Origin of the sequence: Sulfitobacter sp. W074 (genome assembly GCF_025142275.1) — a bacterium.
GTDB classification, from domain to species: domain Bacteria; phylum Pseudomonadota; class Alphaproteobacteria; order Rhodobacterales; family Rhodobacteraceae; genus Sulfitobacter; species Sulfitobacter profundi.
Genome location: NZ_CP081130.1, coordinates 2,019,300 through 2,074,572, shown reverse-complemented (window position 1 = coordinate 2,074,572; position 55,273 = coordinate 2,019,300). Strand labels below are relative to the sequence as shown.

Below are 55,273 nucleotides of genomic sequence, written 5' to 3'. Positions count from 1 at the left end.
GCCCCACCAACAGGGCAAGGTCCTTGGTCATGAAGCCCGATTCCACCGTGTCCACGACAACCTTCTCAAGTGTCTCGGCGAAATTGATCAGCGCCGTGTTATCGTCCAGCTTGCCGCGGTGCTTCAATCCGCCCGTCCAAGCATAGATCGAGGCGATGGAGTTGGTCGAAGTCTCTTCGCCCTTTTGGTGCTGACGGTAGTGGCGCGTCACGGTGCCATGCGCGGCTTCGGCCTCCACGATTTTGCCATCCGGGGTCATCAACTGAGAGGTCATCAGCCCGAGCGAGCCAAAGCCCTGCGCCACGGTGTCGGATTGCACGTCGCCGTCGTAGTTCTTGCAGGCCCAGACATAGCCGCCCGACCATTTCATCGCCGAGGCGACCATGTCGTCGATCAGGCGGTGTTCGTACCAGATGTTCTTTTTCTTGAAGTCCTCGGCGAACTCTTCGTCGAAAATCTCTTGGAACAGGTCCTTGAAGCGTCCGTCATAGGCTTTGAGGATTGTGTTTTTGGTCGACAGATACACCGGCCAGCCGCGGATCAGACCGTAGTTGAAAGAAGCGCGCGCAAAGTCACGAATCGAATCGTCGAGGTTGTACATCGCCATGGTGACACCGGCGGACGGCGCGTCGAAGACTTCCTTCTCGATCGTCTCCCCATCGTCACCGACGAACTTGATCGTCAGCTTGCCCTTGCCGGGAAAACGGAAATCGGTGGCGCGGTACTGGTCGCCAAAGGCATGACGGCCCACGACGATCGGCTGGGTCCAACCCGGCACAAGGCGCGGCACGTTGCGGCAGATGATCGGCTCGCGAAAGATGACGCCGCCCAGAATGTTGCGGATGGTGCCGTTGGGGCTGCGATACATGCGCTTGAGGCCAAACTCTTCGACACGAGCCTCATCGGGGGTGATGGTGGCGCATTTCACGCCGACGCCATGCTCGCGGATCGCATGGGCCGCGTCGACGGTGATCTGGTCGTCGGTCTCGTCCCGCACTTCCATGCCAAGGTCGTAATACTTCAGGTCAACGTCAAGATAGGGGGTAATCAGCTTTTTCTTAATGAAATCCCAGATGATCCGGGTCATCTCATCGCCGTCGAGTTCGACGATGGGGTTTTTTACCTTAATCTTCGACATGACGAATTCCTTTGGTTGAGGATGTATTTATCCGTGCTTTAGCCTATCGGGGGCCAAAGAGAAAGATCGTATACCATGGTATGCCGAAGCTCGCGGTCAGGCGCCGACCCCGGCGAAAAAGCTGCTGATACGGGCCCGGGCGTAGGACCAAAGCGCAGGGGCGCCGATGGCGATCTTGCGGCCAACCTTCTCTTCGATCTGCGCTTCCGAGACGTTGTAATCGGTCCAGCTGCCCCCGCCCGAGGCGAGGTTTTGCATCGGGGGCTGGAACCGGTCGAGCGATTTGGCAAAGCGGGCCGAAGGGCTCTCGGCGGCTTCGAACTCTTCCCAGATGCTGCGCAATGCGACCCGCAGATCGGCGGGCAGCAGGCCAAAGATGCGGTCGGCGGCGATTTGTTCCTGCGCTTCCATTTCAGCGGCGTCATAGTCGCCGAAGATCGGATTGTCGCCCGCGTCGATCTCAACAAGATCGTGCAGGATCAGCATCTTGATGACGCGGTTGATGTTCACCTCTGGACCGGCCTGATCGGCCAGAACCAGCGCGTAGAGCGTCAAATGCCATGAATGTTCGGCCGAGTTTTCCGCCCGGCTTGCATCGCACAGCGTGGTGCCGCGCAGGATTGTCTTGAGCTTGTCGGCCTCATTGAGAAAGGCGATCTGCTGGTCGAGCCGCTCGGTCATGCGCCGGCCTTGCCGCGATGATCGCGCAGTTTGCGGGCAAGAAAACCGCGGGCCTTGTCATTGGCCATCCGCGTTCGGATCGCCGTCAAAAAGGCCTCTTCGAGCGTTTGTGACGAGGCGCCAAGCACCTCGCCAACTTCGATAAACAGCCGCTCCTCACCGGTCTCGGCCTGCACGGCGAGACATTCCTCGGCAAGCTTGTTGGCCAGTTGGAGGACGACCGCGTCCGCCATTAGCGGGTGGATTCCGTCAGGCGGCGTTTCACATAGTCGCTGGTCGAGGTGATCAGCGTGTCCATATGCGGCTCTTCAAAGAAGTGCCCGGCGCCTTCGATCTCCTGATGGGTGATCGTGATGCCTTTTTGCTCATGCAGCTTGTTGACCAGATTGGTCGTGTCAGCAGGCGGTGCCACGCGGTCGGCGGTGCCGTTGATGACCAGACCAGAGGCCGGGCAGGGCGCGAGAAACGAAAAGTCATACATATTCGCGGGCGGCGAGACCGAGATAAAGCCGGTGATCTCTGGCCGGCGCATCAGCAGTTGCATGCCGATCCACGCACCAAACGAGAAACCCGCAACCCAGCAATGTTTGGAGTTGTTGTTCATCGATTGCAGGTAATCAAGCGCCGAGGCCGCGTCGGACAATTCGCCGATGCCTTGGTCGTATTCACCCTGACTGCGGCCCACGCCGCGGAAGTTAAAGCGCAACACGGTGAAACCCATGTTGTAGAACGCATAGTGCAGGTTATAGACGACCTTGTGATTCATCGTGCCGCCGAACTGTGGATGCGGATGCAGCACGATGGCAATCGGGGCGTCACGTTCTTTTTGGGGGTGGTAGCGGCCTTCAAGGCGGCCTTCGGGTCCGGGAAAAATAACCTCGGGCATGGGTGTCCCTGTCTGGGGGTTCAAAGATCGCCGCGAATAGTTGACGAATTCGCTAGGCCACCTTAGAACGGTTCTAATCTGGTTCCGCGCAGTGTCGCGTGGATCAGTCTTTGGACTTAGGCATTTAAGCCGCCCACGTCAATCAAATGGCACGGCGAGTGAGGGTAAGACGATGAAGCTATCCACCAAAGGGCGCTACGCGATGGTCGCTTTGGCCGATATTGCCCTGCAGCCTGCGGGGACGCTGGTGTCACTGGGTGACATTGCCGAGCGACAGTCGGTGTCGTTGCCCTATCTCGAACAGTTGTTCGTCAAACTGCGGCGGGCCGAGCTGGTAACCTCTGTCCGGGGGCCGGGCGGGGGCTACCGTTTGGCGCGTCCGGCTACGGATATTCGCGTGGTCGATGTGCTTGCCGCGGTGGATGAGACGGTGGATGCGATGCACAAGGGGGCAGGTGCCTCGGGCGGGCTTTCGGGCAGCCGAGCGCAATCGCTGACCAACCGGCTTTGGCAGGGCTTGAGCGCGCATGTCTATGTCTTCTTGCACCAGACCCGCCTGTCGGATGTGGTGGATAACGAACTGGCCCCCTGTCCGGCGGTGCCGACACTCTTTGCCGTGGTGGATGAAACGTGAGGGTGGTTTTGGGCAGCAAACGCGCTTTGGCCGCTGTGGCCTGCGCGGGTGGCAATGTGGGATTTTGGGGGCGCTGCCCCCGGACCCCCGCGGTATTTGGAAAAGGATGAAGGATGCGGGTCTACCTGGACCATAACGCGACCACACCGCTGCGGGCGGAGGCGCGCACGGCGATGATCGCGGCGATGGATCTGCCCGGCAACCCGTCCTCGGTCCATGCTGAGGGCCGTGCGGCCAAGGCTGTGGTTGAACGCGCGCGGGTGCAGGTGGCGGGGCTTGTGGGTTGTGATCCGGTCGATGTGATTTTTACCTCCGGTGCAACAGAGGCGGCGGCGCTTGCGGCGGCGATGGGCGCGCGGATGGTGACATCCGCCGTGGAACATGACGCGGTGCTCTCATGGGGGCAGGCGGATCGTTTGGGTGTCGACGCGCATGGTGTTTGGGATGGTGATCTGACCGCTGCGGCGGGCGCTGATCTGGTCGCTCTTCAGGCTGCCAACAGCGAAACCGGCGTGCTGCAACAAACCATGCCCTTGGCCCAGCAATGCTGGGCGATGGAGAGCAGCCCCTATGTGTTGGTCGATGCGGTACAGTCCCTTGGCAAAACGCGGTTCAAAATGGCTACGTCGGGGGCGGATTTCATTCTCGTATCGGCGCATAAGCTGGGCGGGCCCAAGGGTATCGGCGCGCTGATCGTCAAGCGCGGCATTGATCTGGCCGAACACGCGCTTTTGCGCGGCGGCGGGCAAGAGATGGGGCGCCGCTCAGGGACCGAAAATATCCCCGCCATCGCAGGTTTTGGCGCAGCGGCAGAAGCGGCGGCGGCAGATGTCTCTGCGGGGCGGTGGGAAGAGGTGGCCGAACAGCGTGATTTGTTGGAAGCGACCCTTGCGGATGCCACAAGTCTGACTATTTTTGTAGGGAAAGGCGCTGCGCGCCTGCCCAACACTTCATGCATCATTACGCCCGGCTGGAAGGGCGAGACCCAGGTGATGCAGATGGACCTCGCTGGTTTTGCCATTTCGGCGGGATCGGCCTGTTCCAGCGGCAAGGTCCGCGCCAGTGCCGTGTTGCGCGCCATGGGCTTTGATGAAACACAGGCCGCCAGCGCGATCCGGGTGTCGCTGGGCCTGAACACCACCCGGGAAGATATCCTGCGGTTCGCCACAAGCTGGACCGCCAAACTGAAAAAGCACGAAACGCGGGCCGCCTGAGCGCCGCCACGGAAAGGAACTGAAACCTTGGAAAATATGACCCTGAAAGAGAATGATGGCGTCAAGGAAGGCGTCGACAAGGAAACCGTGGATGCCGTGCGCGAAGTCGGCGGCAAATACAAATACGGCTGGTCCACCGACATTGAGATGGAATACGCCCCCAAGGGGCTGACGCCGGACATCGTGCGGCTGATCTCGGAAAAGAACGAAGAGCCGGAGTGGATGCTTGAATGGCGCCTCGCGGCTTATGATCGTTGGTTGACCAAGAAAGAGCCCGACTGGGCGATGGTCGATTACCCCGAGATCGACTTTCAGGACCAGTATTACTACGCCCGTCCGAAAAGCATGGCCGAAAAGCCCAAGTCGCTTGATGACGTGGACCCCAAGCTGCTGGACACCTACAAGAAACTGGGCATCCCGCTGAAAGAGCAGATGATCCTTGCCGGTGTCGAAGGGGCCGAAGACGCCCCTGCCCAGGGCCGCAAAGTGGCTGTCGACGCGGTCTTTGACTCCGTTTCGGTCGGGACGACCTTCCAAGAGGAACTGAAAAAGGCTGGCGTGATCTTCTGTTCGATCTCCGAAGCGATCCGCGAGCATCCCGAACTGGTGAAGAAGTACCTCGGCTCGGTTGTGCCCGTATCGGACAACTTCTACGCGACGCTGAACTCCGCTGTCTTCTCTGATGGTTCCTTTGTCTACGTGCCGCCAGGCGTGCGCTGCCCGATGGAGCTGTCGACCTACTTCCGCATCAACGCCGAAAACACCGGCCAGTTCGAGCGGACGCTGATCATCGCCGACAAGGGCTCTTACGTGTCCTACCTCGAAGGCTGCACCGCGCCACAGCGTGACGAGTCGCAGTTGCACGCCGCCGTCGTTGAGATCATCATCGAAGAAGATGCTGAGGTGAAATATTCCACCGTTCAAAACTGGTACCCCGGTGACGAGGACGGCAAGGGCGGCATCTACAACTTCGTGACCAAACGCGCCGACTGCCGCGGCGACCGCGCCAAGGTGATGTGGACACAGGTCGAGACCGGCTCTGCCGTGACGTGGAAATACCCCTCTTGCATCCTGCGCGGTGATGACAGCCAAGGCGAGTTTTACTCCATCGCCATCGCCAACAACATGCAGCAGGCCGACACCGGCACCAAGATGATCCATCTCGGCAAGCGCACCAAGTCGCGCATCGTGTCCAAGGGCATATCGGCGGGCAAGGCGCAGAACACCTACCGGGGCCTCGTCTCGATGCACCCCAAGGCCAAGGAATCGCGCAACTATACGCAGTGTGACAGCCTGCTGATCGGCTCGGAATGTGGGGCGCATACTGTGCCTTACATCGAGGTCAAGAATAACAGCAGCCGGGTCGAGCATGAGGCGACCACCTCCAAGGTGGACGACGATCAAATGTTCTACTGCCGCTCGCGCGGGATGGACGAGGAAGAGGCCGTGGCGCTGGTTGTGAACGGTTTCTGCAAGGACGTGCTGCAAGCCCTGCCGATGGAGTTCGCCATGGAAGCGCAAGCGCTGGTGGCTATTTCGCTTGAAGGCTCCGTCGGCTGATGAGCCTTGCTGCGGCGCATACCCCCCTCCGCCTGCATTGGTGGAAGGCGCAGCCGAATTTCGGCGATGCGCTGAGCCCGCTGATCCTGAGCCATGTCTCAGGGCGGCGGGTGGCCCATGCGTCGGTGGACGAGGCGGATGTCTTTGGTCTTGGCTCGCTTTTGCAAATCGTGCGGCGCAATTTCGACACGCCGCGCGACGGGGCCAAGCCGGTGATATGGGGCAGCGGTCTGCTGCGTCCCGCAGGGGGCCGTGCGTTCTTGAAAAACATCGAGATCGCATTGCTGCGCGGTCCGGTGACCGCGGCGCTTTTGGGGGTGGAGACTGACGCTTTCGGTGATCCCGGGCTTCTGGTGAACGAGGTTCTGCCAAGCGATGCACCGCGCGGCGACAAGATCGGCATCGTGCCGCATCATACGCTCGCCGATGCCCCCGAACTGCTGGACCTCGTGGCCTCCGACAGCGCCTATGTGCTGATCGATCCGCGAGACCCGGTAGAGCATGTCTGCGCCGCCATCGCATCCTGCGCCCATGTCTTTGCCTCATCCCTCCACGGGCTGATCACGGCGGATGCCTACGGCGTGGCGAACACTTGGGTCGCACCCGACGGGCAGGGACGCCTCAAGTTCCACGACTACGCCGCCTCGGTGGGCCGTGACATGCGCGTGCCGATCGCCTTGGCCGATATTCCGGCGGCCCGCAAACCCGATGCGCCGCTGGCCTATTACGACGGCATTGCTGCCTGCCGCGCGGCGCTGATCGAACACTTTCCCGCCGCGCTCTGTGCCCATGAGGGGGCGGCATGAACTTTAACACGCAGGGGCAAGCCCCTGATATAACACTGAAATATCATGAATTGCGGCGCAAGGCGCGCCAGAAGGAGACCGAAATGCTGAGCATCAAGAACCTGCAGGTGAAACTGGAAGAAGAGGACAAGCAGATCCTCAAAGGCGTCGATCTGGAAGTCGAAGCTGGCAAAGTACACGCCATCATGGGGCCGAACGGCTCGGGCAAGTCGACGTTGAGCTACGTGCTCTCGGGCAAGGATGGCTACGAGGTCACCGAAGGCTCCGCCACGCTCGAAGGCGAAGACCTGCTGGACTTGGAGCCCGAAGAGCGCGCCGCGGCGGGCCTTTTCCTTGCCTTCCAATACCCCGTTGAAATTCCCGGCGTCGGCAACATGACCTTCCTGCGCACCGCGGTGAACGCACAGCGCAAAGCGCGCGGCGAAGAGGAAATGTCGGCGGCAGACTTCCTTAAGGAAATCCGCGCCAAGGCGAAGGATCTGAAGATCGACGCCGACATGCTGAAGCGGCCTGTGAACATGGGCTTCTCGGGTGGTGAGAAAAAACGCAACGAAATCCTGCAGATGGCCATGCTTGAGCCAAAGATGTGCATCCTCGACGAGACTGACTCGGGTCTTGACGTTGACGCCATGAAACTCGTCGCCGAAGGCGTGAACGCCCTGCGCACCGAAGGCCGTGGCTTCCTTGTCATCACGCACTACCAGCGTCTTCTCGACCACATCAAACCCGATGTTGTGCACATCATGCACGACGGTCGCATCATCAAGACCGGTGGCCCCGAGCTCGCCCTTGAGGTCGAGAACAACGGCTACGCAGACATTCTCGCTGAGGTGGCATAATGGCCGAAGCGAAACTGCAAGAAACCCCGACCGAGGCGATGATCGCACGGCTCAGCCTGCCGCAGGGTGGTTGGGCCCAGGCGGCGCGCGAGGACGCGCTGGCGCGGCTCCGTGCCATGGGCCTGCCGCAACGCCGGGATGAATATTGGAAGTTCACCCGCCCCGACACGCTGACGCAACCCGAGGCGCAGCCTGCCGCGATTTTCGATCACGGCGAGGCGCCGCTTTTCGACGACACCGACCGTCTGCGTATCGTCTTTGTCGACGGTGAATTCGACGCCGAAGCCTCCGACGATCTGTCGCTGGAAGGCGTTAGCATCGAACGGCTCGCGGCGGCGGACAGCGACCTGCATTGGGCGCGTGACCTCTATGGTGCGCTGGAAAAGAACGGCCAGACACCGGTTCAACGCCCGCTGGCAGCGCTGAATACAGCCTTCGCGAGTGACGGGGTGCTGATCCATGTCACCGGTCAGGTGAGCAAGCCGATCAATCTGGTTTATAACCATAAATCAGAGACTTCGGATGCGATGTTGCACCACGTTGTGAAGCTCGAAAAAGGCGCCGAAGTGACGCTTTTGGAGAACGGCCCGGCCGCCGCGCGCTTCAACACCGTGATGGAGGTTGAAGTGGCCGACACCGCGCGCTTCCACCATGTCCGTGCACAGGGCCGCGATCATGAGCGTCGGGCCGCGACACATATCTTCACCCGTCTCGGCAGCGAGTCGCTGTTCAAGAGCTTCACCGTTACCGTGAACGGCGCGCTGACGCGCAACGAATGTGTGATCGAGCTCACCGGCGATGATGCCTCGGCCCATGTGGCTGGTGCCTGCGTCGGCGATGGTGACTTCCATCATGACGACACGGTTTTCATCACCCATGACGCGGTGAATTGCGAAAGCCGTCAGGTCTATAAGAAGGTGCTGCGCAACGGTGCGACTGGCGTGTTCCAAGGCAAAATCCTCGTTAAGGAAGGCGCGCAGAAGACCGATGGCTATCAGATCAGCCAGTCGCTTTTGCTGGACGGCGACAGCCAGTTCCTCGCCAAGCCTGAGCTTGAGATCTACGCTGATGACGTGGCCTGTTCGCATGGCTCGACCTCTGGTGCGATCGACGAAGAGGCGCTGTTCTACCTCCGTGCCCGCGGCGTGTCTCATGCCGAGGCGACCGACCTTCTGACATTGGCCTTCCTTGCCGAAGCGGTGGAAGAGATCGAAGCCGAAGGTCTGCGCGAAGAGATCAACGGGCGTCTCAGCTCGTGGTTGGAGCGTCGTAGCAGCTGATGGCTGTCACCAGCGATATCGTTGCGACCTATCGCGGCCCCGGCAAAGTGATGTCGGGGCTGTTGGCGCAGGGCCGTAACGAGGTGCGCGTTCTGATGTTCGCGCTCATGGCGGGGCTGCTGATTTTCGTGGCCCTGTCCCCTTATCAAGCCCGCGCGGCGCATCTTGACCCCGAAGGACCGCTGGCCGTGCGGCAGTATTGGAGCGCGTTTTTCTGGATCTTCGTGATGCCGATGCTGCTCTATGGTCTGGCGGCGATGGTCTGGGCGATCAGCCGCATCGCGGGGCAGCGGCTCACTGGCTACGCGGTGCGCTTGACCTTGGTTTGGTCGCTGCTCGCTTCCGCGCCGATCCTGTTGTTGCTGGGCCTCGCGCTTGGCTTTATCGGGCCGGGCGTGCAGGCGCAGATTGTTGGCGTGCTCTGGTTGGCCGTGTTCTTCTGGTTCTGGATCGCAGGCCTGCTTGCGGCACAGCGGGGCTGAGATGGACAGCGCCGCCCTGATCCAACTCGCGCAAACCACATTGCGCAGCCCCCGCGCCGCAGCGCGGATGATCGCGGCCCTGCCTTTGGGCCGCGAGGTGATATGGACATCGCTCGCCTTGGTCGCGGCGCTGAACGCACTGGTGATCTCGGCGATGTTCGTGATCGCGCCGCCCGCCATGGCGTTGCCGAGTTATTTCCAATCGCCGCTGGTGCTTTTTGCGCTGCTGGCCGGTTTGATGGTCCTTTATGTTCATGCGCTGTCTTGGGTCGGCCGGGCCTTGGGCGGGCAGGGCGCGGCGGCCCCGCTTCTGGCGGCCGTGGTCTGGTTGCAGGCGCTCCGGCTCTGTGCGCAATTGGGGATCCTGCTGCTGACCATGGCTCTGCCGCCGGTGGCGCTGCTGGCTTCATTCGTCGTTACTTTTTGGGGTCTTTGGATCCTGCTGAATTTCGTGGCCGAACTGCTGCATCTGCCGGGGCTCTTCCATGCCGCCGCTGTGCTGGCAGGGGCCGCGCTTGGGGTCTTGCTGGGTCTTGGCCTCCTGCTGTCTTTGATCGGGCTGACCGCCCAAGGAGTTTGAAACATGTTCAACGTTGATGCTGTCCGGGCGCAGTTTCCGATCCTCGGCCGCGAGGTGAACGGCAAGCCGCTGGTCTATCTCGACAATGGTGCATCAGCGCAGAAGCCGCAGGTGGTGATCGATGCGATCACCCAAGCCTACGCGAATGAATACTCTAATGTTCACCGTGGCTTGCACTACCTTTCTAATCTAGCGACCGACAATTATGAAAGCGTGCGCGGGACTGTTGCACGGTTTCTCAATGCCGGATCAGAAGATGAAATCGTGCTGAACACCGGTGCCACCATGGGGATCAACACCGTGGCCTATGGCTGGGCCATGCCGCGGATGCAGGCCGGTGATGAGATCGTCCTGTCGGTGATGGAGCATCACGCCAATATCGTGCCATGGCATTTCCTGCGCGAGCGGCAGGGCGTGGTGCTGAAATGGGTCGACGTAGACGCCACCGGCGCGCTGGACCCGCAGGCGGTGATCGATGCCATCGGGCCAAAGACCAAGCTGGTTGCAATCTCTCATCTTTCCAATGTTTTGGGCACCAAAGTCGATGTGAAATCCATCACCGCAGCGGCGCACGAAAAAGGCGTTCCGGTGCTGGTCGACGGCTCGCAGGGGGCGGTGCATATGCCGGTGGATGTCCAAGACATCGGCTGTGATTTCTATGCCGTTACGGGGCACAAACTCTACGGCCCCTCGGGCTCAGGCGCGATCTATATCAAGTCCGAGCGGATGGCCGAAATGCGCCCCTTCATCGGGGGCGGCGACATGATCCGCGAAGTCAGCAAAGACGCAGTGAGCTACAACGACCCGCCGATGATGTTCGAGGCGGGCACCCCCGGTATCGTGGCCACCATCGGCTTGGGCGTGGCGCTGGATTTCATGATGGACCTGGGGATGGAGAAGATTGCCGCCCATGAAGATGATCTGCGCGACTACGCCGTGTCCCGTCTCAGCGGTCTGAACTGGCTTAACCTTCAGGGCACGACACCGGATAAGGCGGCGATCTTTAGCTTCACCTTGGATGGCGCGGCCCATGCCCATGACATTTCAACCGTGCTCGACAAAAAGGGCGTGGCGGTGCGGGCCGGGCACCATTGCGCGGCACCTTTGATGACGCATCTGGGGGTTTCTGCCACCTGCCGAGCGTCCTTTGGCATGTATAACACCCGCGCCGAGGTCGACACATTGGTTGACGCACTTGAATTGGCGCATGATCTTTTCGCCTAAGCTCAGTTTCGCCGCCCTTTCACCTGGATTTCCCATTGCAGGGGCGGCCCGCTCTGGCTATACCGCCCCTTAGTGGACCCTTAGCTCAGCTGGATAGAGCGCTGCCCTCCGAAGGCAGAGGCCAGAGGTTCGAATCCTCTAGGGTCCGCCATTAAATCAATCACTTAGCAAATCTGACTTTTCCGTGTATCTGTTACGCGTAACAGATACCGCTATCATTTAGCTCTTTCGACAGCTCGCAGCGCCGAATCTTGATAGTCGGGCGCTTGGTGGCCATAGACCTTTTCGATTGTCTCTGCGCTGGTGGCAAAGAACCCGGCAGCATCCCATATCGTCGCGCCATTGTGCAGCGCCCATGTGATAGCCGTATGCTTGAGCGTGTGAGGCGTCACGCCCTCTAAGCCCGCTTCGGCCACGGCTTTGGGGAACGCACGTTTAATGTCACCTATGCGGCCTCCCTGGTACTCTACGGCCCATGTGCAGCCCTCGGCCTTCCAGCGGCGCAGATGCGCGGCAAGCTGGCGGGGTATGCGTGACGGGGTTCGGCGCTTCTTGGTACTGCGCTCGGCATCGCTCTTGCGGTACATCACCCCCCGTTCCAGGTCGAACCAACCGCCAACCGTGTTCGGCTCAAACCCCATGCGCAGGATCGCGTCTTTGCGGGTGCCGGTGTAAAGGCCAATGAGGATGAATCGGGCAAGGTGCTGCGACTTGTGGCCCCGATATGCAGCCCAAAGCAGGCGGGCCGCTTCGTCGCGTGTGAGCCAGCGCAAGGTGCCTTCCGGCTTCGGGGGCAGGGTGACGATAGGCGCAGATGTCACATAGCCTTCCCGGTGCGCGTAATTCATTGCAGCCTGTAGGACGCCCAACTCACGACGGGACGTGGCAGGGGCATTGTCGCGCCATTTCGCATAGCGGCGGCAGGTTTCCCCCTTCACATGGGATAGTTTTAGGTCTGACCAAAATGGCAGCAGGGCTTCAATCGCGTAACCGATACGCACCGGATCGGCTACCGTGGGGGCGTGTTCCTCTGCATAGATAGCTAGCACTTCGCCGCAGGTTACGTTTTCCGGCTCATTGGCAGCACCTTGCCGCCCCCTTGTTGCGATGTACGCGGCGAGGGCTTTTTCAGCCTCGATGCGGCTTGTGCAGCCCGTTGAGCGATCGGGCTGTCCTGTGTCTCGGATGTACCAGTACTGGCGGTGTTTAAACTTGTGGAGCCTTGCTCCTTTGGCTGGTTGCGGCATTTTTTCAGCAACTCCGGTAGACGGTCACGTTCAATCCGAATAGCGCGGCCCATTCGGACAAGGAAGCCATGTTGTTCGGCAGCGGTCCGCAGGCTTGCTTTGGGGACGCCCAACTCCGCTGCGATCTCATCAATTTTGCAAAGTTGGCTCATTCAATCCTCCTCCCAGTGTGGTAGGTCAAAAATTCCAGCATCAACGTCCTCCCAGTAGGTCTGGCAATGGCGGCAATACTTGCTACCCTCATTGGCAGGGGTGGTGCAGGATGCGCAGAAAGTGGCCGCATGGTCTGCGCGCAGGTCTTCGGCTTCCGTAAGCGGGATGCGGGGCATTATTCGTCTCGCTCCTGAATTACTTCTCGCGCGCGAATGGATTCGGGCGATATCGCCTCCATCCAACGCTCGCATTTCTCCCACGCCGCCTCTGCCGCAAAGCTGTCGTGCCTCCGAATGGCTGAGCGCAGCTCGTTAAAGTCGCGACGGATTGTGGCGTACTTGACCTTACCGAAGCGGGTTTCAGTCATTGGCGGCCTCCCTTCGCTTTGACGGGCATGTACGGCCAGTCCCTGTCCTCGGATAGCGCCCGATCACGTAGGGCGCGCGCCTGAGTGCGGGTACCGACCCATGCATAATCGGTACCCCGGGTCCGGCAGGAACCGGACAGATGAAGATATTCACCTGTGTGCGGGTCCCTGAAGCGCACGCGGTTCTTAGGAACGCCTTCGTAGTTCGACTTCAGTTTGGGGCTGCCGATGGTGACCTGCGTCATGCGAAGGCCCTCCACAACAGGCCGGTAAGGGCTGCGGAAGTTAGCGCTCCCGTCAAGGCAGGGGTGGCAAGGTGGAATGCACGATCAATCAGGGACACTACAGACCCTCCTTCATGACGTCCGGAAGCCAACTATCGATCGCGGCAACCTCGTTGCGGCTCAATCCCAAAGCCTCCTGCGTACTGGCGTCGTTGAAGAGCTTCTCCAGCTCCTTGCGTTTTTCGCCCACCTTCAGCTTTGCGAACCGTTCCATCTGCTCTTCGCGCTCTTCGGTCACCACGAGCTCACGCCAAATGCTGTCGAGGGCTTCCGAGCGGCAGGCGTTGAAAAGGCTCTCCGCCGTCGGCGTCCAAATGGTGCGGGGGCTGACATCTAAACGGCGCAGCAGGGCGCGATTGGCGGGGCTCGCGAAAGGTGCGTTCATGGTCCGGGCGAGTAGGGTGGTCAGCACCTGATTACGGTGCTTTTTGCCCTTGGCCATAAAGGCATCGAACTCCTCGTCGAAATTCTCGTGGGATGCTGAGGCTTGTTCGTCGTCTTCGCCTGTCACCCGCTTGTCGATAGTGAGGCTGTTGGCGACTTCGGGCAGGCTCAACTGCTCTTCAGCTCGAATATTAAAAGGGCCAGCGAAACTTGGCATCTCGGTCCAAAGCTGAAAGGCTAGAAGGTCTAGCGCCAGTTCCGCCTGGGTGATCATCCGAGCCTGCAACGCCAGTCGTTCGATACGCCGAAGATCCTCGATGCCACTTTGAGTAATGGGCGGTTTGGGGGCGATCCTTTCGACCTCAACGTCATTTGTGTCCGTGCTTGAGCCATTGCCGCGGCTGGCGGGCAGATACGCTGAGCTGACCTCCAATGCGCCATTGCGATCTACCAATACAAAAACTGTTGCGGCGTCACGCTCGTCCTCTTTGTAGTCGCCCAACATTCGCTGTTCGAGGGCGTCAAACTCTGCTTTCTCTTCTTCAGTGAAGGTCTGGGTCTCGCCAATCTCGCAAAGCTCTGCATGTCGAGTGGCGTCGGCTTCAGGCAGTTCGACCGATTGGCGGAATATCCGGCTCATGCTCTCGGTGTGCTGGTAGCCTACCCATGTATCGAAGATCGGAATGACGCGGCCAAAACCTTCGGTTGCCTGAAGTTCCTCTGCCGCTTTCCGCAGCTTGATTTGGAACAGGTGATCCACGAGCTCGACATTGTGCAGGCGCGACTGATCGCTGAAGAGGTCCTCATCCAGTGTTCCACCTTCAGCCCGGTATAGGTCCAGCCCGATGTATCGCACGCGGCGATCGGAGGAGGGCAGGTTGCCTTCCATCAACTGATGTCGCAACCGATCTGCTGAATAGCGATGCTCTGTTGCTAGCTTCAGTGCTTCAGCCTCACGTTCTTCGCCGCCGGTGACGGTCAGGACCTGGGCAACATCGAGGGTGATCGATCCCGACCGCAAGGCATCGAGTGCCGCCGGAGACAGGCCTGCTAACTTTAGCCGGCGCTGCACGTGCGCTTTAGACTGACCAAAGGCGGCCGCGATCTGATCGGCATCACTGCCGTGGTCTGCCATGGCGGCATAGGCACGTATTTCATCTGCAGGATGCAGAGGGCGCTGCGTTGCGCCTTCGGACCCTGCCCAACTGCGCGCAAGGGCGGGATCGGTGGTCACGTTGACTGGTATCGCGTCGAAGTCGATGTCTGCGCTGTCGGCAAAATCGCTTCCTTGGGAGCGCAGGTGTTCGAGGGCACGCAGTCGCCGGCCGCCGGCGACAATTCCCAGTCTACCGTCCTCCTCCAGCGCGTTGAGGTTCTGCATCAACCCGTTCAGGGACAGTGAGATCGCGAGCGCAGCGATGTCCTCAGGGTCATGGACCTGACGTGGGTTGAAGGCATGAAGCGTGAGCTCATCCAGTGGTGCAGTGCGAGTGGTCGACATGGGGGTCTGGTCGGTCATGTTATTTCTCCAGCTGTGTGGTGGGTGAGGCCCAGAAGCTTTCGTAGGTCGTGCTGCATGGATTTTCTGCCGCACCTGAATCCGGCATAGATCGCCTGCTGCTGCTTTTCGGTGATGTGCTCCAAGAGCTTCACCGCGATGCCCGGGGTGGCAGCAAAGCGCTTGGGGATTTCGGAAACTTGTCCCGCAATCTCGGCGTCGAGAATGCGCCAGTCCGGACCATCATTCTGAATGTGGGAATACCGATCGTCGATGCGCACTGGAACAGACACGACTGGCCTCCTCGGTTAAATGGATTGCGCCCGCAACTCAGTTGCGGCGGGCGGGATGGTGTCGAGGTGCAATCCGAACGGAAGCCGTCCGCGCAGCACCCAAATGTGGAACATGTCGGCCTCATCGATCACATGTTCGCGCGGTGGGTAGACCTCGATCGCGGTCGCATCGAGCCCAGCCAGTTCATCCTTGATCCGCTGCATCTCGGGCCATGTCGGGCGCTTGCCTGATAGACTGCTGACGGCGAGATGCCTCACTCCCGCCTCGGCCTGTCGGTCGAGGACGCTGAAGACCTTGTTGCGGTGGGCTGTGGTGATGAAGGCCGCCCAACCGTCCCCAGCCTGTCCCGGCATAAACTTAAGCGTTTCCCATTCGCCCCAATCGCCGTTTCGTCGGCACTTCCTCTCGCGCGCCAAAATGGAAGCCTGAGCTTTTTTCGTCAGTCCCTGCATCGCTCTATTCATGGTGCCTCCGGGGATTGTTGGGTTGGTTCGCCAAGCGGAGCAAAACGTCCGCATGACAGGGCTGATCAGGGTGGCACCAGCAGGCGAGGTCTTTGCCTGCCAGGTCGTGTAGGCTGCGCCGGATAACTGTCCGTTTCGCTGCCATGCTCTCGCGGGTTTGCCCTTGCGGAACACCCCTATCTTCGCCCCGCATCCATCCCGAGAAAGCGTCGACCGCCGCGCCGCGCCCGTCGCCATATCCGGCATCAGCGGCCGCGCGGAAATCAAACGGGTTGCCCCATTTTGTTGGCCGCGCCACTACTTTCGCCCCCTCGGGCTTACGCCAGCCTTTCGTCCGTTTCAGTTGGATGCGCTTTGGCACGATGCCTCCGGGTTAAGTGGGCTGGGATGAGAGGCTTTCGCCTTCCCATCCATGCGGCATTAGGAACCCCGCCGCGCCGCGGTGACCTCCGCCGCCATAAGTCGCGGCAATCTGCGAAACGTCGAGGCCATCTCCGCGCGAGCGAAGTGAGAATGCCCGGCCGCTTGGACCGTCAACATAGGTGGCCGCAAATGGTTCGCCCTCGGCCATCGTGCCAGCCGTATCCGACGCCAAGGCGTAGGGAGCGGCAGCCACTGGCACATCATGCCACCCGATCACCATGCGCCGCTTCGACACGTCGATTACCTGCCGCACAAGTTTGTCGTGCGCGCGCAGAATGGCCTCGCCTTCGGCGGAGACACGTCCGATGTCGGCATCGGCTTGAAGCCGCGCGGCCAGCTCGTGCCATGTGTTCCACGTCATCTCGTGTGACCCAATAACAGCATTGATCTGACGTGAATGGTCGATAGACCAGCGCCACAGGTCGCGGTCTGCGACGACGTCGATCAGGAATGGCCGCGAGCCTTGGTTGAAGTAATCCCACGCCATCTGCGCGCCGCTGCGATCCATGTCGAACAGGGCGACGGGGTTGCCCGCAGCGCCTCGGTGTAAATCCCAGCCGCCGACCGGCGCCGGGATCCCCTTCAGGTCAGCCTCGGCAGTCTTGTGGTGGTCGAGGATGATGATCGACCGGGCGTTCTGGGCCATGCGCTCCAGCACCGGACGCTTGTAACTGAAATCTACGACAATCACGTCCGCCCCTGTCACGTTCGGCGGTTCGTCGCCATATCCTGCCGGTATGTATTCAACGCCCTCTCCGAGGCCTTCGCGAACGGCCCACGCTGCGGTGAAGCCATCGGCGCAGTTGGCGTGGTAAATGCAAATGGTTCGGGTCATTGTTGTCTCCGGGTGCAATTGAATTTGGATGCGCGGATGCGCTGGAAGTCTCTGTAGAGTTGCGATCCGCGTGGTCCCCACGACAGTTTCCATGGGCCGATGTGCAGCGTGAAAATGTGAGACAGGGTCAATCCTACCGTCCACTCTTCAATTTCAACTCTGCTCCAGATCATGATGTCGCCTTTCTCATCCTGCGAGTTCGGTTTCTTGCGCCAACACGAGACGCGCGAGTTCTTTGATTCGGCCTTCGTTGACTGGAGTGGCCTCGCCCATCCCGCCGAACGGGTTGAGGAGGCCATGACTTTGGGATGCTTTGAGGCCAAGCGTGGACATGATGGCGGGGTCTGACCCGCCATCCGTGTGCAGATAGTGGGCTGTGACGGGGTGCTGCTGGCCGCGCCGGTGTAGGCGACCTGTGAACTGTGTGTGTACTTGGGGTGACCAGTCCAGCTCCGCATAGACGATGTGTGTCGCCCTCTGCTGGAGACCATCCAGTCCAGCCCCAGCTCGCAGAGACATCAACATGATGTTTGTGTCGCCGTTGATGAAGGCAGCCTTCGACTGCTTCTTTGCTGCCGCGCTCTCGCTCCCTGTGAACATGACCGGGTTAAGGTCGGCGAGGCGTTCGTTCAGAATACGGTACACCTCGCGGTGCCAGGCGCCCACTAGAACCGCTTCTCCAGCCTCGGACAGTGTGCGGACGTAGGCGGCAACAGAGCGGGCCTTGGCGATGCCCGTCTCCTGTCGCATAAGCATGTCAAGTTCGCGGGCGGCTTGGCCTCGCTCATGAAAGCTACCCGACAGAACGCGTTGCGCTAGGAGGCGTTGGAGATCGCGGTCGGATATGACTGCTCCATCATCCCAGTCTACCTCGATCACTGTCTTTGATAGACGCGGCAGGGTAGACGCGACTTCGGCGTCCTCATGGGTGCGACGCAGTGCAATACCTTCCTCTTGAAGGTATGCCCCTAGAGCTTCTGGTTCCTTCACTATCCAATGGGCCCCGTGCGTGGCGCACCAGTTTATCTGAAATTCCATCCAAGACCCAAGCGCGCCGGGTGCTATGCACTCAACCACGTTAAAGATTTCGGACCCATAGTTGTAGATCGGCGTCGCGGTGAGCCCCATTCGGTTCTCTACCACTCCGCAGATGGATGCTGCGGCCCGTCCTTTGTCGGTGGCAGTCCCATGGCGCAGCTCTTGGATTTCATCGAAGATCACTGTCTTGATCCCCAAGGGCTCAAACATGTCCACCCACGCACTGATATTGCTGTAGCGGAAAACGTAGAGATCAGCGGGTGGCAAGGCGCGGGCTTTGCGATCCTTTACCTCGATCGCTCGCAGGTGAGTGAACCTCTGGATGTAGTCGATCACCCATTGGGCTGAGAGGTGAGGCTGCACGACCACTGCGGCTGGGAGACCCCATCCGTCAGCAATCGATGCCAACGCTGATACCGTCTTGCCTAGCCCAACATCATCCAAAAGCAGCAACCGGCCTGTGGCGCGTAACATTTCAGCGGCTCGGCGCTGATAAGGCATGGCAGCCTCGCCATCCTTAAAGCCGGGACGCTCTGGTGCGACGTAGGCCACATCGCGGAGCGCATCCATCTGGGCTTGCGCGTGTCTGTAGTTGCGTACCCCGGTAGAAAGGCGGCACTGCGTCTCCTGATCCATAGTCAGCGGAAAGCGTTGCATGAACCAGTCAAGGTCGGCAGCAATATCGGGCCGATCCTTCAGGTGAAATGGCGGCACTGTTCCAGTTGGGATGCCTTTGAAGACATCCTTGAACCGAATAGAAACGTGCGGCTTGAGGTCGGACACGACCCATCCGGTTTCCACTCTGTGCAAGTAACCGTTGGTCATAGCCAGCCTTTCGACAGATCGGCGATGATCAGGGGCTTGCCGCCCACTTCGGAAACGTCGGGAAACGCCGTTCCAGTGGCCAACACCAAGGCTGCAATTTCAGGGAGGGTGGCGTAGCGCTCCAGCTGGCGCCAGATGTCTCGCCGTCGGTGACCCACTTTTATCTCAACGCCGACCTTTCCGCTCAGTATGTCGATCCGCTCAGTTGATGTGATGCGCGCTTCATTTACGTGCTCTATTCCTGCATCGGTCAATGCCGTGCTTATCGCCCGATGGGCTGCGGCCTCGGTGGTCAAGTTGACGCGAGCGTGACTGATCGCATTAGCGATACGCCTGGCGAGGATGGCTGGTTCTGTCACGTGGCCTCCGCTTGGGAATAGGTGGAAAGGGTTTTTTTGGTCAGCACGCGCCGCAGTGAAGCGCGAGGTGAGGCATGATCTGAATTTGCGCGATCGCGGTGCTTGCGGCTGTGGCGATGCTTGCGAGGAAGGCGGCGAGCAGCATGGCGCAAAGGAAAACAACCAGATACGCAGGCCACCGTCTGGATTGTGTCCTTCGCGAAGGCTCATGGAGCCAAGGCCCACTGCCGTCGAGCCCGCGGAGCTTCTCAAGAGAAAATGGGTGCTGGTCCTGCATGGCTTCGTTCTCCAATGTTTCGGTGTTGTCGCGTGGCGGAAACGGGTTCATGCCGCAGACTTCGAAAGGGTGGCGCGCAGTTCTCGCGCGCGCTCTGCATCCTCACTGCTCCCATCGAGCATGAGTATCGTGTCGCAAGCCGCGATAATTGCGGTATCTGAATGGTGGCAACAGTCAGCAATGATGCCCCGGGCATAGGTGAGATCGGCTTCATCCTTGGTCATCATCAGAACAATCCTTTCTGGGGATCTTCACCTGGACGAATGATCGCAACACTTTCGAGGATGAGATGCGGTGCGCCGGTGCTTTCAGCGAGCTGACTGTTTGCCCGAGATGTATCCTCAAAGGTGCTGTAGCGCTGGCGGGGCTCAGTCCTGGCCCCGGGGCCAGCAGGTTTGCGACAGATCATCCAGAACCGAGCGAATTTGGGCAGTTCTGACATCACGCCACCTTTTCAGGGTTTGTGGCGGTCGCGGCAGTGCATAGGGCGGCGGCGGGCTCTTTTGGGCACGTCGGCTGGATCAGGACTGTAACCTCACCCGGGAAATAGTTCTGATGGATTACGCCGTGGCAGAGCTTTCGATCGCATCGCAAAAGGTTGCGCCACTTTGCGATGTGAAAGCTGCCGTGCATAAGGCCGATCGGTTCATTTCGGTGGGGGGCACCAATGCTAAATCCAGCATCTCGGGCCGCATTGATCGCGCTGTCGAGATCGGGGAACGATAAGTTCATGCCGCGTCTCCACCGCTGCTTTGGGCAACATGACGGCGGATACGCTCCCGAATGCGCTCGGCTCGGCTGTCGAAGTCGGCAGCAATCCGGTTTGATGGCTTCGATGAAACCATATGTGCTGGCGATCCAAGGCGGTCGAGTTCAACGCGATTGCCGCGCTCGGCCATGAGAATATCCCATGCGCAGGCGAGGATGGCAGGTTGGCTGTGGAAGCGCTCTGGATTGGTGACAACCGAGTGTGCGGTTTGTGATGTGCAAGTTCGCATCGCGATCTCCATAGACGATTCAGGATGGAGCGATACTTATACGCAATATGCGTAGTGTCAATTAGTATTATACGCAAAAAGAGTAGTTAGCGGAGCTGGCGCACGCTGCATAATAGCAGCCAGCAAAGAAAAACCCGCCACGGGGGCGGGTCTGACTTTCCGGATAGAGGAAAGCTAACTATGCGGCGGCCAACCTGTATACCTCAACGTCATCCTCTTCACCGATAACCTTAGCAACCTCTCGGATCATCTGCGCCTTTGGGTCAAGGTGCTTTGTGTCAGCGAATACGGCATGAAGGGTAACATCGGATCGGCGTCCTAAATCGGAGAACATTAGGAACTTCGCGGACACAGAACCTGAGTGGTTTGCCACCGGCTCGAATATGAGCTTTCGATTGTTCCGGAGATCGACCACGTTATGTACATCCCAGTCAGCTCGCTCACCGTGGATTGAAATCTCGCGATGAACATTGGAATCTGGGAAGGCCATTCGAACGCGGTTGTAGACGATCTCTTGTCGTTTGCTTTCACGTCTTACCGCGTCATTCAGTACAGCGGTGGCAGCGGATTTAGCGGAGGCATTCGCAACGGCAATGAGCCCCGCCGCAAGCGAACCGATTGGCAGCCTCAAGGCAAGCACTGCATGCCCGTCGAACTTTAAGCCATGCCTTCTTGCTTCAGCTTCGGCAATCTTCCGATATCCCGTGTCGGGACATAGCTGTTCAGCCTCCCAAAGTCCCATACCCATGTCCGAAATCACAACCTCACGCTCACCGACGGATATCTCCATAGTCGTAAGTGCGCCACTAGGGTACTGAACTGGGAGGGACACAAGCTGTCGCTCGCCATCAGCCCAAGTGAAGGTGAGGCCCTGCAGAGCTTCATTGGCTATTTGCTCTATTCTGCGGTTCACAGAAGCATTCCTTGTTCCGGCGGTAGCGGTAGATCCGGCGGTCTTTCGATGTTGATCTTATCACAGAAATAATCAAGTGCGGCCTGATATCCTGGAAGGTGTACAGATATTGGTCTCGCGAACTTTGAGGGTTGCCTATCATCGATCCTATCCCAAAATCCATGCTCATGGCTTTTTCCTGGGCGGAACATTCTGCCGCTGTCTGGATCATCACGCTTGAGTGGATTGCTGTGTGGTGCGGTTGGGTTCAAGTCGAGGGCATATATTCGGTCTTTCTGCTTGAAGCCCGGCCTTCCGAGAAGCAGCAGGTAGGATATCTTATCTTGTGATCCTGACGATATTCGAACGCACATAGTCAAAAGGTTAATCTTTGCGTGCAGGGCATCGAAGCCGCAAGTAATAGAGCGAGCACCGTTGTCTTCACCCCACGCACCGATAGCCACTGTTTTTCGGATGGCGAAAAGCTCTTGAGCCAGTCCATCGTCGAAGATCATACGTGCTGCGCCATACCGGCCGGCATGTGTACCCGTGCCCGCGCAGCCCAATTCGGTCCTAACCACCTGCCATGCTCAATCTTGACGCGAAGCAGTTGGTCGGACAGTGTGAACGGAAGGCGAACAGAGGTTATTTTATGACAATGAATTTTGATGTTGGGGAAGACGCTGCGTTGCTCGAGGTTTTGAAAGAGGCGCGCCATAAGTCGGGACTTCCTCTCGACTTCTGGGCTGATTTTACTGAGGGGCTTGATCATAGCTCAGTCGCGATCCTATGCGGTAGGTCGGACCTGATACCAAAGTACGTGAACTCCAAGGGGATCGAATAGACCTTTCGAAGCTTTTTCGCGACAGAGAGCGGCAAGTCTCGGTTTCCGTTTTCGTAGCCGCCCCAAGCTTGCGGCGACATATCGAGCTTAGCTGAAAAATCTTTCTTATTCAGACCGCTAATCTCACGTATCCGCGAAATTCGCGCGGCTACCGCTTCGCGTTTATCCTGCTGATCTTCAAGCACAACATTCCCCATTATGGTTGGGGTAATTCTAGATAAACAGCTTGCGGATCGCATTTAGCCATTTGCGTATTGACCGCGATACGCAATATGCATAGTTTTGCGGCATGAATGAAATTCTTAACATCTGGCCTACGATGGCAGACTTGGCCAAGGATATCGGTAAGCCGTACTCTACTGTTGCTGCCTGGAAGGCTCGAGGAAAGATCCCAGCTGACCATGACTTCGATCTGATCGAGGCCGCCGAAAAGCGGGGTCGGGCGCTCACGCTTGAGCAATTGGCTGAAGCCCGGAGAAGCACGGCCTCCGCGCCATCGGACGCCGCCTGATGCTGCGTCCTTCTCTTCCTCTCTGTCAAAAACCTCTGTCATGCGCTGAGCCTGCGACGGTCACCGCATCAAAGCCATGGGAACACTGATGAAAATTTCCACTGAAGCGCTGTCGGACAAAATTGACGCCGCGTTGCGTCTGCGGGTTGGCCACGGCAAGACATACTCGTTTGAAGCACTGGAGGAGGTTACCGGTATAAGGGCTCGTACCCTGCGCAGCTACGTGGAGGGCGGTACGCCTAGCGCTGCCGGTCTGCTCTCGCTATTCGCCGCACTGGGGCCGGGGTTCACCTCTGACATCCTGAGCATGATTAGCCAGTCTGCGCGCAAAGGCGACGACAGCGAACCTGAGCACATGCCAACGCTGTGCGCTGCTACTGCATTTTCTTCGCTGTTGGCGGATGCGCTAACGGATGGTCACGTAGATCATCGCGAAGCTGCTGGTCTCCGACCGATCGCCGTCGAGCTGATGGAGCTGCTGGCACCCATAGCCGCTGGCGGGAAGCCGTCGGTCGTGCGGACTGGGGGTGCGGTATGAACGCCCGAGCTAACGAGCAATGCGTCGCACAGTTACCTATCGACGATAAAGCGATACCGACGATCATTCGGCACATCGCTGTCGGAGCCCATGCCGCCTATGATGGGCAAACCTGTCTTAGGGTTGATGCTGAGTTCACGGTCGAGGCTGTCAGTCATGAACTGCGCAGCGATTTGCGCAGCTTCATACGGGCTGGCAAAATTTTCACAAGTGGCGCAACCAACGGTCTGGGGAGGAGCATCACCTTCGACACCGCCGTCTATCGAGGCACGGCAGAAACCGCAAAGAATATCATAGCCGGAGGTATCCCCGGTGTTTGAATCGTCTGTCACCGCGATCTCCTCTCGTGCTGCTGGGCGCGCGCGGCAGGAATCCAACCTGCCGTCGAGCACACTCTCAACACATGGGGGCGGCGTTGCCAAGCAAGCGTCTTCGCCGGCGCGGCAGTGTTTCCCCCTGAGGTGTCCTAATCCGCAGGCTCCGGCGCGGCATTTGCCGGCCGTCGAACCGCGGTTCCGGGGCGGTGCGCAGCGTCTGGGGATGCGCGCCGCCTCAACCAATTCGCGTGGCGGGGTTAGTGTATGGCCCTCTGCTGCTGATGGGGCGCGGTGCCGCGTGAAGCCCCAACCCGCCATTCGATCATCGTCTGATCGGCACGGGTACTACCTCCCTGTTGAACTCGGGCGCGTGGCAAAAGAAGGCTGCGCGCCCCTTTTTACGGAGTGCATAGGATGACTGAACGCGGACAAATAGCGGTAGCTCAAGTGATGCAAGAAATGAAGCTCACCGCACCGGCTTCTCAGTTTGGCAGTGTCTGCCCTCCCGAGGAGGTGATCCAGACTGTCTTTTTGTCTCCCGGTCAGCTGATCGTCGATGGGCGCTATCAACGAATGATCTCTGACAATGGTCGGAGCAAAATTCGCAAACTGATCCGTGAGTTTGACTGGGTGAAGTTCGGAGCGCTGATCGTTGCCGAGATGGACGTCGGAAATTACGCGGTGATCGATGGGCAACATCGGGCAATTGCAGCCTCGGCGCTTGGCATCACCTCAGTCCCCTGTATCGCTGTGCGGGCCAATGTTGTCGGGCAGGCGGTTGCCTTCGTGGGCATCAATTCGACGCGGAGCTCCGTTGCTTCGATCGACAAATTTCACGCCCGGGTTACCGCCGGCGACACGGAAGCCGTTGCTGTAGACAGCATTTTAAATGATCTGGGTATCAGCACCAACGTGGCGGCCGGCTCCGCGCTTGCACCGCATCAAACGCGGGCTGTGTCGAAGCTAGAGCGCATCGTTAAAAAACATGGGCGTGGGATCGCCTTTACCGTGCTGGAGATGCTGCGAGACGCTCAGCCGGATCAGAAGAACCTTCTGACGGCGTTTGCGATTGAGGTCACCTCGATCATTGTGGCGCGGGTGGTCGAAAAGGGCGGTGACCTGGATCGACTTCACGAAGTGCTGGCCGAAACTGATTTCGAGACCTTGAAGGATAGCGCTTCCCAGATGGTTAAGCTGACCGGCGGTCAGACCGCCCAACGGGGTGCAGAGTTGATGCTGCGCGACTTCAACAAGGGTTTGAGGAAACCTCTGTGAGCAGAGTGCAACATATCGGGCCCTGCACGCTGTATCTGGGTGATGCGCTGGAAATTCTTCCGTCCTTGCGTGGTCAAGCTGATCTCGTGGTCACTGATCCTCCATACAAACTTACATCTGGCGGCAACACACCGGGTGCGATGGGCGGCAAGATGGCGTCTGAGGTCTATGACAACACAGGCCTGTTGATGGATGTCGTGAAGTGGCAGGAAATCGGGGGTCCGATCTACCGCGCTCTTGGGCCCAATGGTGACGCCTACGTCATGTGCGAGGATAAAAACCTGTTCTCAGCCCACGGCGGCTTTCTAGGGGCGGGCTTCAAGTTTCACAGCCTGTTGACCTGGGACAAGATCAGCCCATCGCGGACGCGTTACTACATGAAAGACAGCGAGTTCACGCTCTACCTATGGAAGGGGGCGGCACGCGACATCACCAATGGAGGTGACAAGCGCATCACGCGCATGGCGCGGCCAAAACACTCCGTTCATCCGACGCAGAAGCCGGTCGAGTTGATGGCGCAGTACATTGCGAACTCCAGCAGCCCGGGCGATCTCGTCCTTGATCCGTTCATGGGATCCGGAACCACGCTTGTCGCGGCTGTAACGCTGGGTCGCTTCGCGATCGGAATCGAGAAAAACCCCGAGCATTTCGAAGCGGCCTGCGAGCGCGTCCAGGCAGCCGTGGCGGAGATTTCGTAATGGATGGGCGGCGGAAATACACCAACCTCAATGTGCGAGGTGAGGCCTATCCGACGCCGCAAGCTGTAGCTGCGGCATTCGGCGTCAGCGCACAGGCAGTCCGTGTTGCCGCTCGCAAAGGCACACTGCACCGCGTCGGTACGGGTAGGCCTGGCGTCGAACCAATGCCAGTGCTGATCCGCGGCCAGCGCTTTGAGAATTCAAGGCTGGCGGCGGCGCACCTCGGCGTCACCCATTCAGCCGTTCATACCGCCATGATGCGCGGTACGCTCGACACATTGGGCCTTCCTCAGCGCTACAATGGCGGTAACTCCAAATCCGTGACGTTGGCGGGGATGCGCTTTGCCTCAATGGTAGAGGCAGACCGGATACTGGGCTTCAAATGCGGCTACGTATCGCTCGCTCTGCGGCGGAAATCTCCTTCTGCCATGCAAGCCATCCTCGGCGCAGTAATGTGCGAGCAGAACCGGCGAGAGCAACAAGCGCGCAAAGCGTTAGAAAATCCGAATTTGAGGGAAGCCTGATGGATTTGAAAGTGGGGCGAGCAGCCTTCGAATTGGTCGATACCTCTGAGATCGATGAATATCCGCTGAGCCGAGAGGACCGACTGAACAGCCATTTTTTTATGGTGTGGGAGCGGCGACGTTGGTTGAACTCCGATATGCGCCTGAAGGCGCGGCCGGAGTGCCGGGCGCTCTATTTCGATCTCATCAATATCGCATATGACCAATCCCCGGTTGGCACGCTTCCAAACGATATGGAAGTCCTCTCGAAGCTGCTGATGGTCACTGAGGCTGATCTCCGGGGTCTCTGCCAATTGGAGTATGGGCCACTGCACAAGTGGCGCGTTTGTCGCTGTGGCGATGAGCTGCGGCTCATGCATCCAGTAGTGCTGGACAGCTTGATCGAGGCCGTATCCCGCAAAGAGGACAACCGGGCCAAGATGGAGGCCGCCAACACCGTTAAGCGTGTCCAGCGACTGCGCACCACTGTTGCTGGTCTGCAGGCTGATCTGGCGAAGAATGACGCTGCCGTGCGCTGGATGGATGAGTGGTTGGTTAAGCAGGATGTTGGATACCGGAATACGTCATGGGTCGAGCAGGCAATGCTCGCTTGGTCGGATCACATGCTGGATATCCGGCAGGGCATGCGGCGCGGGGTGAGATCGTGAGTGTCGTAAAGTGTCCGGTGGACACTCTTGGGACAGTTGCAGGACAGTTCGAGGACACTCTTTCGGGATTATCGTTTTGCACCAGACACTTAGTTAATCTGTCCCGAAGTGTCCTACACGACAGGGACATAGACAGAGACATAACACAGACAAAGACCATTGCGCGCCAAAGCAGCGGGAATGCCTGTGGATAACTTGCGAAGCTGAGAAAAGGGGAATGGGGCACATGGATCAGATCACAACCGTCGACGGCGCGCAGGAAGCTGTTGCGCCACAGGAAACCAATCGGGCCCGGGTGCGCAGGCTCTTCATCGCCCCTTTGGTCAAGGACGGGATGCGGTTCAAACATCACACCTCGGCCGAGGACCAACGCCGCAAGCTGGATCAGATGGCGGATGACCTTGGGTATCTCTCCGACGAATCCCTGCGGGTGCTGGCGGCTTGCATGCGCACCAAGGGCGAGGGCACCAACAAGATATTCTGGCCGAGCCGGATCAGCATTCTTGGGTTTGCCGAGGCGCGTGAGCGTATGCCGCTAGAGGATGTACCGGGGCTGCGATCTTGGTTCGTTTCGGCGGCTGGACGTCAGGCCGCTTCGGTGCCGGGCCGGTTGATCGCCGAGTATGTGTTCTGGAAAGGCCATAAGCGGCCACCGCTTGGGGATCGTGAGTGGGCAGGGGTTCACGAAAAGGCTGCGGATTATGCGCGTCGGGTCGAGCTGGTAGAGGATCGGATCGCGCGGAAAGTCTTGGTGACCAGCGAAGACCGAAACTGGTTGCGTCGGTTCCACGAGACGGAAGGCATGTTGCGCGGCTGGTTGCGGGATGCTGGGGGTGAGGCATGAGCGAGCTGCGCCCCTTGTCGCGTGATGTCCATGGCCGCGTTCGGCAGGACATCACCATTCAGCGCCTTCTTGAGTGGGCCTTTGCTGATGAATGCGCATCGATCGACTTTGAAGACGAAGGTACGTTGGCGCAGGGCTATGGCCAAGTGGGCAATGCCTATCGCATGGCGCAGCGCGGTTTGCTCGGCTGCAAGATCGACGGCGGGGGGCGGTCCTATCCTGATCATGACGCTGACATCGTCGCTTCTGCTGTTGCGGTATTGCCTGAGGGTTGCGGGGGGCGACGCATGGCTGTTCAGCTCGCTGAGTTGGCGCGTGCGCGATCAGTTCCCGAGGCCTATGTTGGCGCGGTGACGCGATGTGAGCCAGTCGGTTGGCGGGAAAATCAGCACGGCCGGCGGGCCGTGACCGAAACACTCGGGCAAGTGGCTGACTGTAGCGGGCGGAAGGTGAAACGGCATGACATTCGGGTATGCCCTGTCGTGTTTCGACCAGCGGCCGATCAGATCGCAGCGGCACGTCGGAACTATTTGCAGTGGTGGTCGGCTCTCTTGGAGCTTCGGGTTTGCCTGCAAATTCATAATGATATGTCACGCTGGAATGTGACGCACGAGTTGCCGCCGCGCTCACCTTGGAAAAAAGTTCTTGCTGAATAATTCTGCCCCCTCTAGACATTGAGCCAACACCACTACCGCGCCCGGCGAGGATCACCCTCTCCGGGCGCTTTGCATTCAAGGGGTGAGCCATGTTTCGTTTGGAGTTCATGGATCAGAACACCGTCCGCTTTCAGGATGGTGTCGCGCGGGTCGGTGATACGAAGAAAGCGCATGATGCTTTCCGCCGGGCAATCAATCACACTGGGTCGAAATCCAAGACCCAAGTTGTTCGAGCTCTCGCCAAGCAGATGGGCGTGAAGCAGGCGCTGGTGCGTAAGGGCCTCGCAGTGCGTCGCGCAAACTTTGATAAGCTCGAATACACGATCACCGCATCAGGGCAGGCAATGTCCTTGAAAGAATTTGGCGCCAAGCAGTTCGGATATGGCGTCCGGGCAAAGCCGTGGGGCCAATCTCGCCGGTTCGAAGGCGCGTTTATCTTTGCTGGTACCCCGGGAAGCGGGCAGCCTGTCGCAGGCGGGCACGTCTTCAAGCGTACGGACGGTAGCAACTCAACGCCCATCGAAAAGCTTTACGGACCCAGCGTTCCAAAAGAGATGATCAAGGATGCTTCCGCCGATGCGTTCACCAGAGTTGCAGATGACCTGCCGGGGCGGATCGAGCATGAGTTCCGGAGACTGACGGACGGGGTGGTCGGCTGACCGATGGGGGTGCTGGCGGAGGCCCCCCGGCCCCCCCCCCCATTCAGGGACCGTTCCAGCAATCTGGCTGTATACGGGGGCGCAGCAGCCCGGGGTTTCAGTCATTATAAACAACGCCCAAAGCCTAAACGATAGGTTGTTTAGGGTCGTATAGGATGGGTTAGGCGTAGCCTTTTGAGACAGGAGAGACGACGGCGCTGTCCGGTGCCAGGAAGGGCGTTATGAGCAGGCAGCTGAACACGACTGAATTGGCCAATGAGTTGAACCTTTCGAAAGGCCGGATCAGCCAGTTGGTAAGAGATGGGCGCTTGGACGGTTGCTTCAAAGGCGACGGGCGTGCGCGCCGCTTTGACCTGGTCTCAGCCGCAGAAAAGCTGGGCCAGCGCCTCGATCCCGCTCAGATGTTGGGCAACGGCGCGAAGACCCGGCGCAGCCTGGATGAGATCGAGGATACATCCGACGACGATGCCGGGAAGCCTCCCCGCGACGGCGAAGGCGCGACATTACTGTCAGCCAAGGACCCAAGCCGTTACGAGCTGGCGCGAACACAGGAGCTCGAGGAACGCGCCCGACGCGCCCGACGTCAGAACGAATCCGAAGAGGGCAACTGGGTGCTTGCCAGTGAGGTGCACTCGGAGACGGCTCGGCAAATACAAATGGAGATCGCCTCGATCGAAAGCTCTGTGCTGCGCGGTGGCGCGCGGCGGATCGCTGATGAGTTGGGCGTCGATTTCAAAGAGGCGCGCGCAATCTTGACGCAGGTTTGGCGGGAGTATCGCGGGCAACGCTCAGAACAGAAAACGGCTGAAGCTGACGCTGCGACGCTCTCCCCATCAGAGGATGAAGTGGACTTCTAATGGGTTTCTTGGCTCCGGCGCAGGCGGTGGTGGCGCGCGCGATCGCCCAAGCCATTGCGCCACCACCGCCGCCGGACATCACGCGCTGGTGCGAAGAGAATATCGTGTTCGATGCACGCTCGCCCATGCCGGGTCCGTTCGACATCTCTCGGTTCGCATTCTTGCGAGAGATCCACGAGGTACTTTCGCCAGAGCATCCCTGTCGGGAAGTCACGCTCAGAGGATCGGCCCAGTGGGGGAAAACGGTCTCGGTAATTCAGCCGACGATCGCGGAATGGCACGAATATACCCCGCTCGACTCGCTGATTGTTCATCCAACGGGGAGTGCGGCAAGCGAGTGGGTCAACAACAAGTGGATGCCGATGCGTCGGCAGGCGCCGGGGCTGATCAGGGTATTCGGGTCGGGTCGCGGGGAGAATCGGGACAATACGTTCAACCAAGAGACACTCGATCGAAACGGTTCAATCAAGGTGGCATCCGCAGGCTCGCCCGCAGACCTGACAGGGACAAGCCGACGCTTGGTCGTCATGGACGATGTCGCCAAATTCGAGCCATCCGAGAAGGGGGACCCTGAGAAACTGGCCGAAAGCCGAGCATCGGGTTACGAGGACGCAAAAATCCTGCGGGTCTCGACCGCAATGATCAAAGGCACGTGCCGGATCACGCTGGCTTATGAACGGTCTGATCAACGGCTCTACCACGTGCCATGTCCTCACTGCGGCTTTGAGCAGCCGCTGACTTGGGAGAACTTTCTAAAGAACCTCAAACCAGAGGCTCTTCACGCGGCTCACTTCACTTGTGAAAAGTGCGGTGATGCGATCCGGCACAAGGATAAAGAACGCATTGTTCGCCTCGGAAAATGGGTGCCGCAGAACGCCGCCGGAAGTCATCCCGGTTTTCATCTCTGGCGGGCCTATGCGCCGCAGCGAGACTGGGCTTCCATCGCCAGCGAATACGCGCAGGTGATGGGCTGGTCGCGTCTCGCGGCCTCCAGCAGTGGATCGGCGACAAAGGATGCGGAGGTCGCGCCTAAGAGTAAAGCGACAGCACCAACGGTTAGTTCTGCAATCGAGCAGGTGTTTTGGAACGACGTGCTGGGGTTGCCGTACGAGCAGGCAACCGATGCTCCGGACTGGGAGCAGCTTCGCGACCGGACTGAGAATGCAGACCCGGACGAGGTTTTAGAGCTCGGCGTGTTGCCGGCAACCGGATTTATCTTTGCGGCTGGCGTGGACTGCCAAGATGATCGGATGGAAGCTCAGCTGGTCGCGTTTGGTCCCAACCGACGCCGTTGGGTGATCGATTACAAAGTGATCCCACATCACATCAGTGATGAAACGGGCAGGGCGCACCTCAATGCCCTGTTGAAACAGAAGTGGCGGACTGAACTGGGATTGCCGGTTCAGCTCGATATCTTAGCGATTGATGGCGGCGCCTATACCGACGACGTCTGGAGCTGGGCTAAGACCCATCCATGGAGCCGCGTAATCATTGTGAAAGGGGCCTCGACGCAGAACGGCCCGCTGATGATGCCGCAGCGTTTTGAGCGCCGGAAGGACGGGAAGGCCAAAAGAGCGCAGAAACGTGCCTTCAACCTCAATGTGTCTTCCATGAAGGCGGGACTTTACGGGCATTTGGATAAGGAGTTGCCGACCGAACGCGGCTTCACGCAGTTCGCCAGAAACCTTGGCGACGAATACTACAGAATGTTGACTGCAGAGACGCGCGTGGTGCGGCGCAATAAAGTGGGCGTGATGACCAGCGCTTGGTTGCTGGTCGAGCCAACACGTCGGAACGAAGCCTTGGACACGATGAACTATGCCGAGGCTGCAGCGCTCCGGAAGGGGTGGGCATCAATGACTGATGATCAATGGGATGCCTTAGCCGCTGAACGCGGTGTCGCGCCTGAAGCCCCCCAGGGTGATCTTTTCGATGCTGAAATACCCGTCGTGAAGGCGACACAAACTGAGGCGACACCGCCGAAAGAGAATGAGCCAATGACACCCCGCGTCAAATCTTCATGGAAAGCCTACCGATGATGAAACTCCTCGATCATCGCGGCGTGCCGATGCCCTCGCGGGAGGTTGCGCCGCAAGCCCGCTATATGGGGCACGATCGCAGTGGCATCCTCTCCATGCGTCGCGCCGTCACGCGCGACGTCAAGGTCGACGTTCGCGAGGCCGCGTCCCGGGCTTTCGCTCTCGCCTTTGACTTCATGCAGAACAGCGGGCGGATCGCTGGTGCGACGGATCAGATTATCGCTGACATGATCGGCCCTGAGCTCAAGCTCAACTGCCAGCCCGACCTTGCGTCGCTGGGATATGACGATCAAGAGAAAGCGGCGTGGTGCCGGATGGTCGAACGGGAATGGCGGCGCTGGTCCTGGAACCCTTGGGAATGTGATCTCGAAGGCAAAGCCAGCGTTCAGGAAATGCTCGACGGTGCGGTCCGCTACTATCTGGCTGGCGGCGAGGCGCTCGCAACAATCGATTTTCTGGGACGCGGGGATCGGCGGCGCTACGGATTGGAGACGGGCACAAAGGTCCGGCTTGTTTCGCCTCACCGCCTGACACGCTATTCGAGCCCGATGGAAGGGTGGGATCAGGGGATCTATCACGATGAATTAGGTCGACCGATGTCGTATCGGTTCCGGCGGTCCGAAGGCGGATTGGAGCGTGACATCGACGTGTTGGCCCGCGCGGGGTCGGTGGCGCAGGTCATCCACGTGATGGATCGGGGCGCGACGCCGAACAGCCCGCGCGGCATCACGCCCATGGCACCCGCGTTCAAGGTCATCGCTCAGTCAGATCAATTCGCCGACGCCACGCTGACGACGGCGCTGTTGCAGACCGCTTTTGCAGCGACGATTAAAAGCCCCGAGCCTTCGGAAACGGCGTTCGAAGCTTTGCAGCAGCTGAATGATATGGACGGGTTCCAAGGCAATAAAGACTTGGCGACGGACCTCATGTCCGTCTGGGAGCATCGACTTGATGCATTGAAGACGAAAAGCCTGTCGATCGGTGGCGACACCAGTCAGGTGAACCACCTTGGGCCCGGCGAAGAATTGGAGTTGCACAGTAGCGCGACACCAGGGCCCCAATACCAACCGTTCCAGATGGGCCTGATGCAAGAAGTTGCCCGGTGTTTGGGTGTCACGCTCGAAAGCCTGACCATGGACCATTCGCGCGCAAACTATTCAAGTGTGCGCATGGCTGTGGCCACTATCTGGCCAACAATCGCCCGGCGTCGCGAGCGGATTCCGTCAGTTATGGCGCAGGGCATCTATGAAGCTTGGCTTGATGAGGCCATCGGCACCGGCCGCATTCCGCTGAAAGGTGGCTACCAGGCCTTCGCTGCAAACCGCGAGAAAGTGGTCGATGCGGAATGGCGCGGCCCGGCAAAACCGAGTGCAGACCCGTATAAGGACGCGATCGCCCGCAAGGTGCAGCTCGAAACCGGGCAGACCACGCTGAAGCAGATTGCGTCTGAAGAAGGACGCGATTGGGAAGAAGACCTCGATCAGATCACGCGTGAGGTTGAGCGTTTCCGCGAAGCTGGGGTGACGCCGCCACATGGGCGCATGTCCGGAGGCGAGGGAGCTGGACCCCTTGGCGGCGCAGCAGATGGAATGAGGGAACCTGCCGATGGCTGAAGACCCCTGCGTAGAAGCCGCTCAGCTTAAAGCGATCCGTCGTGATTTGATCACCGGAGAGAAGGCCGCAACCGTCAGGTTCGGCGAGGATGAGGTTCGTCTCACAAAGGCGGACTTGCCGCGCCTCGACGGGCTGATTGCGGAGGCGGAGAAGCTTTGCGCGATTGCGGAAGGCAAGACCCCGAAACGCAAACGCTACGCCATGGGCGTTCGTTTTCGGCCCCACTGAGGAAGCAAACATGAATGCATTTGACGCCGCCCTCGGGACACCGTGGGCGATCCAGCCTGATGCGCTGGAACAAATCCTGACAATTGCGGCCCGGGATCACGAAGTTACGCCGGAAGCCTTGGAGGCCTACCGCGCCGAAGCTGTCGGCCGCTCTGCCACACTTGAGCAACGCGGGCCGGTGGCGATCCTCAACGTACAGGGGCCGCTCTTTCGCCGGGCGAACATGTTTACAGAGTTCAGCGGGGCCACGTCCTACGACATTCTGCGCCGCGACTTGCAAGTGGCGCTCGACAATCGCGATATTCGGTCGATCCTGCTGAACATCGACAGTCCCGGCGGGGCTGTCAACGGGTGCGGCGAGCTCGCCAAGGCGATCTACGCCGCTGAAAAACCGGTGGTGGCTTACGTGGGCGGCATGGGCGCATCAGCCGCCTATTGGTTGGCCACGGCTGCCCGGCAAGTTGTGATCGATGATAGCGCTGAGGTCGGATCAATTGGGGTCATTCTTGGGATGACGGATACCAGCGAGCAGGATCGTGCCCGTGGTGTCCGCGACATTGAGTTTGTCTCTTCGCAGTCACCGATGAAGAACCCTGATCCGGATGCACCGGCCGGGGCCGCTTCCTACCAGAAGCGTGCGGATGATCTCGCAGCGGTGTTCCTGGACGCGGTTGCAAAGCATCGTGGCGTTACTGCTGAGGATGTCGCGGCCGAGTTTGGGCAGGGCGGCGTCCTCGTCGGCGCAGAGGCTGTGGCGATCGGCATGGCCGACCGGGTCGACACCTTCGAAGGAACGCTGGCGCGCCTTGCCACTGAGACAGATTTCCCGCGGGCCCCCGCGGTGAAGGATCGCCGCCGCACTGCGGCGCATGATGAGCTGGCGGCACCATCCGCCGCCCAAAAAGGTCAGCATAAGGAGAATCCTATGACCAATGCATCGACGGCGGATGACAAGTCCGCACTCACCCAAGCCGACATCGATAAAGCCGCCTCCCAGGCGGCTAAAGATGCGGTTGCTGCGGATCGCAAGCGGCGCGCCGACATCATGGGTCTGCCGGAGGCAAAGGGCCGCGAGAGCTTGGCGCAGCACTTCGCCGAAAACACCGACGATGATCTGGAGAAGGTAAAGGCCGCGCTCGCCGCCGCGCCACAGGCCGTCGAACAGCAGCCCGCTGGCGATGACAAACCAGACACCGATCCGGAAGCCTATGAGCGTCAGCGAAACCTCGCTGGCCAAGGCTTGGGCGGCCAGCCGAAGCCGAGCGGTAAAACCGATCCGTCGGTTCTCAAGTCTGCCACTAAACGCAACCTGTCGCGCCGCGGGCGCAACTGATCGAGAGGTAAGGGACAATGCCCACACTTAATGAAGACATCCATAATCGCCCGGGACAGTACCTCGTATCCGAAGCCTCGGGCATGCGTGCGCGCGAGCAGGGCGTTATCGCGTCGGGTTCCGGCGTGCTAAAGGCGGGGGCTGTGCTGGGCATGGTCACCGCTTCGAGCAAGCTGGTGCCCTACGACCCCGCCGGCGTTGATGGCAGCGAAACAGCTGTCGGCATTCTGTTCGAGGGCTGTGATGCCACGAGCGCAGATGTGCGACGGACCTACACGGTCCGCGATGCTGAGGTTCATGCCGAAATGCTGACCTTCGCAAACGGCACGACCGACAACGAGAAATCCACCGCCATGACCGCACTCGCGGCTCGCGGCATCATTGGCCGATAAGGAGGGCGTGACCCATGGCACTTGTACTAGATGTCTTTGACCAGAATGGTTGGGGCGTAGTCGAATACGACGAAAACATCGTGGACAATACCGAGTTCAAGCCGCAGTTGCTCGGCTCACTCAATCTGTTCGATCCAATTTACTCGCGTTCTTCGGCCATTGCCGTCGCGCAGAAGAATGGGACTTTGGCGCTCATTCCGACGTCAGAGCTCGGCGCGCCTCTTGAAGAGCTCGTCCCTGAAGGTGCAGACGTCCGTCTCTTCAAGGCACCACGTCTGGCCAAAGGGTCGACGATCTACTCCACTGAGCTTGCCGGTATCCTTGCGCTACCATTTGAGGAGCAGACGGTCGAAGTTGCTGATGAACTGGCAGATCGCACAACAGCAATCATGGACGATCTGGAGCTGACCTGGGAGCATCATCGCCTCGGTGCGATCCAGGGCATCGTTTATGATGCGGACGGCGCCACTCCGATCATCAACTGGTACACCGAGTGGGGTATCACGCCGCCGACTGAGGTGAACTTCGCGCTCGGGACTGCCACGACAGACGTCCGGAAAAAATGCCGGGATGTCGGTCGCGCCATGCAAAAGGCGTCGAAGGGTGCCTGGACGCCGTCGACCCGGATTGGCGCGCTCTGCGGTGATGCATTCTTCGACGCACTGGTCAATCACGACCAGATCAAGGAGACCAAACTGCACACTGACAGCGCTGTGTCGCTGGAAGGCATCGAGGGATACTCGGCGATCGAGATCGAGAACATCACCTTCATCAACTATCGTGGCACTGATGACGACACGAAGCTCGCAATCAATACGGACAAGGTGAAGTTCTTCCCGATCGGTGCGCGCGGCGTATTCCGAGTGGGCTTCGGCCCATGCCAGGAATCCAAACGCTACCTGAACCGACGGGCCCAAGAGTATTACTCGATGCTGCTGGCTGATCCTTCCGGCCGTGAAGCGTGGGATCGCGCGGAGATCTACAGCTATCCGCTGCATATCTGCACGAAGCCCGGCATGCTCATCCCCGGTCGTCGAGCCTGATCATGGGGACCGTAGTGAAACCGGGTTTCTATGACGGAGCTTTCAGGAAAGCGGGGCAGTACGCCTCCGACGACGCCATTGCAGCATCAATGGAGGCGAAAGGTCCGGGCCGTAGTGGGCTAATCCGCGAAGCCATCCAATCGCTTGGTCCCGATGGCTTCACCGCTGACGGAAAGCCTAAGACCGATGCAATCGAAGCCGAGATGCCCGAGGGCAGTGACCGCGTCACCGCCGCTGAGCGTGATGCGATCTGGGCGGCGGTGCAAGAAGAGGGCGCGACTTAAGCCTCGCTCCGCAATCCGCCCGTGCCTCCCGCGGGCGGTTTCTGAGGTCGGGGGCGTGTCCTCCCGCGTTCCCGACCATTATTGAGGATTAGCCATGGCCAATTTCCACAAGTATCGCGACCTTGCCGTGCGTGCAGTCGATGATCTGATGGGGGAAACTCTCCATGTCCTTCCGATAAACGCAGGCAAGATTGACCCCGCGCGGACGGCGCGCGACGTGATCTCGCCTCTGCGCGTGGGCGTCGAGGAAAACGATGGCGTAAGTGGGAAGAGCAAATCCTGGGGGGCGCGCATCGCGTCAGGGAAAGCGCGGGCGCACATATCCCGCGAGAAATATCCTGACCTCGTGCTGCGGCAGGGAGACCGTCTCCGAGCCGTCGAGCGGGCAGGGCGCCCATGGTTCGAAGTGGATTCCGTGGGTGATCGTGATCATTCGCGTTTGATCGTGGAGCTAGATGAAATATGAGCCTGTGTCGCTTTGCCCTTCGCCATGCTGCCGTTGAGGCGCTGCGTGGCCAGACCCTCGTTGGCGATAACGTGAAGAACAGCGACTTTCGGGCACTCGATATCGCCGCTGATGGCGCATTGCGGGATAATTCTGACAAGCCGTTCATCCTTATCTACACCGACGACGCGACGGTTGACGGCATGGGCCATCCAACGCTGTGGGAAAACGGCATCGTGGAGCTTGTCATAGAGAGCGGCATAGCGGCTGCGATGGGCTCCTTTAACGAAGAGACTGGCGAGACAACTTTCACTGGCTATGGCGTCCCGGCCACGGATACCGGCATGGAAGCTGCACTCGATATCATCGATCGACAGGTCGCGATGACCTTACACGGCGATGGAGAATGGGCATTGCTCTTTGCCCATTTGCACGATGGCATTACGAAAATTGAACGCAAGCGGGCGACGTTGTCGGATAGCGGCACGCGCTTGGCAGCACGGCAAATCCGGATGTGGGTAGACGCGAAAGCCGACCCGGTCTGGGGCGCGGAGTTGGCGCCTGCACATTACGCGAAGCGGTTTGAAACCGCAGTGGCTGGAACCGATGTTGAGGAAAATGTCGCAACCTTGCTTGGTCCGGCCGACGCGCCGATGAGCTATGAGCAAGTGCGCGCCCGCTACGGCCTTTCGGAAGATGCTGCGAGCGTCCTCGTACCGGCCGCGCTCTATCCAGGGGGCGCGCCGGTTTCCGAAATCAGGTGGCTGGTCGAATGACCTTCCCAAGCCGTCTGGGCGAACAAGTCGCCTATCTCGGTCGCGAGATCGCTGAACTGAAGCGCCGCGAACGGGGCCGAAGCAGAGAGGGCACTGTGACGGCCGCTGACCCCGCAGCAGGGCGCTACCGGGTTCAGTTTGCCGAAGGCTTTACAGGCCCGTGGATGCCAGTTGAGGCGCTCTCAAGCGGTGATCTGAAGATCCAAGGTGAGCCGGTCATCGGTCAGCGGGTGAAGGTGACGAGTGAGAGCGGAGACCTGACCGATGGCGTGATCGCGTTGTCGAGCTTCACTGCCGACAAAGAACGACCGAAAGCCGCGAACGGAGAGCTGATCATCACCAAGGGTGATCACCGGCTCGAATTGACTTCGGAAGGGTTCGCCTTAAACGGCCCTGTCCACATCTCTGGCCCCGTTACGATCGAGGGCAGCACGCTGCTACACAACGGCACCAACGTTGGGGCAGATCACAGACATAAAGACACGCAACCTGGCGCGGGCAAGACCGGTGCGCCGGAATGATGGAGAGGCACATGAAGACCAACACTTACACCGTTTCAAAGGCGTCGTTCATTCTAGGAGTGCACAAACCCGAGGGCGCGACCGTAGAGCTATCCCCGGCGCAGGCCGCCCCGTTCATTCGCGGTGAACAGGTTGCTGCGGTGAAGTCTGCCCAGAAGAAGGCGAAGGACTGATCCGATGACAGGGGTCAGCCGCGAAACCGGTCAACCTCTCGATGGATGGGACCACGTGCGCCAATCGATCGCCGTCATATTGACGACGCCCATCGGCTCACGCGTCATGAGGCGCGAGTTCGGGTCGCATCTGTACAAACTCATCGGCCGTCCGATGACCAAGGCAAATATCCTTACCGTCTACGCCGCGACTGCCTTGGCGATCTCCCGCTGGGAGCCGCGCTTCACTCTCACCGGATGCGAATTGATCCAAGGCAAGTCCAACGGTGTGCTCAGCATCGCGATCTACGGCATCTACAACGGAACGGCCGTCAGCGACACGCTGCCGCTGGCTGCCTGACAAACGACCTCAACCAATAAGTGAAACAAAGAAACGCGGACAGCCCGCGAAAGGAGAACGCATGGCCGAGCCATTTTCCGGCGTCCGGGTGATCCAGGACGCAAACGAACCCGTTATCCCACAACCAACCGGCACGTCGACCATCGGCATGATTCAGGCAGTCACGCCAGCGGACCTGCCAAGCGGTATCGCAGTGAACACGCCTATTGCGGTGCGCAACCCGTCTGACGCGGCTGATCTGCCGGACGCCGTGAAACAAGAGCTGGATACTGTTTGGGACAACAGCGGCGGAACGGTCGTGCTGACGTTCGTGGATAGCGGCATTGACGCAGCCGAACTGACAGCAAATGCGATCGGAGACGCGACGACAAAGACCGGTGTTCATGCCTTCCGCAAGGCGACGTCTTTGGGTCTCCCAAAACCCAAGATTTTTCCCACGGCGGGCATTGCCTATGCCGGTGTCGGGGCAGCTGACGGAGTGATCGCCGAGCTTTTGACGGTGGTCGACGACTTGCGGGGATACGTATTCGCGGACGGCCCCGGCACGACCAACGCTGATGCAATCACTGCCGCCGCCCTTTTGAGCAATCGCCGCGCGACAGTCACCGACGACAAGATCCTCAAGAGTATTGGCGGGGTGCCAACCGCGAAATCTGCATCGACCTTGTTCGCCGCGATCCAATCAAACCTCGATCGCACGCAGAACGTTGCGTGGCCTGCTACGAATGTTCAGGCTCTGGGGTTGATCGGCGTTAACCGTCCCGTCGACTTTGCGACCGAAGTGACGGAGCTGAATGAAGCCGGCGTCTCAACGGTGATCAATCGTGGCGATGGGTTCAAAGTCTGGGGGCCCAAGACGACTGCGGCAAACGAGGCCGGGTCCATTTGGCAGTTCCTGAACGTGGTTCGCGTTGCTGACTATGTGAATGAGACACTGGAAGACGGCTTCTATGGCTTCATGGGGCGCCCCATGATCCGCGACACGCTCGATCTGATGACAATCGCAGGTCAACGGCTCTTGCGCCGCCTTGAGGGTGAGAACGTACTCTTGCCCGGTTCGCGCTTTGGCCTCGCTGCCAGTCAGACTGCCGAAGATGGCGTGCAGGGCATCGTGCGGTTTGGCCTGCAATATGAGCCGCCGGCACCGATCTACGACCTACGCATTCAGGCGTACCGCAACCCAATCGTGGCCTATGAGGCGCTGTTTGACAGCGTGTCTGGTCAGTTTGTCATCGCCGAAGCGGCATAAGGAGACACGACATGGCTAATTCCCCCGCCTTCGTTTTGAAGAATGTTACCGTCAACATGGCTGGCGTTAACCAGATCGGCCAGATGGCTCAACTTACGTTGCCAGCACCAGAGGCTTCCACCGAAGAGTTTCGTAATGCCGGGATGGTCAAGCCGCGCGTGGTTCGCATGGGCTATGAGACGCAGAGCTTCTCTGTGGAGCTGTCCAGCTTTGATCCCGCCATCCTCGAGCTCATGGGTAATGGCCCTCACGATCTGATCGCGCGCGGCTACGCCGAAAGCGAAGACGGTACGCAACACAGCTACCGTTGCCTGATGGTGGCCGAAGCAACGTCTGTCAGTCCCGGGGATCACGCCCCTGCGTCTAAAGCCTCCCTCACGACCGAGTTCACCGTTCATGAGCAAACACTGATCTGCGAGACCGACGGCCAGGACCGCGAGGTCTGGCATATCACCGACACTGAAGTTCGGATCGGCGGCAAGGTGCAGAACCCAGGCATGGCACGCGCGCTCGGCTTGGTCTGATCACTAGGGGGGCGGCTTCGAGCCGTCCCCCTAGTCAATGTGTTGTCCGATAACGCCAACATGGTTGCTCTGAAGTCCATTGCAGCCGCCAATTCCATGTTAATTGAGGCATCTTTCCATGTCAGACTCTCCTAAGACCGTGACGATCAACCTTTCTGAGCCAATCACGTACAAAGAGCAGACCTACACATCGCTCACCTTCCGCCGGCGCAAGGCAAAAGACCTCGTCGCGATGGACCTCGTGAAGGGCGAAATGCGAAAGCACATGGCTATGCTCGCCTCAATGGCCGGTGTGCCGCTCCCCGTGATCGAGGAGCTCGATGCCGAAGACTATGAAGCGGCATCGAAGGAGACAATCGCCGTCATGGGAAAGTCGGTAGCGAAGGCCGTGAAGGACGCCGAGACGGCGGCGGCCAAAGCGGAGGCGGAGACGGAAGAACTTTCCGACGCATGATGTGTGAGATCGGGCGGTATCTGAACCAGTCTATCAACGATGTGAGTGACTGGACTGACGACGACTTCCTTCTGACCCACGCTGAAATCAACCCAATCCTTGAAGCCGAACAACCTGGAAAGGAGCGCTGACGCATGGCCACACTTACCTCTCAGCTCATCATGCGCTTGGTTGACCAGGTTACCGGTCCGGCCAAAAGTGTGCAGCGCGCCATGAAAAGCGTGGATGGCGCAATCGAGCGGAACAACCGCGCCATCGCCCAAACACGTGGTGCCTTCGCGGCCAGCGCTGCCGCCGCTGCAGCCGCGGCCTACGCCATTGCACAGCCGGTGAAAGCCGCCATGCGCTTTGAAGAGGCGATGGCTGATGTCCGAAAGGTCGTAGATTTTCCAACGCCTGACGGGTTTCAGAACTTTCGCGACGAACTGTTCGCCCTGAGCCGTGAAATCCCGATGACGGTTCAACAACTGGCCGAGATAGCTGCTGCAGGGGGCTCGTCTGGTCTCAAAGGCGATCAGCTGATCAAGTTTACCGAGATGACGGCAAAGATAGGTACGGCATTTGACATCAGCGCGGAATCGGCCGGCGGGTTCGTGAACTCAATGCGCAACGCGCTTGCGCTGTCTCTTGATGAAACCATGGGGCTGTCTGATGCGATCAACCATTTGACGAACAACATGGCCGCGACCGCGCCTGAGATGACGAACTTCATGACGCGTATCGCAGGTGATCTCACTGCTGCGGGCTTTGTCGCAGAAGAAGCCGCTGCGTTTGGCGCCGCAATGCAGGCTTCTGGGCACGGCGCTGAAGTCTCAGCCACGTCCTTCCGGAACATGGCGAAAGCTCTGACGCGAGGCGAAAGTGCTACAGCACGTCAAGTTGCCGCGTTCGATCGGCTCGGCCTAAGTGGTTCGGATGTCGCCAAGCGGATGCAGCAGGATGCAGTTGGCACCACGCTCGAAGTCATCGACGCGATCGGAAAGCTGCCAGCTGAAGTGCGTCAATCGACGATGTCTGACCTGTTCGGCGATGAGGCGCGGGCCTTGACCGGCCTTATCACAAATACCGACTTGCTGCGTGAGGCCCTGGGCTATGTGGCTGATGAATCGCAATATGCAGGCAGCGCTCTTAAAGAATACGCCGCACGCTCCAAGACCTTTTCTTCGGACCTACAGCGTTTCCAGAACATCGTGGCCGAGCTATCGATCACGATAGGCGAGGCGCTTTTACCCGCGCTCTCGGATACGATGGAACAGATCAAGCCGTTCATCCAAGCGCTGATTAAATGGTCGCGTGAAAACCCAGACCTGGTCCAAAACATCGTGAAAATGGCTTCCGCGCTTGCTGGGATGCGGCTTGCATTTCTTGGCCTGAAACTGGCTGGGCTTACAGGCAAAGGCGGCGTTCTTTGGGCTTTGTCGCACGGGCTGACGGCGCTCTACGGGGCTGCGCGTGGTGCATCAGCCATCGGGAAGGCCGCTCGCGAGTCGCGCCGCCTACAAGAGGCCCTTGCTGCGATGAATGGCGTTAAGATTACGCGTTTGGACAAGATCAGGGCATCGGTGGCCGGGATCGCCCGACTGACAGGTCTCACGGCGGTCGCAGCGGGCTTTTCGGCCTTCGTGGGGGCAGTGGGTGTCATCTCCGCGCCGGTTTGGGGCGCCATTGCGCTTGCCGTCGCGGCGATCGGTGCCGCCGGCCTTGGGATCTACAAGAACTGGGATCAAGTTAAGGCAACGGTATCCGGCGTAGCGTCCGCCATCGGGGATCGTTTGCAGCCGGTTCTTGATGCATTCAAACCGGTCCTGAAATGGTTGGAGCCTCTGACCTCCAAGGTGGGTGAAGCTTTCAGCGGTCTGGGCGCAGGTGTGGGGGCTGCAATTGAGGCGGTAAAGTCGTTCTTTACAGGCGGAATTTTTGACCAAAACGTTTTGACCGAAGAGGAGAAGGCGCGTGTAGCAGGGAACGCCCGGGACATGACTAACCGCATCCTGGATGCGATCGGTGCTCTGCCGGGAAAACTATGGGACTTGGGTGGCCAAGCCATCCAATCCCTGCGGGATGGCATGGAGGCAAAGGTTAAATCTCTGATCGAATGGGTGAAGACGATCCCCTCGAGGATCGCAAAGGCCATCGGAAACATCGATCTCAGCAATAGCGTGACCTATACCAAGCCGACGATGCGCAACGCTAACCCGACCCCGGGCGCCAATGATCTCCTGAACAACTCGCACGCAATCGGCAAGAAGGCCCGCGGCGGTCCAGTGGTCGCCGGACTTCCCTATCTGGTCAATGAAGGGGTGCGATCGGAAGTCATGGTGCCTTCCGCTTCTGGGGGCATTCTTAACGTGCCGCAGGCGCAGCTCGCGATGACCAGGGCGCTGCGCGGGTCTTCGCGCAGTGGTGGGTCTCGTGGCCCTGCAAGTGTGACCTTCGGCAATATCATCGTGCAGGGCGGCACGAATGCGAGTTTGGACGATCTGGCACAGGCTTTTGGGCGTCAGGTCCAGAACGCCTTTGGCTCTCACTTCGCGGATGAGTTTTAACATGGCAGTCTTGATGGCGCTCGGTCCCTTCATGTTTGAGGCAAAAGGGTTTTCTCTCGCCGATCGTGGGCGCAATCTCGATACGCCATGGGCGTCGATCGAGGTCGCGGGCGGCGAGGATCGGTTGCAATGGTTGGGCGGCAGTGGCCGATCAGAGACAATCCGAGGTGTTCTGTTTAGCGAGTTCGGGGGACAGGCGACCCTCGATGGCCTTAGTCGAGCCGCTAGCATGGGGGTCATCCTGCCACTGGTTGCGATTGGCCTCGCACCTAATAATGTCTTTGGTCCGCATGTCGTGGAGGGCGTGTCAGAGGATCACGGCTTCATCGACGCAGGCGGGAGGCCTGCCCGCAACGCCTATAGCCTCAAAATCCGATCCTACGCGGGGCAGCCAAATTACACCGGCGCGGCAGCGCAATTCGTGCAGACGTTGTTTGCATGAAGACTGTACGCGCCACCCAAGGCCAGCTGGTCGATGAAATATGCCGAGAACACTACGGCGATGAAAGCTCTTATGTCGAAGCGGTTCTCAACGTGAACCCTGGCCTCGGGGCCTTGGGGCCGGGATTGCCCGCCGGAACGTTGGTCTGTCTGCCGGATGTGACCGCAGCTCAGGATGCGCGCCAAACTGTGACATTGTGGGACTGAATCCATGACGCCAGGGATGAAGATTGTCGTAGATGGCCGCGAGGTCGATTTTAGATCGCGCCTTCAGTCGGTCGAGATTGTGGATAAAGAGGGCGTATCCTCGGATACGATCAACCTTGTCATCGCGAATCCGGATCAGGCGTTCCCCCTGCCGCCGAAGGGCGCAAAGATTGAGGCGTGGATCAACGGCGATTATTTCGGCAGCTATACGGCCGAGACGGTCTCTGCTTCTTGTTTCCCACATGTAATCGAGGTGACGGGCAAGGCTGCCGGTTTCAAAGGAAAAGAGAAAGAAACAAGAGAACGGCACTGGGACAACTCCCAGCTATCCAAGATCGTGGCCGATATCGCAGAAGGCCTCGGTCTCTCAGCTTCTGTCGACAGCGTCGTTGGGGCTCACGTTTATGATTGGGTCGGTCAGGTGAATGAAAGCTCGGTAGCGTTTCTCGAGCGGCTGGCGAAACGTCACGATGCGCTGTTTTCGATCAAGGATGGACGCCTGATATTCGCGGCGCGAGGGGCAGGCCGGTCACCTTCGGGTGTTGATTTAACCAGCAGTACAATCACATCCGCTATGATCGTGCCCAATACCTGCCGGTTCGAGTTCAGCGATCGTAGCCAATATTCCCAGGTGACAGCTCATTACACTGACCGGGCAGCCGGGGTGCGCAAGGAGGTCACGGTCCCGAGCGATAAGGCTGGCACGGCGATCTGGCGGATTGGTGAGCCGTTCGCTGATGAGGCAGAGGCCACGAGCGCCGCCAAAGCAAAGGCTAAGGATATGCGGCGGCGGCAGGCAAAGTTCAGCGTCGAAGTTGTCGGCAACACCGCGTTTCGCGCGGGCGCACCCGTCCAGTTCGTCGGCGTGCTGCGCGAGATCGAGGATCAGCCGTTTATTCTTGAAACCGCGACACACACCGTGAGCAAGGCTGGGTATCGTACCCGCCTTGATGGCCACGCTAAGGTCTGAGGATGCCCCAAATGAACAATCTTTCATCGCTCCCGTCGGGGACGCCCTTAACTGTGTTCGAGTGCGGCGTGCTGGAAGCTAGCAGTGTAATGGAATTGGGCGCGACGGGTAAGCTGCGCGAAGAGGTAATTCAATGAGCCGTTTTTCTTCCTCCACATTGGACCTGTCGCGGTTTCCTTCCCCCTTGGCCATTCGCGGCTTAGATTACGAGGCCATTTTGTCCGCGCGCTTGGAGGCACTGCGGGTTCGTTTCGACGCAGCTGATATCGAGGTGAACGCGCTTGGGCTCGAGTCCGAACCCGCCGTCATCATTGAGCAGTCGGATGCCTACCGCGAACTCCTAGCATTATCGGCAGTCAATGACGTGGTTCGTGGTACCATGATCGCCTTCGCGGCTGGGGCCGATCTCGATCACCTGGCTGCCTTTTATGGTGTTATACGCCGGGTGATCACTGAGGCGTCCGGCTCTGCGCCTGCTGTCATGGAAACCGACGCGGAGTTGCGCCGTCGCACTCTGCTGGCTCCGGAGGCGTTTTCGAGCGCGGGTGCTCCGGGGGGCTATGTGTTCCATGCGCTCGGGGCCGACCCGCGCGTCCTTAATGTCGATGTCTGGTCCCCAATGCCGGGCCATGTAAATGTCGCTGTGCAATCGCGCGAGGGTGATGGTGCCGCGCCGGATGATCTTCTGGACGCGGTGCGCGCGCATCTGTCGCGCGAGGACATCAAGCCGCTGACCGACATTCTCAGCGTTCGCTCGGTCGTCAATGTGCCATACGATGTCGTCGGGACCGGCTACGTCCTGCCGGGGCCGGATGCTCTGGCGGTTCGGGACCAAGCCGTCGAGGCGATCAAAGCGATGGCAGCGCAGCGGCGCACTCCCTCTCGCGATCTGCCGCGCAGCGCGGTGATCGATGCGGCCAGCGTCGGCGCGATGGACAAGGTGATTGTTTCCTCGCCTGCGGCCGATATTGCCCGCGACTATGGCGAGGTCGCGGTTCTAAACTCTATCGATTTCGAGGTGGTCAGCTATGACGGCTGATCTGCTCCCCCAAAATGCCACGCCACTGGAGCTTGCCTTCGATGCCGTCTCGTCGGATCGGTGGGGCGCGTTCGATGTGGACGTGGTTCGGCGCTTCCGCGATCCGTGGGCATGTCCGGCGCACATGCTCAATTTTTTGGCCTACGAGCGGTCGGTCGATATCTGGGACGTGGATTGGTCGGAAGAAAAGAAGCGTTCCGTGATTGCGTCGGCTCCGGCCGATCATCGTAAGAAGGGGACGCTCGGGGGCGTTCGGCGCTATGTCGAGATTGCCGGGGGTGAAATCGTCCAGACGGTTACGCCTCCCGAGGGCGTCTATGCGGCGCCTGATCTGTCGGCCGAGCAATGGCAGACCTACCTTGACCGGCAGCCGCGTCTGCGCATCAAGCTGGCGCGCGGCACAGATACCTGGACGGCGCCGCTGGGGCATTTCGCGGACCATGCCTACTCGGACGAGGATTGTGTCGACATAAACAAGGGCGCACATCTGCGCGCGCGACAAGCGGTGCTGCGCGAGCGCAAGGGCGCAGCTGACCAGCCGATCCAAATCAGGCGGGTCGAAGCCACCAGCGAAACCCGAACCGGGGTTCTGTTCGAGCAAGTGATCCGCCCAGCTGATGATCCGCTCGCGATCTTCGCGGGCGAGGGGTTCTATTCGGAGCTCTTTGCTGAAGCTGACGAAGTAGCGCAGCGTACCTATTCCTTCGCCATCGACCGGGCGTACAAACATCGTGAAGCCGTGGCGTTTCTCGATACGGTTCCGGTCGGGTATGAGCCGCGGGACACGCGCTACTATCGTGAGAGCGAAACAGCCCTGGCTGATGAAGGTCATTTCTCGGATGATGCTCTGGCAGCGGATATGTTTGTCACCAAGGATATCGCTGACGATCTTCTGGCCGATGTGCTCTACCTTCATAATCCGGATGTGAACGCACCGCTGGTCGATGGCGGCAACAGCTATGCGGATCACTGCCGATCTGATTTCCCGCTCTACACCGCGCAAATGATCATCCGTTTGGACGAAAAAGGCGCGCAAGATGACACCTATGCCGGCCGCTCCTTCATCGGTGAAATGAGCGCGACCGAGGAGGTCAATGCCGCGCGGGATCGTGTCTCTCGATCCGTCCGGTCCTCCAAGTCTTTGCGGGATCAAATTCTCTACACTCATCAAACGCTCCGGCCGCGAACGCTCGCGGATGGGTTCAGCCTGAAAGAAGGCCAGCGTCTCGGTGGGTATGTCGCAAACGCTCTGTAACAAAAGGATCGCCCCATGCAGCGCAAAGTTAATATCACGCCGAACCAGAAGGTCACGACCGAGGACTTCAATAACTTCGGTGCGTTCCCTCGCGCCTCTTTTGATACGCTCCATCGGGACGCAATCGATCACACGGTTAAATATGCCGGGTTCGCTACGGTCCAATCCGCTCCTGCCGAGGTTACTGTCGGCGCTGGGCGCATGTATAAAAACGGCGAAGTCTTTTACCGCGATGATGAAGGCGGCGTGTCCCTCGATATGCTGTCGGACCTGCCTGCGGTGGCAAAGCGCATCGCCATCGTCGTGGCCTATGGCAATCAGGTAGATACGGATTTGGAGACCCGGTCGATCCTGACCGACGCGGCCACGCGTCAGATCGAGGGGCAGGAGATCGCGACTGAAAGTCGCCGGGTTGCTTATCTGGACGTGGTTTATGGGCAGGAAAACGCCACGCCTGTGGCGCCTGCGATCTCGTCTGATTTTGTGGCTGTCGCCGAAGTGGTGCTTACGCCGGCCGGGATCGAGAGCATTCGAGCTCTCACCGCCAACCAGCTGCCGTCTGTGCGCAAAAACAAGGAAGCGATTACGGTCATTAACAACCGCCTGACCGCTATCGGGCCGGAGCTCGACACTGCGAAGTCGAACATTGCCGGGCTGGGTGCCGCGATGCGGGGGAAGGCGAACGTGGGGTTTGTCACCGATCTGGCCATCGACGTTGCCAACGTGAAAGAGGAAATCGGTCTGCCGGATGATTACACCGCGTGGGGTACGGATCACTTTCTGACCACGGACGAGATCGATACCGATCATCCCGATTTCAACGCCACAATTCTGGAAGGCGGGCGCTTCCCCTACGCGGCGCAGGCAAACTTGCCTATCGCGCTGAACAACCCGCTTGAACCCAAGGTGACCGTCCATGACAATATGGCCGTCCCGAATTTTGCTGAGCAGAAGTTGCTTTCGGTGACGGGGCGTGATGGGGAGTATTCGCTTGCGGACACCACCATCGAAACCGTCGAAGTGCGGGAGTTGACCCGAACCCGGACGGTGGTCCGCTACCACGAAAGCCAGCAAGTCTGCACAAACTCCGCGTTCTGGCGCAATGGGCAATATGACCCCATCGAGGGCATCTTCCGCCGTGCGGGGGAAACCTACGAAGTTGAAAATGTAGGGAACAACATTGAACGCCAAGGTCTGACGCACTGGGTCCGGGTTCGCCGCTACACGGAGGAGCAATTCGAGGAGCCGTTTTTCGACCGTGTCGTGAACACTGAGAATGTCTCCGGCTCCGTGGTAGGACAGACGATCTTGCAAGGTAGCGATGGTTATCTGACCAGCCTGAACCTGTTTTTCACGCGCAAGGCGGTAGCCGGTGAGGTCCATGTTATCATCTCGGAAACCAAGGCCGGCGCGCTGGACCTGAAACGCACAATCGCCCGAAAAACTCTTGCGGTGGCGGATATCGACGCGGACCCCAACGGGGAAACCGCTACGAATATCAACTTCGGGGCGGTGCCGGTGCAGAAGGGCGCGCGCTATGCCGTTGTGGTCATGTCTGCGGGCGCACACTTCCTCGCCACGGTCGAAGGCAACAAGCTGGCAACTGGCGGCATCTTCTATGTGCAGGACGGCGAAATCGAGCAGGGCGATGCGAATGTGGACCTTGCAATGGAGGCGTTCTTCGCTGAATTCACGGCGCCCATTCTGCAGGTCGAGTTGTCGCCTCTGAGCCTCGGCGGCGGTATCGACATGATCGATATCAACGCTGACACCACGGTGTTCGAAGGGACGCGGCTTGAGTTTCAGGTGCTGATCGCGGGCGAGTGGAAAACGCTTTCCCAAGATGATGCGATCCTCGCGACCCGTCCGGAGTTCGCCCGTTTCCGCGCCATGTTCATTGGGACCAAGGATATCATGCCGGCTCTTGGCGTGACGGCGGCGCGTTCAAATGTTGAAGTGTCGCGGCCGGGTTCGGCGCGGACGATTGTGTCTGCCGAGCGGACCATGCCAGCGGCCGTCACAACCGTGACCGTGCGTGTCCGCTACGAAAATTGGGACGACGCGCACAACGCCAGCACCGTGACCTTGCTGCATGGTGCGGGGTTCAACACGGAAGTTACGGCCGATGCGAGCATCGACACCGTGGCGCCTGATGATGCCGGCGCGATGATCCGCGAGCTGTCCTTCACTGTTCCGTCGATCACCTCGTTCAAAATCAAGGAAGTCGGCGCGACGGATGATAGCCGCTTCGCTGACCACGTAGCGCGTCTCGCCTATGTGGCATTCGCCTAAAGGAGCATGAGCAATGTCGATCAAAATCAAAAACGTAAACGACGAGGAAACCTACCACGTGACGCTTCTGCGTCCGGTTCGGGTCAACCGCACCTTTTTGCGACCCGGCGCGGTCGTGAAAATGAAGGGGCTGGTAATCAAGGAGCACGAGAATGACATCGAACGCGTTCAGGCAGCCGCTATCTAGCGCACTCAACATCGACGGGCAGGAGCGCTTCGACTTGGCTTTCCTGCGCCGGCTGCTGCAAGCTATCGATGTGCGGTTGCAGCCGTTGCAGGAGCAGCAGGCATCTGCCGAGGATTTGCTCGATAACCTGCAAGGGCTCACTCTTGATCGGATCAACAACATTTTGACGCCTGCGATCCAGCAGGTGTTTGAGTTGACCAGCCGTGGGTTCTTGATCGCTAACTCCGCGACTGAGGCGACGATTGCTATCGGGGATGTCCACACGTTCATCGTTGGGGATGAAACGGAGCGGGAGTTATTCACTCCCTCTCCGTTCACCGCTCTGACGCGGCTCGGAACGACCGAGGACTACGGCATCGCTCGTACCATTTCCTATGATCAAGAAACGGGGGAGTACGAGTGTCTAGTGCTTTCCGTTTATGGGTCAGGAGGACCGCACTCGGATTGGGTGATCGGTGCCTTGGCAGGCTCCACCATCGCCCAGTATTCGCTGTTCGCAGACGCGCAGGTGCTGCGTGAAGCGATGAATTCCGAGAGCGCGGAAGCCGTCGAGGCGGCGCGTGATTGGGCAGAAAAGCCTTCAGCCCCTGATGGTGCTGATACCATGAGTGCGCGTACCGCAGCCAAGTTGGCTACGGTCGCTGCATTGGCCGCGGATAAAAACCGGGTGGGGGCTCAGGCTTGGGCGGAAAGTGATGCCGAGCCCCAAGGCGTTGCCGGCGCGAAGAGCGCGAAGGTTTGGTCTGAGCGCTCCCACTCATGGGCCGAAGGCACGGAACCGGGCGGCGTTGGCACGAAGTCATCGAAGGAGCATTCGGTTGACGCCGGTCAAAAGGCCGACGAGGCAGCTGATAGCGCAGCGATGGCGGCGCTGTATGACGGCGTGTGGCTGAGCAACAGCGCGGCAATCGACACCAACGAAACCTTGTCCTATGGCCCCGGCGCTTCTGGCGTGTCTGAGGGTGACACCGTACAGACTCGGGAGGACAGGTTCAGCTTTCGCGTGTTAGCGGAAGACGCTGACCCGTTTCACGCGACGACCAACCCGACAGGCTACCACCGCATTACATCGGGCGGGGTGAAGTTGCGGGTGCTGCCGGGGGCGGATGGTAGCAAGAGTGTGCTTGCATTTGGTGCCACAGGAGCCGGGATCGTTACGGAAACAACCGCTCTACAGACGGCACTTAATGTTGGCGGCAAGGTGCTATTCCCGGCTGGCTATCTGTTCCAATCCGCGCCACTGACAGTCTCGAGCGACACGACGGTCATCATTGACGGCACCTTACGCATGGCCCCCAGCCAACCCGCCGGATCGTCGCTTTTGTCCAACTCGGATCAGGTTGGCGGCAATGTGGGCCAGCGGATCATCGGCAAGGGAACTCTAGACGGCAACAAGGCGAACCAATCAGGGACAACCAACGCCGTCTGGCACAATCTGGTGGACATCGACAATTCGCCGGGCTTCGAGTTCGCGGTTGCCAACATCAAGGGCAACTACTTTCCCACGGCCACCCCATCCGACAACACGACAGGGGCGGTCTATGTGCGAAATTCTCCCGGTGCGAAAGTGCATGACAGCCGCGCCGATGATTACGGGCGAGAGGCGTTCTGGTGCCAGAACTGCGACCGCTCGCAGATGCGCAATCTGGAAACATATGGTGGCGTCGATAGCTGGTCTGGAATGCAGCAATCGGGGGATTACTGCCAGTCGAGCGGCTGGACCTCAAAAGATGCCGGGGCGTCCGGTGCATCCTTCGATTGCCGCTGGTCGAGCCTTGAGGGCGTGACCATCCATGCCAACGCGTTTTTCAATGGCCTAAATATCGGCCATGCGGGTGTCCCCGGCGACGGCAGCACGATCAGCGGCGTGGTCTGCGTGGGCAGTGCAGGAAACGGCATCAACTTTGGGGCATCGACCACAGGCGTCACCCTATCCGGTTTTACCGTCAAAGACTGCGCGTCAGAAGGTGTCAATTGCTCGGATGGGGCGAACAGAATTACTGTCTCCGATGGCCTGATCGAAAACGCGGGGTCGGATGCGTTGAACCTGTTTGCAACAGGTGTCGTAGCCGCAAGCGTGTTCAACGTGCATGGGGTCGAGGTCGTGAGCGCCGGGGGCTATGCGATCAGGGCAGACGGCTGCACGGTCAATGCGACAGGCGTTTCGGGTAAAGGAACGGCAGGTGCAGTGGGTCGCTTTAACGGGGCGTTTGTGTATCCGAGCGGGTGCCACTTCGACCGGGAAGTCGCTAAATATGCGTATCAAGACGTAGCGGGCCGGGGGGCTGGTGGCACGGTAACGGTTACAAATGCCAATATTACAGCGGCCACACTCGTTACAATCCAACCTGCAAATGCAAATGGCGCGGCGGCGCAGCCCTATGTCTCGACGGTCAATGACGGTTCGTTTGTGATTACTACAGTTAATAACGGCGCGTCGGGTGCGGGTGTCCGGTATTGGGTGGGCTAATGCTCGCCATATGCGATGCCGTTAGCCGCCGCTTGTGCCGCTGGCTGACAGGCTGGGACATGACGCTGTGCGCCAAAGCTATGACCGGCGCTGCGGTAAACCAATCTAGGAGGCTATTATGCCTGAAGACTACAACATCAATGTAACCGCCGAAGATGGCGATGTGGATGCCATGCGCAATCTTCTGGATGGCCTGCTGCGAGGGCCGAAGTTCGACACGGTCGCCGACATGCTGGCGTCCGAGCGTCCGGCTCTGGCGGATGGAGAGATTTGGGAGGCGGCGGGCTTCCGATATGAGGTAGCGGACCCGAGCACCCCTGTCGTCAATGGCTATCCCTGGACGACAGCGGGCGGGGTGAAGCTGGAGGTGCTGGAAGGGGACGCAGAAGCTTTTGGCGTCAATGGCGACGTGGATACCTCAAGCGAACAACGATCCTACATTGCCCGAGTGGTGGCTGACGGTCTGACGTATCAACAGCCCATTTCCGCTCTAACCGATGTGAACATCATTGACCCGTCGGTAAAACGGGCAGACTTCAGAAATACTGGCAGCTGCGGGATTGCGCAACTGCGAAAGCTGGCCTCTGACCCAGAAGTGGGCATTCACTTTATTGGAGACTCGGTGGCCAACGGTTTCAGCACCACAGGCCAAATTCCCGGAGATGCGCGTCACTCTTACGCTTGGCCCAATATATTTGCATATGGCTTGCGCCGCCGTGAGGCTCCGTTGGCGCAACATGATCCAACCTTTAACCCTTCGGTTGCGGGTGCGTCACATGGATCATTTTCGGGCATTCCACTAGGCGCTCTTGACGACTTCAACGGGTTCCTTGACCAAAGCGTTATCGCCTCCAGTGGTGCGGCAGCGGTTAATTATTGTGAACTTACAAAGCCGATTGAGTTTGACCTGCCGAAAGGCGGCAAATGCGACATCCACGCGCTGAAACTTTCGGGCCATGCGCCGCTTGTGAATGTTACCATTTCCCTGAATGGGGGGGCGTTCTTTGCACCCGCTCTAGGCGATGACTTTCACATTGAAGGCTTCACCGACTCAGCACAGCTTGATTTTACCGCCGCCAAAAAACAGCACTATATTCTGAAGCTGCGGTACGGATCAGCCAAGAAGATCACTGTTCGTTTTGAGCCGACGAGTTCTGCGCGTCTTTTCTTCCTGACAGGTGCAACGAGAACAACCACCGCAACAATCTACATGCCGAAGGTCAACACTGTAACCAAAAACGCTTTTGATGTTTACGGCCCAACGCAAAAGGTCTGCGCTCTCGCCAATCAAGGGGCGTACAATACCGCGACAATCAGCTATCTCGGAAACGAGGGGCAGGGGAATTTCTCGGTGCGGTTTATGATGGATGATAACACCATTGTTGCGCCTTCAACCATTACCGGCTTGGGCTATCTGGATACTTTCGGTGCTGGGGGCGGCGGCGACCTTGACACCATCGCGACTGACACGCTCGGCATCGGTGCCAGTGGTGTGCAGAAATATATCACCCGGTCATATATTATGAATGACAAGAGCGACCTTTCTGAGCAAGGCGTCGTTGGAGTTATTGTCTATACGACCTCTGGAAATGTTGCCATCCACGACATTTCATTTCACGCCATCGTCAACAATGAGGGCGTGTCTGGCGAAACCACTGCAACCTATTTGTCTGGCGAGATTGCTCGCGTGATACCCTACGTTAAGGATGGGGATGTTGTCGTAATTGCGACAGGCATCAACGATTGGGAAAGTCAGGAAGCCGCAACCTACGCCGATCAGAAGAAGAACCTCCGCGACTTGGCGGCGGCTGTGTCAAGTGTCGGCGGCATCCCGGTCTTTATGACCAATACGCAGGTGCAATATTCGACAACTGTTGACGCTCAAATGAACAACCGGGGCATTCGGTTTCAGGACGTACAGCAGGCCATTGCCGATGTTGCTAACCATACAGGTTCACCGCTGATCGACTTCAACTCAGTCTGCCAAGAATTGCCCGGTTGGAATGCGAGCTTTATGGCCGACAACCTGCATCCGAACTATGACGGCCACATATTTATTGCGAATTGGCTGCTGTCCCGTTCGGGCCTCCCTGAATATGCTTCTAGCTAGGTCACGACCATGCCACCCCCTGCAAAGTACTCTCCCGCCGCTTGCGTCGGTGGGTGACGGCTGGGCATGAAATTCCACATCTGGAATATTTAGGTGCCGCATTCCTCGCCGAGATAGGCGGCGGGGAACCCGCCAGAGGAAAGGGCGCTGCCTCGCGCCGATGATTGCTGCAACTGTCGGCAATTGTTGAGGCGAGATAAATGGCATTCCTTCACGGCGTTGAAGTGATCGAGGTGGACACCGGCGCGCGGCCGATCTTGAACACATACGCTCGAGCAATGACCGACACTTCCAACCCAACCAGTCAGA

At 59.2% G+C, this 55,273-nt stretch carries 64 protein-coding genes and 1 tRNA gene (1 of these 65 running past the window's edge); 46 read left to right on the top strand and 19 right to left on the bottom strand.

Annotated elements, in window-relative coordinates:
* The 4 genes from K3762_RS10305 to K3762_RS10290 form a co-directional block, all read right to left on the bottom strand.
* On the bottom strand, positions 1 to 1,138 hold the 5' portion of the coding sequence (locus K3762_RS10305; RefSeq protein WP_132443345.1) for an NADP-dependent isocitrate dehydrogenase. 77 nt of this gene lie to the left of the window's left edge; only the first 1,138 of its 1,215 coding nucleotides appear in the window; its start codon is at positions 1,136 to 1,138; its stop codon lies off the left edge, out of view.
* 96 nt (positions 1,139 to 1,234) lie between these two features.
* A complete protein-coding gene (locus tag K3762_RS10300) occupies positions 1,235 to 1,819 on the bottom strand; it encodes an HD family hydrolase (RefSeq protein ID WP_132443346.1) in 585 nt (194 codons plus the stop codon).
* The gene (locus K3762_RS10295) at positions 1,816 to 2,052 is read right to left on the bottom strand and encodes a hypothetical protein (RefSeq protein WP_120351137.1); all 237 of its coding nucleotides are present in this window, start codon (positions 2,050 to 2,052) and stop codon (positions 1,816 to 1,818) included. Before K3762_RS10295 ends, K3762_RS10300 begins: the two co-directional genes overlap by 4 nt.
* Entirely contained in the window at positions 2,052 to 2,705 is a 654-nt protein-coding gene (locus K3762_RS10290; protein ID WP_067626833.1) for an alpha/beta hydrolase, read from the bottom strand. The genes K3762_RS10295 and K3762_RS10290 overlap by 1 nt, the downstream gene beginning before the upstream one ends.
* A 172-nt stretch (positions 2,706 to 2,877) precedes the next feature.
* Between K3762_RS10290 and K3762_RS10285 the strand changes: the two genes are divergently transcribed.
* From K3762_RS10285 to K3762_RS10240, 10 genes are all read left to right on the top strand, one after another.
* On the top strand, positions 2,878 to 3,339 hold the full coding sequence (locus tag K3762_RS10285; protein WP_067942247.1) for an Rrf2 family transcriptional regulator: 462 nt from the start codon (positions 2,878 to 2,880) through the stop codon (positions 3,337 to 3,339).
* Positions 3,340 to 3,452: 113 nt separating this feature from the next.
* Positions 3,453 to 4,553 (top strand): cysteine desulfurase family protein, encoded by a 1,101-nt coding sequence (locus K3762_RS10280; protein WP_260009383.1) that lies wholly within the window; start codon positions 3,453 to 3,455, stop codon positions 4,551 to 4,553.
* Positions 4,554 to 4,589: 36 nt separating this feature from the next.
* Complete coding sequence (gene sufB, locus K3762_RS10275; RefSeq protein WP_260012805.1) at positions 4,590 to 6,113, top strand: Fe-S cluster assembly protein SufB; 1,524 nt, start codon at positions 4,590 to 4,592, stop codon at positions 6,111 to 6,113.
* Positions 6,113 to 6,919, top strand: a complete 807-nt coding sequence (locus tag K3762_RS10270; protein WP_260009381.1) for a polysaccharide pyruvyl transferase family protein — start codon at positions 6,113 to 6,115, stop codon at positions 6,917 to 6,919. Before sufB ends, K3762_RS10270 begins: the two co-directional genes overlap by 1 nt.
* 83 nt (positions 6,920 to 7,002) lie before the next feature.
* The gene (gene sufC / locus K3762_RS10265; RefSeq protein ID WP_067625310.1) at positions 7,003 to 7,758 is read left to right on the top strand and encodes a Fe-S cluster assembly ATPase SufC; all 756 of its coding nucleotides are present in this window, start codon (positions 7,003 to 7,005) and stop codon (positions 7,756 to 7,758) included.
* Positions 7,758 to 9,038, top strand: a complete 1,281-nt coding sequence (gene sufD, locus K3762_RS10260; RefSeq protein ID WP_260009379.1) for a Fe-S cluster assembly protein SufD — start codon at positions 7,758 to 7,760, stop codon at positions 9,036 to 9,038. The genes sufC and sufD overlap by 1 nt, the downstream gene beginning before the upstream one ends.
* Positions 9,038 to 9,520 (top strand): hypothetical protein, encoded by a 483-nt coding sequence (locus K3762_RS10255; protein WP_067625316.1) that lies wholly within the window; start codon positions 9,038 to 9,040, stop codon positions 9,518 to 9,520. The genes sufD and K3762_RS10255 overlap by 1 nt, the downstream gene beginning before the upstream one ends.
* Position 9,521: 1 nt before the next feature.
* On the top strand, positions 9,522 to 10,100 hold the full coding sequence (locus K3762_RS10250) for a YIP1 family protein (protein ID WP_132443349.1): 579 nt from the start codon (positions 9,522 to 9,524) through the stop codon (positions 10,098 to 10,100).
* A 3-nt stretch (positions 10,101 to 10,103) separates the two neighbouring features.
* Complete coding sequence (locus K3762_RS10245; RefSeq protein WP_132443350.1) at positions 10,104 to 11,324, top strand: cysteine desulfurase; 1,221 nt, start codon at positions 10,104 to 10,106, stop codon at positions 11,322 to 11,324.
* A 74-nt stretch (positions 11,325 to 11,398) separates the two neighbouring features.
* Positions 11,399 to 11,475: transfer RNA gene (locus K3762_RS10240), tRNA-Arg, on the top strand.
* 64 nt (positions 11,476 to 11,539) lie between these two features.
* Here K3762_RS10240 and K3762_RS10235 read toward each other — a convergent pair.
* From K3762_RS10235 to K3762_RS10190, 10 genes are all read right to left on the bottom strand, one after another.
* A complete protein-coding gene (locus tag K3762_RS10235) occupies positions 11,540 to 12,571 on the bottom strand; it encodes a site-specific integrase (protein ID WP_260009375.1) in 1,032 nt (343 codons plus the stop codon).
* Between the two features lie 328 nt (positions 12,572 to 12,899).
* A complete protein-coding gene (locus tag K3762_RS10230) occupies positions 12,900 to 13,091 on the bottom strand; it encodes a hypothetical protein (protein ID WP_260009373.1) in 192 nt (63 codons plus the stop codon).
* Between the two features lie 342 nt (positions 13,092 to 13,433).
* Complete coding sequence (locus K3762_RS10225) at positions 13,434 to 15,278, bottom strand: ParB N-terminal domain-containing protein (protein ID WP_260009371.1); 1,845 nt, start codon at positions 15,276 to 15,278, stop codon at positions 13,434 to 13,436.
* Positions 15,275 to 15,550: a hypothetical protein gene (locus tag K3762_RS10220; RefSeq protein WP_260009363.1), complete on the bottom strand. Its 276-nt coding sequence runs from the start codon at positions 15,548 to 15,550 to the stop codon at positions 15,275 to 15,277. Before K3762_RS10220 ends, K3762_RS10225 begins: the two co-directional genes overlap by 4 nt.
* A gap of 15 nt (positions 15,551 to 15,565) precedes the next feature.
* Positions 15,566 to 16,003: a hypothetical protein gene (locus K3762_RS10215; protein WP_260009361.1), complete on the bottom strand. Its 438-nt coding sequence runs from the start codon at positions 16,001 to 16,003 to the stop codon at positions 15,566 to 15,568.
* A gap of 4 nt (positions 16,004 to 16,007) precedes the next feature.
* Positions 16,008 to 16,376 (bottom strand): DUF4326 domain-containing protein, encoded by a 369-nt coding sequence (locus tag K3762_RS10210; protein WP_260009359.1) that lies wholly within the window; start codon positions 16,374 to 16,376, stop codon positions 16,008 to 16,010.
* A 12-nt stretch (positions 16,377 to 16,388) separates the two neighbouring features.
* A complete protein-coding gene (locus K3762_RS10205) occupies positions 16,389 to 17,273 on the bottom strand; it encodes a phosphohydrolase (protein WP_260009356.1) in 885 nt (294 codons plus the stop codon).
* A 186-nt stretch (positions 17,274 to 17,459) separates the two neighbouring features.
* A complete protein-coding gene (locus tag K3762_RS10200; protein ID WP_260009354.1) occupies positions 17,460 to 19,136 on the bottom strand; it encodes a DEAD/DEAH box helicase in 1,677 nt (558 codons plus the stop codon).
* Positions 19,133 to 19,495 (bottom strand): hypothetical protein, encoded by a 363-nt coding sequence (locus K3762_RS10195; protein WP_260009352.1) that lies wholly within the window; start codon positions 19,493 to 19,495, stop codon positions 19,133 to 19,135. The genes K3762_RS10200 and K3762_RS10195 overlap by 4 nt, the downstream gene beginning before the upstream one ends.
* A gap of 324 nt (positions 19,496 to 19,819) precedes the next feature.
* Positions 19,820 to 19,999 carry a hypothetical protein gene (locus K3762_RS10190; RefSeq protein ID WP_260009350.1) on the bottom strand — a complete coding sequence of 60 codons (180 nt, stop codon included), beginning with the start codon at positions 19,997 to 19,999 and terminating at the stop codon, positions 19,820 to 19,822.
* A 328-nt stretch (positions 20,000 to 20,327) separates the two neighbouring features.
* On the opposite strand from K3762_RS10190, the gene K3762_RS10185 reads away from it, so the two are divergent.
* A complete protein-coding gene (locus K3762_RS10185) occupies positions 20,328 to 20,498 on the top strand; it encodes a hypothetical protein (protein WP_260009348.1) in 171 nt (56 codons plus the stop codon).
* A 2-nt stretch (positions 20,499 to 20,500) separates the two neighbouring features.
* Here K3762_RS10185 and K3762_RS10180 read toward each other — a convergent pair whose 3' ends face one another.
* The 4 genes from K3762_RS10180 to K3762_RS10165 all read right to left on the bottom strand — a co-directional run bounded on the left by K3762_RS10180 (position 20,501) and on the right by K3762_RS10165 (position 22,703).
* Complete coding sequence (locus K3762_RS10180) at positions 20,501 to 20,782, bottom strand: hypothetical protein (RefSeq protein ID WP_260009346.1); 282 nt, start codon at positions 20,780 to 20,782, stop codon at positions 20,501 to 20,503.
* Between the two features lie 166 nt (positions 20,783 to 20,948).
* Positions 20,949 to 21,683, bottom strand: a complete 735-nt coding sequence (locus tag K3762_RS10175; protein WP_260009344.1) for a hypothetical protein — start codon at positions 21,681 to 21,683, stop codon at positions 20,949 to 20,951.
* Complete coding sequence (locus K3762_RS10170) at positions 21,680 to 22,177, bottom strand: hypothetical protein (protein WP_260009341.1); 498 nt, start codon at positions 22,175 to 22,177, stop codon at positions 21,680 to 21,682. The genes K3762_RS10175 and K3762_RS10170 overlap by 4 nt, the downstream gene beginning before the upstream one ends.
* Positions 22,178 to 22,430: 253 nt before the next feature.
* Positions 22,431 to 22,703: a helix-turn-helix domain-containing protein gene (locus K3762_RS10165; RefSeq protein ID WP_260009332.1), complete on the bottom strand. Its 273-nt coding sequence runs from the start codon at positions 22,701 to 22,703 to the stop codon at positions 22,431 to 22,433.
* A gap of 92 nt (positions 22,704 to 22,795) precedes the next feature.
* Between K3762_RS10165 and K3762_RS19675 the strand changes: the two genes are divergently transcribed.
* The gene (locus tag K3762_RS19675; protein ID WP_409202455.1) at positions 22,796 to 23,017 is read left to right on the top strand and encodes a carph-isopro domain-containing protein; all 222 of its coding nucleotides are present in this window, start codon (positions 22,796 to 22,798) and stop codon (positions 23,015 to 23,017) included.
* Between the two features lie 88 nt (positions 23,018 to 23,105).
* On the top strand, positions 23,106 to 23,555 hold the full coding sequence (locus K3762_RS10155) for a hypothetical protein (RefSeq protein WP_260009329.1): 450 nt from the start codon (positions 23,106 to 23,108) through the stop codon (positions 23,553 to 23,555).
* A 32-nt stretch (positions 23,556 to 23,587) separates the two neighbouring features.
* Here K3762_RS10155 and K3762_RS10150 read toward each other — a convergent pair whose 3' ends face one another.
* A complete protein-coding gene (locus tag K3762_RS10150; protein ID WP_260009327.1) occupies positions 23,588 to 23,887 on the bottom strand; it encodes a hypothetical protein in 300 nt (99 codons plus the stop codon).
* A gap of 399 nt (positions 23,888 to 24,286) precedes the next feature.
* Here K3762_RS10150 and K3762_RS10145 point away from each other — a divergent pair, with 399 nt between their 5' ends.
* The 33 genes from K3762_RS10145 (at position 24,287) to K3762_RS09985 (ending at position 54,964) form a co-directional block, all read left to right on the top strand.
* The gene (locus K3762_RS10145; RefSeq protein WP_260009325.1) at positions 24,287 to 25,147 is read left to right on the top strand and encodes a ParB N-terminal domain-containing protein; all 861 of its coding nucleotides are present in this window, start codon (positions 24,287 to 24,289) and stop codon (positions 25,145 to 25,147) included.
* Positions 25,144 to 25,845, top strand: coding sequence for a site-specific DNA-methyltransferase (locus K3762_RS10140; protein ID WP_260009323.1), 702 nt, complete (start codon positions 25,144 to 25,146; stop codon positions 25,843 to 25,845). Before K3762_RS10145 ends, K3762_RS10140 begins: the two co-directional genes overlap by 4 nt.
* On the top strand, positions 25,845 to 26,369 hold the full coding sequence (locus K3762_RS10135) for a hypothetical protein (RefSeq protein WP_260009321.1): 525 nt from the start codon (positions 25,845 to 25,847) through the stop codon (positions 26,367 to 26,369). Before K3762_RS10140 ends, K3762_RS10135 begins: the two co-directional genes overlap by 1 nt.
* Complete coding sequence (locus K3762_RS10130) at positions 26,369 to 27,016, top strand: hypothetical protein (protein ID WP_260009319.1); 648 nt, start codon at positions 26,369 to 26,371, stop codon at positions 27,014 to 27,016. Before K3762_RS10135 ends, K3762_RS10130 begins: the two co-directional genes overlap by 1 nt.
* Before the next feature lie 226 nt (positions 27,017 to 27,242).
* Positions 27,243 to 27,860: a hypothetical protein gene (locus K3762_RS10125; RefSeq protein WP_260009317.1), complete on the top strand. Its 618-nt coding sequence runs from the start codon at positions 27,243 to 27,245 to the stop codon at positions 27,858 to 27,860.
* A complete protein-coding gene (locus tag K3762_RS10120) occupies positions 27,857 to 28,516 on the top strand; it encodes a hypothetical protein (protein WP_260009315.1) in 660 nt (219 codons plus the stop codon). Before K3762_RS10125 ends, K3762_RS10120 begins: the two co-directional genes overlap by 4 nt.
* A gap of 89 nt (positions 28,517 to 28,605) precedes the next feature.
* A complete protein-coding gene (locus K3762_RS10115) occupies positions 28,606 to 29,175 on the top strand; it encodes a phage tail protein (RefSeq protein ID WP_260009313.1) in 570 nt (189 codons plus the stop codon).
* 221 nt (positions 29,176 to 29,396) lie between these two features.
* Positions 29,397 to 30,032 (top strand): hypothetical protein, encoded by a 636-nt coding sequence (locus K3762_RS10110; RefSeq protein WP_260009311.1) that lies wholly within the window; start codon positions 29,397 to 29,399, stop codon positions 30,030 to 30,032.
* A complete protein-coding gene (locus K3762_RS10105; protein ID WP_260009309.1) occupies positions 30,032 to 32,071 on the top strand; it encodes a phage terminase large subunit family protein in 2,040 nt (679 codons plus the stop codon). The genes K3762_RS10110 and K3762_RS10105 overlap by 1 nt, the downstream gene beginning before the upstream one ends.
* Complete coding sequence (locus tag K3762_RS10100) at positions 32,071 to 33,684, top strand: phage portal protein (RefSeq protein WP_260009307.1); 1,614 nt, start codon at positions 32,071 to 32,073, stop codon at positions 33,682 to 33,684. The genes K3762_RS10105 and K3762_RS10100 overlap by 1 nt, the downstream gene beginning before the upstream one ends.
* The gene (locus K3762_RS10095; RefSeq protein ID WP_260009305.1) at positions 33,677 to 33,913 is read left to right on the top strand and encodes a gpW family protein; all 237 of its coding nucleotides are present in this window, start codon (positions 33,677 to 33,679) and stop codon (positions 33,911 to 33,913) included. Before K3762_RS10100 ends, K3762_RS10095 begins: the two co-directional genes overlap by 8 nt.
* Positions 33,914 to 33,923: 10 nt before the next feature.
* On the top strand, positions 33,924 to 35,246 hold the full coding sequence (locus K3762_RS10090; protein WP_260009303.1) for a S49 family peptidase: 1,323 nt from the start codon (positions 33,924 to 33,926) through the stop codon (positions 35,244 to 35,246).
* Between the two features lie 17 nt (positions 35,247 to 35,263).
* Positions 35,264 to 35,638: a head decoration protein gene (locus K3762_RS10085; RefSeq protein ID WP_260009300.1), complete on the top strand. Its 375-nt coding sequence runs from the start codon at positions 35,264 to 35,266 to the stop codon at positions 35,636 to 35,638.
* A gap of 14 nt (positions 35,639 to 35,652) precedes the next feature.
* Positions 35,653 to 36,681 carry a major capsid protein gene (locus K3762_RS10080; protein ID WP_260009298.1) on the top strand — a complete coding sequence of 343 codons (1,029 nt, stop codon included), beginning with the start codon at positions 35,653 to 35,655 and terminating at the stop codon, positions 36,679 to 36,681.
* 14 nt (positions 36,682 to 36,695) lie between these two features.
* Entirely contained in the window at positions 36,696 to 36,965 is a 270-nt protein-coding gene (locus tag K3762_RS10075; RefSeq protein ID WP_260009296.1) for a hypothetical protein, read from the top strand.
* Positions 36,966 to 37,059: 94 nt separating this feature from the next.
* Complete coding sequence (locus K3762_RS10070) at positions 37,060 to 37,431, top strand: hypothetical protein (RefSeq protein WP_260009294.1); 372 nt, start codon at positions 37,060 to 37,062, stop codon at positions 37,429 to 37,431.
* Positions 37,428 to 38,186 carry a hypothetical protein gene (locus tag K3762_RS10065; RefSeq protein ID WP_260009292.1) on the top strand — a complete coding sequence of 253 codons (759 nt, stop codon included), beginning with the start codon at positions 37,428 to 37,430 and terminating at the stop codon, positions 38,184 to 38,186. The genes K3762_RS10070 and K3762_RS10065 overlap by 4 nt, the downstream gene beginning before the upstream one ends.
* Complete coding sequence (locus K3762_RS10060; RefSeq protein WP_260009283.1) at positions 38,183 to 38,707, top strand: phage baseplate assembly protein V; 525 nt, start codon at positions 38,183 to 38,185, stop codon at positions 38,705 to 38,707. The genes K3762_RS10065 and K3762_RS10060 overlap by 4 nt, the downstream gene beginning before the upstream one ends.
* A gap of 11 nt (positions 38,708 to 38,718) precedes the next feature.
* A complete protein-coding gene (locus tag K3762_RS10055) occupies positions 38,719 to 38,880 on the top strand; it encodes a hypothetical protein (RefSeq protein WP_260009281.1) in 162 nt (53 codons plus the stop codon).
* Between the two features lie 4 nt (positions 38,881 to 38,884).
* Complete coding sequence (locus K3762_RS10050; RefSeq protein ID WP_260009273.1) at positions 38,885 to 39,220, top strand: GPW/gp25 family protein; 336 nt, start codon at positions 38,885 to 38,887, stop codon at positions 39,218 to 39,220.
* Between the two features lie 61 nt (positions 39,221 to 39,281).
* The gene (locus K3762_RS10045) at positions 39,282 to 40,469 is read left to right on the top strand and encodes a phage tail sheath subtilisin-like domain-containing protein (protein WP_260009271.1); all 1,188 of its coding nucleotides are present in this window, start codon (positions 39,282 to 39,284) and stop codon (positions 40,467 to 40,469) included.
* Between the two features lie 11 nt (positions 40,470 to 40,480).
* A complete protein-coding gene (locus K3762_RS10040) occupies positions 40,481 to 40,993 on the top strand; it encodes a phage major tail tube protein (RefSeq protein WP_260009269.1) in 513 nt (170 codons plus the stop codon).
* Positions 40,994 to 41,111: 118 nt separating this feature from the next.
* Positions 41,112 to 41,447, top strand: a complete 336-nt coding sequence (locus tag K3762_RS10035) for a phage tail assembly protein (protein WP_260009267.1) — start codon at positions 41,112 to 41,114, stop codon at positions 41,445 to 41,447.
* A gap of 134 nt (positions 41,448 to 41,581) precedes the next feature.
* A complete protein-coding gene (locus K3762_RS10030) occupies positions 41,582 to 43,993 on the top strand; it encodes a phage tail tape measure protein (RefSeq protein WP_260009265.1) in 2,412 nt (803 codons plus the stop codon).
* Position 43,994: 1 nt separating this feature from the next.
* Positions 43,995 to 44,435: a phage tail protein gene (locus tag K3762_RS10025; RefSeq protein WP_260009263.1), complete on the top strand. Its 441-nt coding sequence runs from the start codon at positions 43,995 to 43,997 to the stop codon at positions 44,433 to 44,435.
* Complete coding sequence (locus K3762_RS10020) at positions 44,432 to 44,641, top strand: tail protein X (protein WP_260009262.1); 210 nt, start codon at positions 44,432 to 44,434, stop codon at positions 44,639 to 44,641. Before K3762_RS10025 ends, K3762_RS10020 begins: the two co-directional genes overlap by 4 nt.
* Positions 44,642 to 44,657: 16 nt before the next feature.
* Positions 44,658 to 45,611: a phage late control D family protein gene (locus tag K3762_RS10015; RefSeq protein WP_260009260.1), complete on the top strand. Its 954-nt coding sequence runs from the start codon at positions 44,658 to 44,660 to the stop codon at positions 45,609 to 45,611.
* 133 nt (positions 45,612 to 45,744) lie between these two features.
* The gene (locus tag K3762_RS10010) at positions 45,745 to 46,650 is read left to right on the top strand and encodes a baseplate J/gp47 family protein (protein ID WP_260009257.1); all 906 of its coding nucleotides are present in this window, start codon (positions 45,745 to 45,747) and stop codon (positions 46,648 to 46,650) included.
* Entirely contained in the window at positions 46,640 to 47,905 is a 1,266-nt protein-coding gene (locus K3762_RS10005; protein ID WP_260009255.1) for a phage tail protein I, read from the top strand. The genes K3762_RS10010 and K3762_RS10005 overlap by 11 nt, the downstream gene beginning before the upstream one ends.
* A gap of 15 nt (positions 47,906 to 47,920) precedes the next feature.
* Positions 47,921 to 50,197, top strand: a complete 2,277-nt coding sequence (locus K3762_RS10000; protein ID WP_260009253.1) for a hypothetical protein — start codon at positions 47,921 to 47,923, stop codon at positions 50,195 to 50,197.
* A 13-nt stretch (positions 50,198 to 50,210) separates the two neighbouring features.
* Positions 50,211 to 50,384, top strand: coding sequence for a hypothetical protein (locus K3762_RS09995; RefSeq protein WP_260009251.1), 174 nt, complete (start codon positions 50,211 to 50,213; stop codon positions 50,382 to 50,384).
* Positions 50,350 to 52,854 carry a hypothetical protein gene (locus tag K3762_RS09990; protein WP_260009249.1) on the top strand — a complete coding sequence of 835 codons (2,505 nt, stop codon included), beginning with the start codon at positions 50,350 to 50,352 and terminating at the stop codon, positions 52,852 to 52,854. Before K3762_RS09995 ends, K3762_RS09990 begins: the two co-directional genes overlap by 35 nt.
* A gap of 118 nt (positions 52,855 to 52,972) precedes the next feature.
* The gene (locus K3762_RS09985) at positions 52,973 to 54,964 is read left to right on the top strand and encodes an SGNH/GDSL hydrolase family protein (protein ID WP_260009247.1); all 1,992 of its coding nucleotides are present in this window, start codon (positions 52,973 to 52,975) and stop codon (positions 54,962 to 54,964) included.
* The last annotated feature ends 309 nt before the right edge of the window (positions 54,965 to 55,273 follow it).

Coding starts and splice junctions, on each gene's coding strand:
- K3762_RS10180 (WP_260009346.1), bottom strand. CDS start 20,782: ATGGAGATCGCGATGCGAACTTGCACATCACAAACCGCACACTCGGTT.
- K3762_RS10010 (WP_260009257.1), top strand. CDS start 45,745: ATGAGCCGTTTTTCTTCCTCCACATTGGACCTGTCGCGGTTTCCTTCC.
- K3762_RS10145 (WP_260009325.1), top strand. CDS start 24,287: ATGACTGAACGCGGACAAATAGCGGTAGCTCAAGTGATGCAAGAAATG.
- K3762_RS10025 (WP_260009263.1), top strand. CDS start 43,995: ATGGCAGTCTTGATGGCGCTCGGTCCCTTCATGTTTGAGGCAAAAGGG.
- K3762_RS10300 (WP_132443346.1), bottom strand. CDS start 1,819: ATGACCGAGCGGCTCGACCAGCAGATCGCCTTTCTCAATGAGGCCGAC.
- K3762_RS10065 (WP_260009292.1), top strand. CDS start 37,428: ATGAGCCTGTGTCGCTTTGCCCTTCGCCATGCTGCCGTTGAGGCGCTG.
- K3762_RS10035 (WP_260009267.1), top strand. CDS start 41,112: ATGTCAGACTCTCCTAAGACCGTGACGATCAACCTTTCTGAGCCAATC.
- K3762_RS10295 (WP_120351137.1), bottom strand. CDS start 2,052: ATGGCGGACGCGGTCGTCCTCCAACTGGCCAACAAGCTTGCCGAGGAA.
- K3762_RS10030 (WP_260009265.1), top strand. CDS start 41,582: ATGGCCACACTTACCTCTCAGCTCATCATGCGCTTGGTTGACCAGGTT.
- K3762_RS10135 (WP_260009321.1), top strand. CDS start 25,845: ATGGATGGGCGGCGGAAATACACCAACCTCAATGTGCGAGGTGAGGCC.
- K3762_RS10170 (WP_260009341.1), bottom strand. CDS start 22,177: ATGATCTTCGACGATGGACTGGCTCAAGAGCTTTTCGCCATCCGAAAA.
- K3762_RS10095 (WP_260009305.1), top strand. CDS start 33,677: ATGGCTGAAGACCCCTGCGTAGAAGCCGCTCAGCTTAAAGCGATCCGT.
- K3762_RS09985 (WP_260009247.1), top strand. CDS start 52,973: ATGCCTGAAGACTACAACATCAATGTAACCGCCGAAGATGGCGATGTG.
- K3762_RS10205 (WP_260009356.1), bottom strand. CDS start 17,273: ATGACCCGAACCATTTGCATTTACCACGCCAACTGCGCCGATGGCTTC.
- K3762_RS10165 (WP_260009332.1), bottom strand. CDS start 22,703: ATGGGGAATGTTGTGCTTGAAGATCAGCAGGATAAACGCGAAGCGGTA.
- K3762_RS10190 (WP_260009350.1), bottom strand. CDS start 19,999: ATGATGACCAAGGATGAAGCCGATCTCACCTATGCCCGGGGCATCATT.
- K3762_RS10020 (WP_260009262.1), top strand. CDS start 44,432: ATGAAGACTGTACGCGCCACCCAAGGCCAGCTGGTCGATGAAATATGC.
- K3762_RS10040 (WP_260009269.1), top strand. CDS start 40,481: ATGGCTAATTCCCCCGCCTTCGTTTTGAAGAATGTTACCGTCAACATG.
- K3762_RS10285 (WP_067942247.1), top strand. CDS start 2,878: ATGAAGCTATCCACCAAAGGGCGCTACGCGATGGTCGCTTTGGCCGAT.
- K3762_RS19675 (WP_409202455.1), top strand. CDS start 22,796: ATGAATGAAATTCTTAACATCTGGCCTACGATGGCAGACTTGGCCAAG.
- K3762_RS10085 (WP_260009300.1), top strand. CDS start 35,264: ATGCCCACACTTAATGAAGACATCCATAATCGCCCGGGACAGTACCTC.
- K3762_RS10100 (WP_260009307.1), top strand. CDS start 32,071: ATGAAACTCCTCGATCATCGCGGCGTGCCGATGCCCTCGCGGGAGGTT.
- K3762_RS10200 (WP_260009354.1), bottom strand. CDS start 19,136: ATGACCAACGGTTACTTGCACAGAGTGGAAACCGGATGGGTCGTGTCC.
- K3762_RS10060 (WP_260009283.1), top strand. CDS start 38,183: ATGACCTTCCCAAGCCGTCTGGGCGAACAAGTCGCCTATCTCGGTCGC.
- K3762_RS10230 (WP_260009373.1), bottom strand. CDS start 13,091: ATGACTGAAACCCGCTTCGGTAAGGTCAAGTACGCCACAATCCGTCGC.
- K3762_RS10050 (WP_260009273.1), top strand. CDS start 38,885: ATGACAGGGGTCAGCCGCGAAACCGGTCAACCTCTCGATGGATGGGAC.
- K3762_RS10270 (WP_260009381.1), top strand. CDS start 6,113: ATGAGCCTTGCTGCGGCGCATACCCCCCTCCGCCTGCATTGGTGGAAG.
- K3762_RS10225 (WP_260009371.1), bottom strand. CDS start 15,278: ATGACCGACCAGACCCCCATGTCGACCACTCGCACTGCACCACTGGAT.
- K3762_RS10110 (WP_260009311.1), top strand. CDS start 29,397: ATGAGCAGGCAGCTGAACACGACTGAATTGGCCAATGAGTTGAACCTT.
- K3762_RS10015 (WP_260009260.1), top strand. CDS start 44,658: ATGAAGATTGTCGTAGATGGCCGCGAGGTCGATTTTAGATCGCGCCTT.
- K3762_RS10255 (WP_067625316.1), top strand. CDS start 9,038: ATGGCTGTCACCAGCGATATCGTTGCGACCTATCGCGGCCCCGGCAAA.
- K3762_RS10155 (WP_260009329.1), top strand. CDS start 23,106: ATGAAAATTTCCACTGAAGCGCTGTCGGACAAAATTGACGCCGCGTTG.
- K3762_RS10235 (WP_260009375.1), bottom strand. CDS start 12,571: ATGCCGCAACCAGCCAAAGGAGCAAGGCTCCACAAGTTTAAACACCGC.
- K3762_RS10250 (WP_132443349.1), top strand. CDS start 9,522: ATGGACAGCGCCGCCCTGATCCAACTCGCGCAAACCACATTGCGCAGC.
- K3762_RS10185 (WP_260009348.1), top strand. CDS start 20,328: ATGGATTACGCCGTGGCAGAGCTTTCGATCGCATCGCAAAAGGTTGCG.
- K3762_RS10045 (WP_260009271.1), top strand. CDS start 39,282: ATGGCCGAGCCATTTTCCGGCGTCCGGGTGATCCAGGACGCAAACGAA.
- K3762_RS10130 (WP_260009319.1), top strand. CDS start 26,369: ATGGATTTGAAAGTGGGGCGAGCAGCCTTCGAATTGGTCGATACCTCT.
- K3762_RS10115 (WP_260009313.1), top strand. CDS start 28,606: ATGTTTCGTTTGGAGTTCATGGATCAGAACACCGTCCGCTTTCAGGAT.
- K3762_RS10080 (WP_260009298.1), top strand. CDS start 35,653: ATGGCACTTGTACTAGATGTCTTTGACCAGAATGGTTGGGGCGTAGTC.
- K3762_RS10120 (WP_260009315.1), top strand. CDS start 27,857: ATGAGCGAGCTGCGCCCCTTGTCGCGTGATGTCCATGGCCGCGTTCGG.
- K3762_RS10280 (WP_260009383.1), top strand. CDS start 3,453: ATGCGGGTCTACCTGGACCATAACGCGACCACACCGCTGCGGGCGGAG.
- K3762_RS10070 (WP_260009294.1), top strand. CDS start 37,060: ATGGCCAATTTCCACAAGTATCGCGACCTTGCCGTGCGTGCAGTCGAT.
- K3762_RS10090 (WP_260009303.1), top strand. CDS start 33,924: ATGAATGCATTTGACGCCGCCCTCGGGACACCGTGGGCGATCCAGCCT.
- K3762_RS09995 (WP_260009251.1), top strand. CDS start 50,211: ATGTCGATCAAAATCAAAAACGTAAACGACGAGGAAACCTACCACGTG.
- K3762_RS10290 (WP_067626833.1), bottom strand. CDS start 2,705: ATGCCCGAGGTTATTTTTCCCGGACCCGAAGGCCGCCTTGAAGGCCGC.
- K3762_RS10105 (WP_260009309.1), top strand. CDS start 30,032: ATGGGTTTCTTGGCTCCGGCGCAGGCGGTGGTGGCGCGCGCGATCGCC.
- K3762_RS10125 (WP_260009317.1), top strand. CDS start 27,243: ATGGATCAGATCACAACCGTCGACGGCGCGCAGGAAGCTGTTGCGCCA.
- K3762_RS10055 (WP_260009281.1), top strand. CDS start 38,719: ATGAAGACCAACACTTACACCGTTTCAAAGGCGTCGTTCATTCTAGGA.
- K3762_RS10245 (WP_132443350.1), top strand. CDS start 10,104: ATGTTCAACGTTGATGCTGTCCGGGCGCAGTTTCCGATCCTCGGCCGC.
- sufB (WP_260012805.1), top strand. CDS start 4,590: ATGACCCTGAAAGAGAATGATGGCGTCAAGGAAGGCGTCGACAAGGAA.
- K3762_RS10005 (WP_260009255.1), top strand. CDS start 46,640: ATGACGGCTGATCTGCTCCCCCAAAATGCCACGCCACTGGAGCTTGCC.
- sufD (WP_260009379.1), top strand. CDS start 7,758: ATGGCCGAAGCGAAACTGCAAGAAACCCCGACCGAGGCGATGATCGCA.
- sufC (WP_067625310.1), top strand. CDS start 7,003: ATGCTGAGCATCAAGAACCTGCAGGTGAAACTGGAAGAAGAGGACAAG.
- K3762_RS10215 (WP_260009361.1), bottom strand. CDS start 16,003: ATGCAGGGACTGACGAAAAAAGCTCAGGCTTCCATTTTGGCGCGCGAG.
- K3762_RS10000 (WP_260009253.1), top strand. CDS start 47,921: ATGCAGCGCAAAGTTAATATCACGCCGAACCAGAAGGTCACGACCGAG.
- K3762_RS09990 (WP_260009249.1), top strand. CDS start 50,350: ATGACATCGAACGCGTTCAGGCAGCCGCTATCTAGCGCACTCAACATC.